At 70.8% G+C, this 56843-nt stretch carries 56 protein-coding genes and 1 tRNA gene (2 of these 57 cut by a window edge); 39 read left to right on the top strand and 18 right to left on the bottom strand.

The window, feature by feature from the left end:
* Positions 1-227 carry the 3' end of a class II fumarate hydratase gene (locus tag DA085_RS15400; protein WP_109473867.1) on the top strand. Its footprint begins 1204 nt before the window's first position, so only the last 227 of its 1431 coding nucleotides appear in the window; the start codon falls outside the window, past its left edge; it ends in the stop codon at positions 225-227.
* A gap of 54 nt (positions 228-281) precedes the next feature.
* Here the strand turns inward: DA085_RS15400 and coaA are convergent, their stop codons facing one another.
* The gene (coaA, locus tag DA085_RS15395; RefSeq protein WP_109473866.1) at positions 282-1235 is read right to left on the bottom strand and encodes a type I pantothenate kinase; all 954 of its coding nucleotides are present in this window, start codon (positions 1233-1235) and stop codon (positions 282-284) included.
* 75 nt (positions 1236-1310) lie between these two features.
* Between coaA and glmS the strand changes: the two genes are divergently transcribed.
* The 7 genes from glmS (at position 1311) to DA085_RS15360 (ending at position 6575) form a co-directional block, all read left to right on the top strand.
* Positions 1311-3167: a glutamine--fructose-6-phosphate transaminase (isomerizing) gene (gene glmS / locus DA085_RS15390; RefSeq protein WP_109473865.1), complete on the top strand. Its 1857-nt coding sequence runs from the start codon at positions 1311-1313 to the stop codon at positions 3165-3167.
* A 7-nt stretch (positions 3168-3174) separates the two neighbouring features.
* The gene (locus tag DA085_RS15385) at positions 3175-3525 is read left to right on the top strand and encodes a holo-ACP synthase (RefSeq protein ID WP_109473864.1); all 351 of its coding nucleotides are present in this window, start codon (positions 3175-3177) and stop codon (positions 3523-3525) included.
* A gap of 7 nt (positions 3526-3532) precedes the next feature.
* On the top strand, positions 3533-5023 hold the full coding sequence (locus tag DA085_RS15380) for a bifunctional ADP-dependent NAD(P)H-hydrate dehydratase/NAD(P)H-hydrate epimerase (protein ID WP_109473863.1): 1491 nt from the start codon (positions 3533-3535) through the stop codon (positions 5021-5023).
* Positions 5024-5032: 9 nt separating this feature from the next.
* Complete coding sequence (locus DA085_RS15375; RefSeq protein WP_109473862.1) at positions 5033-5461, top strand: VOC family protein; 429 nt, start codon at positions 5033-5035, stop codon at positions 5459-5461.
* Between the two features lie 248 nt (positions 5462-5709).
* Positions 5710-5949, top strand: coding sequence for a hypothetical protein (locus tag DA085_RS21380; RefSeq protein ID WP_109473861.1), 240 nt, complete (start codon positions 5710-5712; stop codon positions 5947-5949).
* A gap of 106 nt (positions 5950-6055) precedes the next feature.
* Positions 6056-6313 (top strand): type II toxin-antitoxin system Phd/YefM family antitoxin, encoded by a 258-nt coding sequence (locus DA085_RS15365; RefSeq protein WP_109473860.1) that lies wholly within the window; start codon positions 6056-6058, stop codon positions 6311-6313.
* 4 nt (positions 6314-6317) lie between these two features.
* Positions 6318-6575 carry a Txe/YoeB family addiction module toxin gene (locus DA085_RS15360; RefSeq protein WP_109473859.1) on the top strand — a complete coding sequence of 86 codons (258 nt, stop codon included), beginning with the start codon at positions 6318-6320 and terminating at the stop codon, positions 6573-6575.
* A gap of 399 nt (positions 6576-6974) precedes the next feature.
* On the opposite strand, the gene DA085_RS15355 is transcribed toward DA085_RS15360, so the two are convergent.
* Positions 6975-8303: an MFS transporter gene (locus DA085_RS15355; RefSeq protein WP_109473858.1), complete on the bottom strand. Its 1329-nt coding sequence runs from the start codon at positions 8301-8303 to the stop codon at positions 6975-6977.
* Between the two features lie 70 nt (positions 8304-8373).
* Here DA085_RS15355 and DA085_RS15350 point away from each other — a divergent pair, with 70 nt between their 5' ends.
* Positions 8374-9372 carry a GlxA family transcriptional regulator gene (locus DA085_RS15350; protein WP_109473857.1) on the top strand — a complete coding sequence of 333 codons (999 nt, stop codon included), beginning with the start codon at positions 8374-8376 and terminating at the stop codon, positions 9370-9372.
* A 66-nt stretch (positions 9373-9438) separates the two neighbouring features.
* Here the strand turns inward: DA085_RS15350 and leuA are convergent, their stop codons facing one another.
* Complete coding sequence (gene leuA, locus DA085_RS15345; RefSeq protein WP_109473856.1) at positions 9439-11193, bottom strand: 2-isopropylmalate synthase; 1755 nt, start codon at positions 11191-11193, stop codon at positions 9439-9441.
* 431 nt (positions 11194-11624) lie between these two features.
* On the opposite strand from leuA, the gene DA085_RS15340 reads away from it, so the two are divergent.
* On the top strand, positions 11625-12686 hold the full coding sequence (locus DA085_RS15340) for a hypothetical protein (protein WP_154402223.1): 1062 nt from the start codon (positions 11625-11627) through the stop codon (positions 12684-12686).
* A gap of 99 nt (positions 12687-12785) precedes the next feature.
* Here the strand turns inward: DA085_RS15340 and leuD are convergent, their stop codons facing one another.
* Both leuD and leuC read right to left on the bottom strand, forming a co-directional pair.
* Positions 12786-13424, bottom strand: coding sequence for a 3-isopropylmalate dehydratase small subunit (leuD, locus tag DA085_RS15335; RefSeq protein ID WP_109473854.1), 639 nt, complete (start codon positions 13422-13424; stop codon positions 12786-12788).
* A 3-nt stretch (positions 13425-13427) separates the two neighbouring features.
* Positions 13428-14852 (bottom strand): 3-isopropylmalate dehydratase large subunit, encoded by a 1425-nt coding sequence (leuC, locus tag DA085_RS15330; protein WP_109473853.1) that lies wholly within the window; start codon positions 14850-14852, stop codon positions 13428-13430.
* Between the two features lie 218 nt (positions 14853-15070).
* Here leuC and DA085_RS15325 point away from each other — a divergent pair, with 218 nt between their 5' ends.
* The 7 genes from DA085_RS15325 to pheA all read left to right on the top strand — a co-directional run bounded on the left by DA085_RS15325 (position 15071) and on the right by pheA (position 22909).
* Complete coding sequence (locus DA085_RS15325; RefSeq protein WP_109473904.1) at positions 15071-16228, top strand: 3-isopropylmalate dehydrogenase; 1158 nt, start codon at positions 15071-15073, stop codon at positions 16226-16228.
* 31 nt (positions 16229-16259) lie between these two features.
* Positions 16260-17468 (top strand): alanine racemase, encoded by a 1209-nt coding sequence (alr, locus tag DA085_RS15320; protein WP_109473852.1) that lies wholly within the window; start codon positions 16260-16262, stop codon positions 17466-17468.
* Positions 17465-18649: an alpha/beta fold hydrolase gene (locus DA085_RS15315; RefSeq protein WP_109473851.1), complete on the top strand. Its 1185-nt coding sequence runs from the start codon at positions 17465-17467 to the stop codon at positions 18647-18649. Before alr ends, DA085_RS15315 begins: the two co-directional genes overlap by 4 nt.
* A complete protein-coding gene (gene tsaE, locus DA085_RS15310; protein ID WP_109473850.1) occupies positions 18646-19164 on the top strand; it encodes a tRNA (adenosine(37)-N6)-threonylcarbamoyltransferase complex ATPase subunit type 1 TsaE in 519 nt (172 codons plus the stop codon). Before DA085_RS15315 ends, tsaE begins: the two co-directional genes overlap by 4 nt.
* Before the next feature lie 254 nt (positions 19165-19418).
* Positions 19419-21005 carry a sugar transferase gene (locus DA085_RS15305; protein WP_109473849.1) on the top strand — a complete coding sequence of 529 codons (1587 nt, stop codon included), beginning with the start codon at positions 19419-19421 and terminating at the stop codon, positions 21003-21005.
* 24 nt (positions 21006-21029) lie between these two features.
* Positions 21030-21995 carry a zinc-binding dehydrogenase gene (locus DA085_RS15300; protein ID WP_109473848.1) on the top strand — a complete coding sequence of 322 codons (966 nt, stop codon included), beginning with the start codon at positions 21030-21032 and terminating at the stop codon, positions 21993-21995.
* On the top strand, positions 21992-22909 hold the full coding sequence (pheA, locus tag DA085_RS15295; RefSeq protein WP_202619265.1) for a prephenate dehydratase: 918 nt from the start codon (positions 21992-21994) through the stop codon (positions 22907-22909). The genes DA085_RS15300 and pheA overlap by 4 nt, the downstream gene beginning before the upstream one ends.
* Here the strand turns inward: pheA and DA085_RS15290 are convergent.
* The 7 genes from DA085_RS15290 to DA085_RS21375 all read right to left on the bottom strand — a co-directional run bounded on the left by DA085_RS15290 (position 22899) and on the right by DA085_RS21375 (position 31136).
* Entirely contained in the window at positions 22899-23585 is a 687-nt protein-coding gene (locus DA085_RS15290; RefSeq protein WP_109473847.1) for a GDSL-type esterase/lipase family protein, read from the bottom strand. The genes pheA and DA085_RS15290 overlap by 11 nt on opposite strands.
* Positions 23572-23751, bottom strand: coding sequence for a DUF6104 family protein (locus DA085_RS15285; protein WP_109473846.1), 180 nt, complete (start codon positions 23749-23751; stop codon positions 23572-23574). Before DA085_RS15285 ends, DA085_RS15290 begins: the two co-directional genes overlap by 14 nt.
* A gap of 9 nt (positions 23752-23760) precedes the next feature.
* Positions 23761-24810, bottom strand: a complete 1050-nt coding sequence (locus DA085_RS15280) for a GNAT family N-acetyltransferase (protein ID WP_109473902.1) — start codon at positions 24808-24810, stop codon at positions 23761-23763.
* Between the two features lie 185 nt (positions 24811-24995).
* A complete protein-coding gene (locus DA085_RS15275) occupies positions 24996-28808 on the bottom strand; it encodes a multifunctional oxoglutarate decarboxylase/oxoglutarate dehydrogenase thiamine pyrophosphate-binding subunit/dihydrolipoyllysine-residue succinyltransferase subunit (RefSeq protein ID WP_109473845.1) in 3813 nt (1270 codons plus the stop codon).
* A gap of 128 nt (positions 28809-28936) precedes the next feature.
* Complete coding sequence (locus DA085_RS15270) at positions 28937-29776, bottom strand: ABC transporter permease subunit (RefSeq protein ID WP_109473844.1); 840 nt, start codon at positions 29774-29776, stop codon at positions 28937-28939.
* A complete protein-coding gene (locus DA085_RS15265; protein WP_109473843.1) occupies positions 29773-30822 on the bottom strand; it encodes an ABC transporter ATP-binding protein in 1050 nt (349 codons plus the stop codon). Before DA085_RS15265 ends, DA085_RS15270 begins: the two co-directional genes overlap by 4 nt.
* Before the next feature lie 158 nt (positions 30823-30980).
* Positions 30981-31136, bottom strand: coding sequence for a DUF6131 family protein (locus DA085_RS21375; protein ID WP_202619264.1), 156 nt, complete (start codon positions 31134-31136; stop codon positions 30981-30983).
* A gap of 200 nt (positions 31137-31336) precedes the next feature.
* Here DA085_RS21375 and DA085_RS15260 point away from each other — a divergent pair, with 200 nt between their 5' ends.
* The gene (locus DA085_RS15260; RefSeq protein WP_109473842.1) at positions 31337-31795 is read left to right on the top strand and encodes a MerR family transcriptional regulator; all 459 of its coding nucleotides are present in this window, start codon (positions 31337-31339) and stop codon (positions 31793-31795) included.
* 153 nt (positions 31796-31948) lie between these two features.
* Complete coding sequence (locus tag DA085_RS15255) at positions 31949-32989, top strand: NAD(P)-dependent alcohol dehydrogenase (protein WP_109473841.1); 1041 nt, start codon at positions 31949-31951, stop codon at positions 32987-32989.
* Between the two features lie 95 nt (positions 32990-33084).
* On the opposite strand, the gene DA085_RS15250 is transcribed toward DA085_RS15255, so the two are convergent.
* Positions 33085-33156 (bottom strand) — tRNA-Arg (locus tag DA085_RS15250).
* 141 nt (positions 33157-33297) lie between these two features.
* Here DA085_RS15250 and DA085_RS15245 point away from each other — a divergent pair.
* The 4 genes from DA085_RS15245 (at position 33298) to rho (ending at position 39841) form a co-directional block, all read left to right on the top strand.
* A complete protein-coding gene (locus DA085_RS15245) occupies positions 33298-34941 on the top strand; it encodes an arginine--tRNA ligase (RefSeq protein WP_109473840.1) in 1644 nt (547 codons plus the stop codon).
* Positions 34938-35948 (top strand): homoserine dehydrogenase, encoded by a 1011-nt coding sequence (locus tag DA085_RS15240; RefSeq protein ID WP_161958517.1) that lies wholly within the window; start codon positions 34938-34940, stop codon positions 35946-35948. The genes DA085_RS15245 and DA085_RS15240 overlap by 4 nt, the downstream gene beginning before the upstream one ends.
* A 91-nt stretch (positions 35949-36039) precedes the next feature.
* Positions 36040-37473, top strand: a complete 1434-nt coding sequence (locus DA085_RS15235; protein WP_109473901.1) for an aldehyde dehydrogenase family protein — start codon at positions 36040-36042, stop codon at positions 37471-37473.
* Between the two features lie 313 nt (positions 37474-37786).
* Positions 37787-39841 carry a transcription termination factor Rho gene (gene rho / locus DA085_RS15230; protein ID WP_109473838.1) on the top strand — a complete coding sequence of 685 codons (2055 nt, stop codon included), beginning with the start codon at positions 37787-37789 and terminating at the stop codon, positions 39839-39841.
* Positions 39842-39897: 56 nt separating this feature from the next.
* On the opposite strand, the gene DA085_RS15225 is transcribed toward rho, so the two are convergent.
* Positions 39898-40392, bottom strand: coding sequence for a winged helix-turn-helix transcriptional regulator (locus DA085_RS15225; RefSeq protein ID WP_109473837.1), 495 nt, complete (start codon positions 40390-40392; stop codon positions 39898-39900).
* A gap of 95 nt (positions 40393-40487) precedes the next feature.
* Here DA085_RS15225 and DA085_RS15220 point away from each other — a divergent pair, with 95 nt between their 5' ends.
* Complete coding sequence (locus DA085_RS15220; RefSeq protein ID WP_109473836.1) at positions 40488-41000, top strand: SRPBCC family protein; 513 nt, start codon at positions 40488-40490, stop codon at positions 40998-41000.
* On the opposite strand, the gene DA085_RS15215 is transcribed toward DA085_RS15220, so the two are convergent.
* The 3 genes from DA085_RS15215 to nthA are packed head-to-tail and all read right to left on the bottom strand — an operon-like array spanning position 40984 to position 42631.
* Positions 40984-41349: a nitrile hydratase accessory protein gene (locus tag DA085_RS15215; protein WP_109473835.1), complete on the bottom strand. Its 366-nt coding sequence runs from the start codon at positions 41347-41349 to the stop codon at positions 40984-40986. The two genes, DA085_RS15220 and DA085_RS15215, sit on opposite strands and share 17 nt — an antisense overlap.
* Positions 41346-41993 (bottom strand): nitrile hydratase subunit beta, encoded by a 648-nt coding sequence (nthB, locus tag DA085_RS15210; protein ID WP_109473834.1) that lies wholly within the window; start codon positions 41991-41993, stop codon positions 41346-41348. Before nthB ends, DA085_RS15215 begins: the two co-directional genes overlap by 4 nt.
* Positions 41990-42631, bottom strand: coding sequence for a nitrile hydratase subunit alpha (gene nthA / locus DA085_RS15205; protein WP_109473833.1), 642 nt, complete (start codon positions 42629-42631; stop codon positions 41990-41992). Before nthA ends, nthB begins: the two co-directional genes overlap by 4 nt.
* 218 nt (positions 42632-42849) lie before the next feature.
* Here nthA and rpmE point away from each other — a divergent pair, with 218 nt between their 5' ends.
* From rpmE to prmC, 3 genes are all read left to right on the top strand, one after another.
* The gene (gene rpmE / locus DA085_RS15200) at positions 42850-43068 is read left to right on the top strand and encodes a 50S ribosomal protein L31 (RefSeq protein WP_109473832.1); all 219 of its coding nucleotides are present in this window, start codon (positions 42850-42852) and stop codon (positions 43066-43068) included.
* A gap of 90 nt (positions 43069-43158) precedes the next feature.
* Positions 43159-44256 (top strand): peptide chain release factor 1, encoded by a 1098-nt coding sequence (gene prfA, locus DA085_RS15195; protein ID WP_419866516.1) that lies wholly within the window; start codon positions 43159-43161, stop codon positions 44254-44256.
* Positions 44257-44361: 105 nt separating this feature from the next.
* Positions 44362-45225, top strand: coding sequence for a peptide chain release factor N(5)-glutamine methyltransferase (gene prmC, locus DA085_RS15190; RefSeq protein WP_109473831.1), 864 nt, complete (start codon positions 44362-44364; stop codon positions 45223-45225).
* A gap of 371 nt (positions 45226-45596) precedes the next feature.
* Here prmC and DA085_RS15185 read toward each other — a convergent pair whose 3' ends face one another.
* Positions 45597-46277: a pentapeptide repeat-containing protein gene (locus tag DA085_RS15185; RefSeq protein ID WP_109473830.1), complete on the bottom strand. Its 681-nt coding sequence runs from the start codon at positions 46275-46277 to the stop codon at positions 45597-45599.
* 83 nt (positions 46278-46360) lie between these two features.
* On the opposite strand from DA085_RS15185, the gene DA085_RS15180 reads away from it, so the two are divergent.
* The 12 genes from DA085_RS15180 to atpD all read left to right on the top strand — a co-directional run.
* The gene (locus DA085_RS15180; protein ID WP_109473829.1) at positions 46361-47179 is read left to right on the top strand and encodes an L-threonylcarbamoyladenylate synthase; all 819 of its coding nucleotides are present in this window, start codon (positions 46361-46363) and stop codon (positions 47177-47179) included.
* A 4-nt stretch (positions 47180-47183) separates the two neighbouring features.
* Positions 47184-48476 carry a serine hydroxymethyltransferase gene (locus DA085_RS15175; protein WP_109473828.1) on the top strand — a complete coding sequence of 431 codons (1293 nt, stop codon included), beginning with the start codon at positions 47184-47186 and terminating at the stop codon, positions 48474-48476.
* Positions 48477-48541: 65 nt separating this feature from the next.
* Entirely contained in the window at positions 48542-49639 is a 1098-nt protein-coding gene (locus DA085_RS15170) for a glycosyltransferase family 4 protein (RefSeq protein WP_109473827.1), read from the top strand.
* A gap of 137 nt (positions 49640-49776) precedes the next feature.
* A complete protein-coding gene (locus DA085_RS15165; protein ID WP_154402222.1) occupies positions 49777-50241 on the top strand; it encodes a hypothetical protein in 465 nt (154 codons plus the stop codon).
* A 29-nt stretch (positions 50242-50270) separates the two neighbouring features.
* Positions 50271-50504 carry an AtpZ/AtpI family protein gene (locus DA085_RS15160; RefSeq protein WP_109473825.1) on the top strand — a complete coding sequence of 78 codons (234 nt, stop codon included), beginning with the start codon at positions 50271-50273 and terminating at the stop codon, positions 50502-50504.
* 79 nt (positions 50505-50583) lie between these two features.
* Positions 50584-51408 carry a F0F1 ATP synthase subunit A gene (gene atpB / locus DA085_RS15155; protein ID WP_237565553.1) on the top strand — a complete coding sequence of 275 codons (825 nt, stop codon included), beginning with the start codon at positions 50584-50586 and terminating at the stop codon, positions 51406-51408.
* Positions 51409-51479: 71 nt separating this feature from the next.
* Entirely contained in the window at positions 51480-51686 is a 207-nt protein-coding gene (gene atpE / locus DA085_RS15150; protein ID WP_109473824.1) for an ATP synthase F0 subunit C, read from the top strand.
* Positions 51687-51770: 84 nt separating this feature from the next.
* Positions 51771-52388: a F0F1 ATP synthase subunit B gene (locus DA085_RS15145; protein WP_419866518.1), complete on the top strand. Its 618-nt coding sequence runs from the start codon at positions 51771-51773 to the stop codon at positions 52386-52388.
* Positions 52388-53197 (top strand): F0F1 ATP synthase subunit delta, encoded by an 810-nt coding sequence (locus DA085_RS15140; protein WP_109473823.1) that lies wholly within the window; start codon positions 52388-52390, stop codon positions 53195-53197. Before DA085_RS15145 ends, DA085_RS15140 begins: the two co-directional genes overlap by 1 nt.
* Before the next feature lie 62 nt (positions 53198-53259).
* A complete protein-coding gene (atpA, locus tag DA085_RS15135; protein WP_109473822.1) occupies positions 53260-54909 on the top strand; it encodes a F0F1 ATP synthase subunit alpha in 1650 nt (549 codons plus the stop codon).
* Positions 54910-54987: 78 nt separating this feature from the next.
* Entirely contained in the window at positions 54988-55887 is a 900-nt protein-coding gene (locus tag DA085_RS15130) for a F0F1 ATP synthase subunit gamma (protein ID WP_109473821.1), read from the top strand.
* A 17-nt stretch (positions 55888-55904) separates the two neighbouring features.
* Positions 55905-56843: the 5' portion of a F0F1 ATP synthase subunit beta gene (atpD, locus tag DA085_RS15125; RefSeq protein ID WP_109473820.1), read on the top strand. It continues 519 nt past the right edge of the window; 939 of the gene's 1458 nt are visible here — the first part of the coding sequence; its start codon is at positions 55905-55907; its stop codon lies beyond the right edge, outside the window.

Genomic DNA, 56843 nt, shown 5'->3' with positions numbered 1-56843 from the left:
AGCACAACCGCGAGCTCGCGGAGAGCTCCAGCGCGATCGTCACGCCCCTGAACAGGTACATCGGCTACGAGGCCGCCGCAGCGGTCGCCAAGCAGTCGCTGGCCAACCGGCAGACGATCCGTGAGGTCGTCCTCGAGCGGGGCCACGTCGAGCGCGGCGAGCTGACCGAGGAGCAGCTCGACGCGGCCCTCGACGTCCTGGCGATGACCCGCCCGCCCCGAGCCTGAGCCGACCCACGCGCCACCGGTGCCGGGTTGCGGGACCCGGCCCCTCCGCATACGTCAGAGGCGGCGCAGCCGCACCCGGTTGACGGCGTGGTCCTCGCCCTTGCTCAGCACCAGGGTCGCCCGGCCCCGGGTCGGCAGGATGTTCTCGACCAGGTTGGGGGCGTTGATGGCGTCCCAGATGCTCTCGGCCATGTCCACCGCGGCCTCGTCGTCCAGGCTGGCGTAGCGGCGGAAGAAGGACTCCGGCTGGTTGAAGGCGGTATGCCGCAGCTCCTGGAAGCGGTCGACGTACCACTTCTTGATGAGCTCCTGCTTGGCGTCCACGTAGACCGAGAAGTCGAAGAAGTCGGAGACCGACAGGCCGGTGCGGCCGTCGCTGTGCTGGCGCGGCGGCTGGAGCACGTTGAGGCCCTCGACGATGAGCACGTCCGGCCGCCGGACGACGATCTGCTCGTGGGGGACGATGTCGTAGGTCAGGTGGGAGTAGACCGGGGCGCGCACCTCGGCCTTGCCGGACTTCACCTCCATCACGAAGCGCAGCAGGGCCCGCCGGTCGTAGCTCTCCGGGTAGCCCTTGCGGGCCATCAGGTTGCGCTCGGTGAGGACCTTGTTGGGGTAGAGGAAGCCGTCGGTGGTGACCAGCTCGACCGAGGGCTCGGACTCCCACCGGGCGATCAGGGCCTGCAGGATGCGGGCGGTCGTCGACTTGCCGACCGCGACCGAGCCCGCGACCCCGATGATGAACGGCGTGCGCTCGTGACGCTCCCCGAGGAAGTCGCTGGTGACCTGGTGCAGCTGCTCGACCTCGCGCTCATAGAAGGACAGCAGCCGGGACAGCGGCAGGTAGACCTGCTCGATCTCCTGCATGTCGAGCCGCTCGCCGAGACCGCGCAACCGGGTGACATCCTCCTGCGACAGCAGCATCGGGTGCTGGTCACGCAGGGCAGCCCACCCGGCCCGGTCGAGCTCGACGTAGGGGGAGGTGAGGCTGGCGCCGTTGGAAGCCATGCGTGACATTCTGCACGTCGCCGTCACCGGCTCGGCATGCGGTTCCCCCGGGTGCCACGGATTAGGCTGCACCCCATGTGTGGAATCGTGGGATACGTCGGTCCGGTCCGTAGCGGCAAGGCGCTCGATGTCGTGATGGAGGGCCTGACCCGCCTGGAGTACCGCGGCTACGACTCCGCGGGGGTGGCGCTGGTCGGTGACGGCGAGGTGGTCGGCGAGAAGCGGGCCGGCAAGCTGACCAACCTGGTCGAGGCCTTGGAGGCGCAGGCGCTGCCGGAGACCGCGACCGCGATCGGTCACACCCGCTGGGCGACCCACGGTGGCCCCACCAACGAGAACGCCCACCCGCACCGCGGCGGCACCGACCGCAAGCTCGCGCTCGTGCACAACGGCATCATCGAGAACTTCCACAAGCTCCGCAAGCAGCTGCTCGAGGAGGGCGTGGTCTTCGCCTCCGAGACCGACACGGAGGTCGTGGCCCACCTGGTGGCCCAGGCCTTCGGGCGGACCGGCGACCTCACCCAGGCCATGCGTGAGGTGGTCAACACCCTCGAGGGGGCGTTCACCCTGCTGGCCGTGCACGCCGACCAGCCCGACGTCGTGGTCGGCGCCCGTCGCAACAGCCCGCTCGTGGTGGGTCTCGGCGAGGGCGAGAACTACCTGGGGTCCGACGTCGCGGCCTTCATCGGCTACACCCGGCACGCGCTGGAGCTCGGCCAGGACCAGATCGTGACGATCACGCCCGACGGCTACAGCGTCATCAACTTCGACGGCACACCCAGCGACGGCAAGGCCTACGAGGTGACCTGGGACGCGGCGGCCGCCGAGAAGGGTGGCTACGACACCTTCATGGAGAAGGAGATCAACGACCAGCCGCACGCCGTTGCCGACACCCTGCTCGGCAGGACCGACGAGAGCGGCCGCCTCGTCCTCGACGAGATGGGGCTCTCCGAGGAGGACCTGCGCGCCATCGACAAGATGGTCATCGTGGCCTGCGGCACCGCGGCGTATGCCGGGATGGTCGCCAAGTACGCCATCGAGCGCTGGGCGCGCATCCCGGTCGAGGTCGAGCTGGCCCACGAGTTCCGCTACCGCGACCCGGTGATCGACGACAAGACCCTGGTGGTCTCGATCAGCCAGTCCGGCGAGACGATGGACACCCTGATGGCGGTGCGGCACGCCAAGGAGCTCGGCGCGCGCACCATCTCCATCTGCAACACGCACGGCTCGACGATCCCGCGTGAGTCTGACGGCGTCCTCTACACCCACGCCGGTCCGGAGATCGCCGTAGCCTCCACCAAGGCCTTCCTGGCCCAGATCACCGCCAGCTACGTCCTCGGTCTCTACCTCGTGCAGGTCCGCGGTGGCCACGACGACGGGGTCGCCCAGGTGATGCAGGAGCTGCAGCGCGTGCCGGAGAAGATCCAGCAGGTGCTCGACAGCATGGACCGCGTCAAGGAGATCGCCCGGTTCATGGCCGACACGCGGGCCGTGCTCTTCCTCGGCCGCCACGTCGGCTTCCCTGTGGCGATGGAGGGTGCGCTCAAGCTCAAGGAGCTGGCCTACATCCACGCCGAGGGCTTCGCCGCGGGTGAGCTGAAGCACGGTCCGATCGCGCTGATCGAGCCGGGCCAGCCGGTGTTCGTCGTGGTGCCCTCCCCGGACTCCGAGCACGGCCTGCACGGCAAGGTCGTCTCCAACATCCAGGAGATCCGCGCCCGCGGCGCCCGCACCCTGGTCATCGCCGAGGAGGGGGACGAGGACGTCGTGCCCTTCGCCGACGAGGTCATCCGCGTGCCCCGCACGCCCGCCCTGCTCGCACCGCTGCTGACGGTGGTGCCGCTGCAGGTGTTCGCCCTCGAGCTGTCCACCGCCAAGGGGCTGGACGTCGACCAGCCGCGCAACCTGGCCAAGTCGGTCACCGTCGAGTGAGGGTCCGATGATCATCGGGGTGGGCATCGACGTCGTCGACATCGCCCGCTTCGGTGACTCCCTGGAGCGCACCCCGCGGCTCCTGGACCGGTTGTTCACCGATGAGGAGAAGTCCCTGGGCATCTCCTCGCTCGCGGCCCGCTTCGCGGCCAAGGAGGCGCTGGCCAAGGCCCTGGGTGCCCCGGTCGGCCTGAGCTGGACCGACGCCACGGTCCTGCGGTCGGAGTGGGGACGCCCGGAGTTCGTCCTGCGCGGCAGCGTGCAGCGGCGCGCCGACGAGCTCGGGGTCACCTCGATCCACGTCTCGCTCTCCCACGACGCCGGGATCGCCTCGGCCGTCGTCATCGCCGAGGGATGAGCCGGCGGTGATCCGCGCCTACAGCGTCCCGGCGGTGCGTGCCGCTGAGGCTGAGGTGCGGGCCGGGCTCGAGCCGGGTGCGCTGATGCGTCGCGCGGCGGACGCGCTGGCCGTCGTGGTCCTCGCCCGTGCCCGGGAGCGCGCGGCCCGGTCGGTCGTGGTGCTGGTCGGCCCGGGGGACAACGGCGGAGATGCCCTGTATGCCGCGGCGCAGCTCACCGAGCACCTGCCGGTGGTCGTGGTGCAGGTGGGGGACGCGGTGCACGAGGCCGGTCTGCGGGCGGCCACGGAGGCCGGCGCTCCCCGGCTGCGGGTGGCCCGGACCCGGCGGGCGCTGACACAGCCGGTGCGCCAGGCCCTGCAGGAGGCCGACATCGTGGTGGACGGTCTGCTGGGCATCGGCGGCCGTCCGGGCCTGGCCGGCGCGATGCTCGGCCTGGCCGAGTCGGTCCCGGACACGGCGCTGGTGATCGCCGTCGACCTGCCCAGCGGCGCGGACCCCGAGGGGGTCGCCCCGGTGACCGGGAGCGTCCGGGCCGCAGAGACGGTGACCTTCAGCCTCGCCAAGCCCGTGCACATCCTGCCCGCCACGCGCGGGGTGGTGGGCCGGCTCACGATCGTCGACATCGGCGTTCCGGCACCTGCAGCGGCCACCGTGGAGCAGCTCACGGCTTCGGACGTGGCGGACCTGTGGCCCGTGCCCGGCCCGGGTGATGACAAGTACTCCCGAGGGGTGCTCGGAGTCGTCGCCGGGAGCAGCCGCTATCCCGGCGCCGCGGTGCTGACGGTGAGCGCGGCCGTGGAGTCGGGGGCGGGCATGATCCGTTACGTCGGGCCGGACGTCGCCACCCAGCAGGTGCTCGGAGCGGTCCCCGAGGCGGTTCCGGGGCAGGGGCAGGTCCAGGCCTGGGTGCTCGGTCCGGGGATCCCCACGGACGAGACCACCTCGGACGTGCGCCGCCAGGTCGAGGCCTGCCGCTCCGCGCTCGCCTCGGACCTGCCCTGTGTGGTCGACGCGGGGGCGCTCGACCTCATCGAGGGTCCTCGGGAGGCGCCCACGTTGCTGACGCCGCACGCGGGTGAGCTGGCCCGGATGCTGAGCAGGTTGGAGGAGGGGCGGGTCTTCCACCGCAACCAGATCAGCGCGGCACCGCTCGTGCACGCCCGGCGGCTGGCCGAGCTCACCGGGGCCACGGTCCTGCTCAAGGGGTCGACCACGCTGGTCGTGTCACCGGACACTGTCGAGCCTGTGCGGTGCCAGGCGGACGCCCCCGCCTGGCTGGCCACCGCGGGCGCCGGCGACGTCCTGGCCGGGTTGGTCGGCGCGCTCGTGGCCGCCGGTCTGACGCCGCTGGACGCCGGCTCGCTCGGGGCCCTGGTGCACGGGCGGGCAGCCCACCACGCCAACCCGAGTGGGCCGGTGCGGGCCCTCGGCGTCGCGCGCGCAGTCCCGGGGACCGTCGCCACTCTCCTGAGCACGGAACGGCAGGTCCACTAGGCTCGGTCCATGGAGCAGAGACTGAGCGTGCTGACCCTGGGCGTGCGGGACCTGGACCGGGCCGTCGCCTTCTACCGGTCCCTGGGCTGGACGCCGGCTGCCTCACCGGAGGGGGTTGTCTTCTTCCAGGTCGGGGGCATGGTCGTCGCGCTCTGGGACCGTGCGGCGCTCGAGGTGGACTCGTGCGTCGAGGACTCCGGCGGGTGGGGCGGGGTGACGCTGGCCTACAACGTGGGCAGCCGCGAGGAGGTCGACGACGTGATCGTCGAGGCGGAGGCCGCCGGAGCGACCATCGGCCGCCCCGGAGGCGGCACGTTCTGGGGCGGCTACTCCGGGGTCTTCATCGACCCGGAGGGGCACCCGTGGGAGGTGGCGCACAACCCCTACTGGACCGTCACCGAGGACGGCCAGACCCTCGTCGGCGACGGCCGGGGCTGAGGACAGTGGTGGCGCACTGACTTGCACAGTTGAGCAAGGGGCGAACGGGACCTACTCGGGTCGTACTGAAGCGCGCAGGTTGTCTGCCGCACTCATCCGGGGCATCGACGTCGAAGTCGTCGTTCTCGGGCCCGGGGACACCTACCGCTTGTTGGCGTGGGATCTGAGAATGTCTCCAGCAACAGCCCTTGTCGGCGCATCCAGGACTCCAGGTCACGGCGACGCCACTTGGCTTAGTCTTCGAGTCTGTGCGGTTCCTGATCGTGAACTTGCCACAGATCGTGTTCGGGAACTTCTCCGTGACCAGGCATGCGAGGTATTCACCGTCAGACGTTGGTGCCGGCTTGGACCCGACTCCCGTTGAGTTCGGCGTGGACCTTGCGGGCGCCGTCAGGGACGCGCGTGAGGCCGGTGACTCCTGGACCATGATCGGCGCCGCGCTCGACACCACCCGCCAGGCGGCGTATCAGCGCTTCGGTCGAGACTGAACGCCCGCGACGCGGCAGTTGCGTGCGTTGGCCGTGCCGGCGTGGACATGGCCCTCTTGGCTGCCCAGGAGAAGCAGCGTACAGTTCTCTGTACAGGAGGTTATACATGAAGACAATGAGTTACACCGAGTCGCGAGCACGTTACGCAGAAGTGCTGGACGGCGTCACCAACGACCGTGAAGAGGTCGTCATCACCCGTGCCGGGCACGAGTCGGTCGTCATCGTGTCCCTGGCGGACTACGAGTCGCTACGTGAGACCGCCTACCTCATGCGCTCACCCGCCAACGCCCGCCGACTGCTGGACGCCATGCAGCGGCTGGAGGCTGGCCAGGGGCAGGTCCGCGAGCTGGTCGAGACGGACTGACCGAGTGCTGCTGGTCTGGGACGAGAACGCCTGGGAGGACTACCTTTGGTGGCAGGCGCAGGACCGCAAGGTGCTCAAGCGCATCAACATGCTTCTGAAGGACATCCAGCGCAACGGCAACGAGGGCATCGGCAAGCCTGAGGCACTGAAACATGACTTTGCCGGGTACTGGTCGCGCCGCATCACCGACGAGCACCGACTCGTGTACAAGATCGCCGGGGCCGAGCTCCGAGTCGCCGCCTGCCGCTACCACTACGGATGAGCACCGATCCGCGGCAGAGTCGGATACGACCGTGTCGGCGGCGTAGATGTCGTCTTGGAGCCCCGCATCGTTCTCAGAGCGTGAAATAGCCGGCTCGAAGAACGCTTGGCGGCTCCAAGACGACATCGGACTCCGAAGGAGTACGTCCGACGCTCGGCAGTTGAGTTATGTCACGACCATCGACGGCGGAGCGCCCCTGGCGCGGATCCCCACCATCCTGTGTCCCGCCCGGCATGGTTCCAACCTGCGGTCCGGTGACGATCGTTCTGGAGACCTCGGCGCACGGCCGTGGGTCAAGTCCGGTGTCCCAGTAGGAGACTGGCTCTCGCCCGCGGTTACGCAATGGATTCGTTGGCTCAGGCCCCTCACGCCCGGTCATTGTGAAGCAGCGGCTCGCACTCAACCACCAAGTGGCTGCCCGGCGAGCCCCGTCCGAAGACGCACCCGCGGCACCAGCAGCGACAGTGCCGTCGCGACCAGGCAGAGCGCGCCCGCACCGAGCCAGGCGAAGTCGTAGGAGCCGTGCGTGTCTCGGACCAGGCCGGCACCAGTGGCTGCGACCGCCGCACCGACCTGGTGGGAGGCGAAGACCCAGCCGAAGACGACCGGTGCCCTGTCCCCGAAGTGCTGCTGGCACAGCGCGACCGTCGGTGGCACCGTCGCCACCCAGTCCAGGCCGTAGAAGATGATGAAGGCCCACATGCTGGGTTGCACGTCCGGACCGAACAGCGCGGGCAGCGCCATCAGTGACAGGCCGCGGAGGGTGTAGTAGACCGCGAGCAGGATCCGGGGGTCGACCCGGTCGGTGAGGAAGCCGCTGCCGATCGTGCCGACGATGTCCACGATGCCGATCACGGCCAGCAGGCCGGCCGCCGCGGTCAACGGCATACCGTGGTCGTGGGCCGCCGGGACGAAGTGGGTCCCGACCAGGCCGTTGGTCGAGGCCCCGCAGACCGCGAAGCCGCCGGCGAGCAGCCAGAAGGTCCGCGTGCGGGCCGCCTCGACCAGGCCGGACAGGGCCATGGTGGCAGCATTGCCGCTGCGTGCCGCGCGGGGCTGCGTGGGCTCACCCTCGGTGGCGCCGTAGGCCTCCAGCCCGAGCTCGTGCGGGTGGTCCCGCACCACCAGGAGGACCAGGGGCAGGACGAGCAGCGCCGTGCCGGCGACGACCAGCGCGGGCACCCGCCAGCCGTGGTGCGTGGCCAGCCACGCCACTGCGGGCAGGAACACCAGCTGCCCGGTGGCGCCCGCGGCGGTCAGGACGCCGCTGACCAGGCCGCGCCGCGCGACGAACCAGCGGTTCACCAGGGTGGCGATGAAGGCCATCGAGATCGAGCCGGCCCCGACGCCGACGACCAGGCCCCACAGCAGCCAGAGCTGCCAGACCTCGGTCATCAGCACCGTCAGCCCGCTGCCGGACGCGAGCAGGACCAGCGCCACGGTCAGCACCGGCCGGATGCCGAAGCGGTCCATGAGCGCGGCAGCGAAGGGCGAGAACAGGCCGAACAGGACCAGGTTGATCGAGACGGCAGCCCCGATCGTGCCGTGCGACCAGCCGAACTCCTCGTGCAACGGGTCGATGAGGACCCCGGGGACGGACCGGAAACCGGCGGAGCCGACCATGGCGACGAAGCCGGCCAGCGCGACCCACCACGCCCGGTGGACGCGGGGCCGGGCGGCCCTGGCGGGGTCCTGGCCGGGTGCACGCAGAGTGGGGGACGACGTCATACGAGAAGTGTGCGGGAAGGATCCACGCACGACGAGTGGCGGATAGGCCGATATGTGTAAACTTTCGGCCATGGCTGGTCATCGTCCGCCCCACCGTGTCGTCGTCCTCTGCATCGAGCCGCTGGTCGGCTTCGACATGACGATCGTGCCGCAGGTCCTGGAGGCCGCCCGCGACTCGAGTGGCGAGCCCTGCTACGAGGTGCGGGTCGCCTCACTCGACGGCGGGCCGGTGGCCACCCACAAGGGGTATGCCGTGGTGTCGGACCACGGGCCGGACGTCCTGTCGTGGGCGGAGACTGTCGTGGTCCCCGGGATGAAGCACCCGTTGATCCGCCATGAGGGTCGCCCGACGCCGGAGCTCGAGGCGGCGTGGTCGCTGCTCAGGCCGGGCACCCGTCAGGTCTCCGTCTGCACCGGCGCCTTCGTCCTGGCGGCCCTCGGGGTCCTGGACGGCCTCCGGGCCACCACGCACTGGGAGTACGTCGAGGACTTCCGCCGCCTGTTCCCACAGGTCGAGCTGGACCCTGACGTGCTGTTCGTCGACGAGGGTGACGTGCTCACCTCGGCGGGCCTGGGTGCCGGCGTCGACCTGTGCCTGCACCTCATCCGCCGGGACTTCGGGGTCGAGGCCGCCAACCACGCGGCGCGCGGCTGCGTCGTGCCGCCATGGCGCGAGGGGGGCCAGGCCCAGTTCATCGAGCACCCGCTCCCTCCGCGCTCCGAGCAGTCCACGTCGGCGACGCGGCTCTGGGCCCTGGCCAACCTGCGGTCGGTGACGCGAGTGGAGGACCTGGTCGCCCATGCCCGGATGAGCGAGCGGACGCTGAGCCGGCGGTTCCGGGCCGAGACGGGCCAGTCACCCCAGCAGTGGCTGCTGCAGGCGCGGCTGCAACGTGCTCTCGAGCTGCTGGAACGCACCGACCTCGCCGTCGACCGGGTCGCCGAGGAGGCGGGGTTCGGGACCGCTGCGGCGCTGCGGCACCGGATGCGCGCGGCGCTGGCCACGACCCCGCAGGGCTACCGCAGGACCTTTGCCGGTCCCGGGCGCGGTGCGGGCCTGACCGGTTGAGCCGGCCGCCGCTCAGCCGAATCGGCTGGGCGGCGGCCGGGACCCCGCCGACCGGGGGCGAGCCCTTTACGAGGATGCAGGGCGGTTGATCGCGCTGCAGACGGCGTGGAGCGAGGCGGTGACGATGTTGCCGTCGATGCCGACGCCCCATCGGGTCTCGCCGTCGACGGAGCACTCCACGTAGGCCGCGGCGCGCGCGTCGCCCCCCGCGCTGAGGGCGTGCTCGGCGTAGTCCAGCACCCGGACGTGCTGACCGTGCTCGCCCAGCGCGTTGACGAACGCGGCGATCGGCCCGTTGCCGGTGCCCCGGACGACCTGCTCGGTGCCGTTGACCACGACGGTCGCCGTGACCTCCTCCTGGTCACCGGCGGACCGGTGCTCGACGCTGCGCAGCTCGACGGGGGCGCTGTTGGTGAGGTACTCCTGCTGGAAGGCTGACCAGATCGCCTCGGACGTCATCTCGCCGCCGGCGGAGTCCGTGTGCTGCTGCACCACCCGGCTGAACTCGATCTGCATCCGGCGCGGCAGGTCCAGGTGGCGCTCGGCCTTCATCACGTAGGCGACACCGCCCTTGCCGGACTGGCTGTTGACGCGGATCACTGCCTCGTAGGTGCGACCGACGTCCTTGGGGTCGATCGGCAGGTAGGGAACCTCCCACCGGAAGTCGTCGACCGCGGCGCCGGCCTCGGTCGCGTCCCGGTCCATCGCCTCCAGGCCCTTCTTGATCGCGTCCTGGTGGGAGCCGGAGAACGCCGTGTAGACCAGGTCGCCGCCGTAGGGGTGCCGCTCGTGCACCGGCAGCTGGTTGCAGTGCTCGACCGTGCGACGGATCTCGTCGATGTCGCTGAAGTCGATCTGGGGGTCGACGCCCTGGCTGAACAGGTTGAGCCCCAGGGTCACCAGACACACGTTGCCGGTGCGCTCGCCGTTGCCGAACAGGCAGCCCTCGATCCGGTCCGCACCGGCCAGGTAGCCCAGCTCGGCCGCGGCCACGGCCGTGCCCCGGTCGTTGTGCGGGTGCAGCGAGAGGATGACCGACTCCCGGTGGTCCAGGTGCCGGTTCATCCACTCGATGGAGTCGGCGTAGACGTTGGGCGTGGTCATCTCGACCGTGGCCGGCAGGTTGATGATGATCGGCTTCTCCGGGGTCGGCTCGAAGACCTCCATCACCCGGTTGCACACGCGGACAGCGAACTCCAGCTCGGTGCCGGTGTAGGACTCGGGGGAGTACTCGTAGAAGACCTGGGTGTCGGGGATGGTCTCCTCGAACTTGCGGCACAGGCGCGCACCGTTGGTCGCGATGTCGATGATGCCGTCCATGTCCGTGTTGAAGACGACCCGCCGCTGCAGCGTGGAGGTGGAGTTGTAGAGGTGCACGATCGCCTGCTTTGCGCCGGCGATGGACTGGTAGGTCCGTTCGATGAGCTCCTCGCGGGCCTGGGTCAGCACCTGGATCACCACGTCGTCCGGGATCAGGTCCTCCTCGATCAGCATCCGCACGAAGTCGTAGTCGGTCTGGCTGGCTGCGGGGAACCCGACCTCGATCTCCTTGTAGCCCATCCGCACGAGCAGCTCGAACATCTGCCGCTTGCGGTCCGGGGTCATCGGGTCGATCAGCGCCTGGTTGCCGTCGCGAAGGTCGACCGCGCACCAGCGGGGTGCCGTGGTGATCTGCCGGCCGGGCCAGGTGCGGTCCGGCAGGTCGACGGCGGGCGCGGGGACATAGCGGCCGAACGGCATACTGCTCGGCTGCTGGGGGTTGCGGACGGGGGTGCCGGTCGTTGCGACGGCGGAGTTCGGGTGGGTCTGGGTGGCGGTCATGCTCGGTTCCTCACTGGGGGCTGTCGGTGTGTCCGGGGGACAGCAGACTCCGCAGCGAGGGGCCGGACCTAGAAGGTCTCGCTGCGGCGACTGAGGAGAAGCATGCGTGCCATTGGCAGTGACTGTAACGCATCCACCGGACGTCGCGTCAAGCGGGCCGCCCTCCGGTGGCGCTCGCAGTTGGCCGGGTGGGTGGGCGACCAGTGCTGGCGTGGTGCGTCGGTGCTCGCTGCTGGCACGGGCGGAAGCCCCGGCGCGGCACGAGGTCCGGCGACGGGGAGATGCGTCACGAGTCGAGAAGCGCCTTTCACCACGCCATCTCACCGTGATGTCATGCATCTGCAGGGTCCTGACCCCGTCAGTGCCTGACACAAGGGCTCTGTCCACAGGACGCAGCACGGCGGGGGTGTCACTGGGCCACCATGGGCGGCATGGGGGACCCACGCAAGGCCGTCAGGGCGCTCACTCCGTCCGAGCGCCGCGCAATGGTGGACCAGGAGCTCGGCGCCAGGCACGGAGGGGTCGCGCACGTCCGAGAGCTCTATGCCCTCGGACTGACCTATGACCAGGTGCTCGCGGAGACCACGGCCGGACGCTGGCACCGTCTGGGCCGGAGGTCGATCGGCCTCGCCGGACCCGTGGTCAGCAGGGAAGGATCGTGGTGCGTTGCGGTGTGGGAGTCCGGGTCGGGTGCGGTGCTGGACGGCGTCTCGTCACTGTTGGCCGCGGGCCTGTCGTCCTGGCAGGAACGGATCGTGCACGTCAGCGTCCGCCGCGGCACCCGCACGCACGCACGCGAAGGTGTCCGCATCCATCACTGCCGGGACCTCGGCCGCACCATGAGCACGCAACCGCCGCGCACCGCCCCCGAGGTGGCTGTGCTCCGTGGAGCGGCCTGGGCGACCTCGGACCGGCAGGCGCTGACCCTGCTCGCCATGACCGTGCAGCAGCGTCTGGTGCCGCCGGGCCGCCTGCTCGAGGCCTGGGGGACGACAGCTCGGCACCCGCGCCGTGCCCTCCTCGATGAGGCCATCCCGTTGGTCTGCGACGGTGCCCACGCGCTCGGGGAGATCGACTTTGCGCGGATGTGTCGCCGGCGCGGGTTGCCCGAGCCGTCGCGCCAGGAGCTGCGGCACACCTCCCAGGGGCAGGTGTTCCTGGACGTGTACTTCGACGACTACGCGGTCCATGCTGAGATCAACGGGGTCCAGCACTACACCGGGCTCGCGCCGGTGGCAGACGCCCGCCGGCGCAACGATCGCGCGCTGGTCAAGGACCTGACCATCGAGATCCCGGTGCTGGGGCTGCTCACTGACGAGGACGGGTTTCTGGACCAGGTGGCGGAGGCGTTGCGTCAGCGCGGTTGGCAGGGGCGCGGCGCGGACCATCGCCGACGCACTCCCGGTGGCAGGCGGTTCCGGAGTGGCAGTGCGGAGGGTGGGCTCGGGCAGAACGTCAGGCAGTTCCGGGGTGATACCCCTGGAACTGCCTGACATTGTCCCGGAACGGTCGACGCGACCACGTGCGGCTGGCGGCCGGACAACACCTGCGGCCCACGGCGTATCCCACTCCTCGGTCCGGGACCGTCGGTGTCAGGGAGCGGGCTTCGTGCTGACCTGGATCGGTGTGCGCCTGCCGGTCTCGGCGGTGACGACCGGCTTGTAGGCGGGACGGCTGGCCTCGTAGGCGGTGATCGCGTCCTCGTGCTGGAGCGTCAGGGAGATGTCGTCCAGCCCGTTGAGCAGTCGCCAGGCCACGTAGTCGTCGACCTGGAACGGCGCGACGATGTCACCCGCGGTGACGGTGCGGCCGGGGAGGTCGACGGTGATGGTGGCGCCGGGGCTGTTCTCGAGGTACTTCAGGATCAGCTCGACGTCGGGCTGGGCCACCTGGGCGGTGAGCAGGCCGCCCTTGCCGCTGTTGCCGCGGAAGATGTCGCCGAAGCGGGAGGAGATGACCACCCGGAAGCCGTACTGCTGCAGCGCCCACACGGCGTGCTCCCGGCTGGACCCCGTGCCGAAGTCCGGGCCGGTCACCAGGACCGACCCCGCGGCATACGCCTCCTGGTTGAGGATGAACGAGGGGTCCTCGCGCCAGCGGGCGAAGAGACCGTCCTCGAACCCGGTGCGGCTGACCCGCTTGAGGAAGTGCGCCGGGATGATCTGGTCGGTGTCGACGTTGCTGCGGCGCAGCGGGACACCGACGCCGGTGTGCGTGGTGAACGGATCCATGGCTCAGACCTCCACAGGGGTGCGGTCGGGCAGCGGGCTCAGGTCGGAGGGGCTGGCGAGGTGCCCGGTGACCGCGGTCGCGGCGGCCACCGCGGGGCTCACCAGGTGGGTGCGCGAGCGGGCGCCCTGCCGGCCCTCGAAGTTGCGGTTGGACGTGGACGCGCAACGCTCGTGCGGCGCGAGCTGGTCGGGGTTCATGCCCAGGCACATCGAGCACCCGGCCAGGCGCCACTCGGCCCCGGCCGCCGTGAACACCTCGTCGAGCCCCTCGGCCTCGGCCTGCTCCAGCACGGCCTGGGAACCGGGCACGACGAGCATCCGGAGGTTGTCCGCGATGCGTCGGCCGCGCAGCACGTCGGCGGCCAGGCGCAGGTCCTCGATCCGACCGTTCGTGCACGAGCCCAGGAAGACCGCGTCCACCCCGATGTCACGCATGCGGGTGCCGGGGGTCAGGTCCATGTACTCCAGCGCGCGCTCGGCGTTGCCGCGCGCGTCGTCGTCGCCCAGCACGGCGGGGTCGGGCACCACGTCGTCCAGCGTCACGGACTGACCGGGGTTGGTGCCCCACGTGACATAGGGCGCCAGGGTGCTGACGTCGATCGTGATCTCCTCGTCGAAGACCGCGTCGTCGTCGGTGCGCAGCTCGCGCCACGCCGCCACGGCGGCGTCCCAGTCCTCGCCGGTCGGCGCGTGCGCGCGGCCCTTGACGTAGTCGAACGTCGTCTCGTCCGGCGCGATCATCCCGGCGCGGGCGCCGGCCTCGATCGACATGTTGCAGATCGTCATGCGGCCCTCCATGGAGAGCGCCCGGATCGCCTCGCCGCGGTACTCCAGCACGTAGCCCTGCCCGCCGCCGGTGCCGATCCGGTTGATCACCGCCAGGATGATGTCCTTGGCGCTGGCCCCCGCGGCCAGCTCGCCGGTGATGTTGATCGCCATCGTCTTGAACGGCTTGAGCGGCAGCGTCTGGGTGGCCAGCACGTGCTCGACCTCGGAGGTGCCGATCCCCAGGGCCAGGGCGCCGAACGCGCCGTGGGTGGAGGTGTGGCTGTCACCGCACACGATCGTCATGCCCGGCTGGGTCAGGCCCAGCTCCGGGCCGATCACGTGGACGATGCCCTGCCCCAGCCGGCCGCGCCGGTGGTGCACGATCCCGAACTCCGCACAGTTGGCGGTCAGCGCCTCCAGCTGGGTGCGGCTGATCACGTCGAGCACCGGACCGGGGGTGGTCGGCGTGTTGTGGTCCTCCGTGGCCAGCGTCAGGTCCGGACGGCGCACGGTCCGGCCCGCGACCTTCAGCCCCTCGAAGGCCTGCGGGCTGGTCACCTCGTGCACCAGGTGCAGGTCGATGTAGAGGAGGTCTGGTTCACCCTCCGCCTGTCGCACGACGTGCGAGCGCCAGACCTTCTCGGCCAGCGTGTGTCCCATTGCTCCTCCTTCACAGACTGTCGCAGCCGTCGCCCTCGGTCGGCGGCGGTCAGGATGCCCGACACTGTAGCCCGGTCGGTTGACGTCACGGAAAGCGGTGCCGGCGAGATGGCCGCCCGCGGGTGGTGTCGTCGTATCGTGCAGACTGACCAGCACCAGTTGGGCGACCTCAGGAGGACACTGTGTCGGAGTCAGGCGTGCGGAGCGGCGGTGCGGCCGTGGAGAGTCCCGGTGCGGCGGGTGCAGCGGAGACCCGGTCCCACCGGCTTGCCGTGATCGGTGGCGACGGGATCGGCCCGGAGGTGACCGCTGCGGCGCTCACGGTCCTGGACGCCGCGGAGGCCCGCTTCGGCTTCACCACCGAGCGCACCGACGTCCCGCTGGGCGCGGACAACTATCTCGACACCGGCGAGCTGCTCACCCCCGAGGCGGTGGAGCTGCTGCGCGGCCACGACACGATCCTGTTCGGCGCCATCGGCAGCCCGCGGGTGACCCCCGGGATCCTCGAGCGGGGCGTCATCCTGGCCCTGCGCGCGGAGCTGCGTCAGGCCATCAACCTGCGGCCCGTCCGCCTCTATCCCGGGGTGCCGACGCCCATCGCGGGCCTGACTCCCGAGCGGTGCGACCTCGTCGTCGTCCGCGAGAACTCCGAGGGCAGCTATGTCGGTGGGGGCAGCACGGTCCATCGCGGCACGCCGGGAGCCGTCGCCACCCAGGGGTCGACCAACACCTGGTATGCCGTGCACCGCGCCGTGGACTTCGCGTTCCGGTTGGCGCAACAGCGCCGGCGTCGGGTCACCCTGTGCCACAAGACGAACGTGCTCGTCGAGGCGGGGGCCCTCTGGAGTGACGTGGTCGAGGAGGTCGCGGCCCGCTTCCCGGACGTCGAGCACGACTACGTGCACGTCGACGCGATGTGCATGCACCTGCCGGTGTCCCCCGAGCGTTTCGACGTGGTGGTCACGGACAACCTGTTCGGCGACATCATCACCGACCTCGGGGCCGTCCTGCAGGGCGGGCTCGGCGTGGCCGCCAGCGGCAACCTCAACCTGGACGGCTCCGCCCCCAGCATGTTCGAGCCGGTGCACGGTTCGGCGCCCGACATCGCCGGCAGGGGCTGGGCGAACCCGGCCGGTGCCGCCCTGTCTCTCGCGCTGTGCCTGGCCAGCCTCGGCGAGGGTGACGCCGCGGCAGCCGTCGAGTCGGCCACGGCGCGCGTGCTCGCGGAGCTGCCCGAGCTGTCGGGGGCCGGCATGGGTGGCTCGACCGCGGAGCTGGGCGAGCGGATCGCCGCGGCGGTGCAGGACAGCGGGGAGGGCGTGCAGAGCAGCCTGATGACCCAGCTGGCTGCGGTGCAGGCCGGCCTGCGCGACTGACCGTCCGCGCGCTGGCAGACTGGATCGCACGATGACGGCAACGACCCACGACCCGACCGGCGCGCCGGTGCCGTTCCCCGCCCGGATCGAGGTGGACCTCGCGGCGATCGCGGCCAACGTCGGCGTGCTGCGCGAGCGCGCCGGCGCGGCCGGTGTCATGGCGGTCGTCAAGGCCGACGCCTACGGGCACGGACTCGTCCCCTCGGCGCAGGCGGCCCTCGCCGGTGGTGCGTCCTGGCTGGGCGTCGCGCAGCTGCCCGAGGCGATAGCCCTGCGCGCTGCTGGCGTCACGGCGCCGGTGCTCGCGTGGCTGCACGCCCCCGGGGCGGGGTTCGAGCAGGCGATCCGCGCCGACATCGACCTCGGGCTGTCCGCCCCCTGGATGCTCGAGGAGGTGGCCGCCGCCGCCCGTCGGGCCGGGCGCACCGCGCGGGTGCACCTGAAGGTCGACACCGGCCTGGGCCGCAACGGCGCCTACCTGTTCGCCACGGGCGCGGCAGCCTCCGACTGGTCGACGCTGGTCGAGCGCGCCAGACAGCTGGAGGCGGAGGATGCCGTCCGGGTCGCCGGGCTGTTCAGCCACCTCGCCTGCGCCGACGTTCCCGAGCACCCCACGGTGCGGGCACAGCAGGAGGCGTTCCGCGAGGCCGTCTCGGTCGCCGAGCGGGCCGGGCTGCGGCCCGAGGTGCGCCACCTGTCGAACTCGGCGGCCACCCTGACCGCGCCGGAGGCCGCCTGGGACCTGGTGCGGCCGGGACTGGCCGTCTACGGACTGTCCCCGGCACCGGAGGTCGGGAGCTCGGCGGACTTCGGGCTGGTGCCGGCGATGACGGCCATCGCCTCCGCCTCGGTGATCAAGCGCGTCCGGGCAGGTCAGGGCGTGAGCTACGGCCACACCTACACGACCGCGCGCGAGACCACCCTCGTCGACGTGCCGGTCGGCTACGGCGACGGGGTGCCACGCCACGCGTCGGGTGTCGCCGAGGTCCTGGTCGCCGGTGAGCGGCGGCCGATCGCGGGCCGGGTGTGCATGGACCAGTTCGTCGTCGACGTGGGTGACCTGCCCGTGGCGGCGGGCGACGACATCATCCTGTTCGGCCCCGGCAGCCGCGGCGAACCGACCGCCCAGGACTGGGCGGAGGCCGTCGGCACCATCAACTACGAGATCGTCACGCGCTTCGGACCCCGGATCCCGCGGGAGTATGTCGCAGCACGGGCGGGCGGACAGGAGACCCGGTGAGTCAGTCCCGCACGAACGCCCTGCTCGGGGTGGGCGCCGGCGTCGCAGCGGCCGGGCTCGCCGCGGTCGGTGCCGTCGCCGTCGACCGGCTCTGGCGAGACCGCCGCCACGCGATGACCCTGGGCACGGACGAGGACTTCACGGTGGTCCCAACCGAGACCCGCGTGGTCGTGGCCGACGACGGCGTGCCCCTGCACGTCGAGATCGACGTCCCCGAGGGCTGGGACGAGACCCGCCCGACCGTGGTCCTGTGCCACGGCTTCACTCTCGACCTGCGCTGCTGGGTCTACCAGCGCCGCGCTCTCACGGCAGCCGGCTACCGCGTGGTCACGTGGGACCTGCGCGGGCACGGCAGCTCCGGGGAGGGGGCGAGCGAGTCCTACTCCATCGAGCAGCTCGGCACCGACCTGCAGCAGGTGATCGCCGAGGTCGTGCCGAGCGGGGACCTGGTCCTCGCGGGCCACTCGATGGGCGGAATGACGATCATGGCCCTGGCGGAGGCGGACCCCGGTCTGATCCGCGAGCGCGTGCTGGCCGTCGCACTGGTCAGCACCAGCGCAGGGGGCCTGCACCGCATCACCTGGGGCCTGGGATCGTTGCTGGGCGGAGCGGTCACCCGCTACGGCCCCAGGGCCCTGAAGGGACTGTCGTCGCACCAGGAGCTCATCGACGCCGTGCTGCGCGGGGGACGGGAGCTGCAGGAGTTCTTCGTGGCTCGGGGGTCGTTCGGATCACCCGTCCCGCTGGCAGTCGTCCGGCTCACCGCGGACATGATCTTCGGCACGCCCCTGTCCGTGATGTCGGCCTTCAGCCACACCCTGGACGACCACGACAAGCGGGAGGCGCTCGAGCACCTGGCGGACCGGGAGGTGCTGGTCCTCAACGGTGACCGCGACGCGCTCACCTCGGCCGTGCACAGCACGGAGATCGTCGCCGCGATCCCCGGGGCGGAGCACGTCTTCGTCAAGGATGCCGGTCACATCATCATGCTCGAGCACCCCGACCTGCTGAACCGTGAGCTGCTCGACCTGATCGCCCGGGGGGAACGGGCACCAGGACACCAGACGGCAGGTGAGGGGGCCGCGCGGCCGGGTGCACGGCATACGGTCACCAACCTCAGCAAGCGGCGGCGGGACCTGCGGACCCGGCCGGCCCGGGTCCGGTCCCGGCAGCGCACATGAGGGGAGACGCCGTGCTCACGGCTCTGCTGGCGGGGGAGGCCCGCGAGCTGGCGACTGCGGAGGAGACCCACGCCCTGGGCGTGGCGCTCGGTCGCGTCCTGCGTGCCGGCGACCTGGTGCTGCTGACCGGTGACCTCGCGGCCGGCAAGACCACGCTCACCCGGGGCATCGGGGAGGGGTTGGCTGTGCGCGGCCCCATCACGTCCCCCACCTTCGTGATCGCCCGGGTGCACCCCAGCCTCGTGTCCGGGCCGGACCTGGTGCACGTCGACGCCTACCGCCTGGGTGGGCTGGCCGAGCTGGACGACCTCGACCTGGACGCCGATCTCGGGGCGGTCGTCACGGTCGTGGAGTGGGGGCACGGGCTCGCGGAGACGCTGGCGGACGACCGCCTGGAGGTCCTGCTCTCCCGGAAGGACGTCGGGGACCCGGAGGATCTGGAGGGTCCTCAGCCCCGGGTAGTCCGGGTGAGCGGGCACGGTGCGCGCTGGGCCGGCGTGACGTCCGCTGGCTGACCCGCTGACCCGGAACCCGTCGACGCGCAGTATCCTCCGGCTCAGTCTCGCCTAGGTAAGGTGTAGGTCAAGAAATAGTCAAGATTAAGTCAAGATGCTCACGACTGCGTGAGAAACGCCCGTGAACCGCGCTGACCTGCACATTTGACGAAATTCTGCCGTTGGGGTAGCGCATCAGGCGGTAAACAACTAGCCTACCAATGGTCATGAATCGGTAAAGATACCGGTTCTGTCGTCAAGCAAACGGGGTGTTTATGACGGCACAACAGGACACCGAGGTCCGGAGCGCTGCGCTCCATCGGTCGACGACGATCGACAGCGCACAGGCCGTCCCGGTCCGATCCACTCCGCTCTTCGTGGTGCCCGAGACCCTGGCCGACCTGGCCGCCCCCCGGGTCCGGCGGACCACCGGCCAGACCCGAGCGCGGCACTACCTCACCGGCTACCTGCGCTGGCTGCGGTTCTCCGACGTGGTCGTCATCCTGGTGGCGCTGACCATCACGACGCTCGGCAGGTTCGGCTTCACCGGGGCGGGCCTGACCTCCTCGACGACCCAAGATGTCGCCTACTGGCAGATCGGCCTCGGCCTCGCGGTGGCGTGGGTCGTCATGCTGCAGCTCCAGTCCGCCTACGACGGCCGGTTCAGCGGACACGGCGTGCAGGAGTACCGCAACGTCTTCCAGTCATCGCTCTGGCTCTTCGCGGCCGTCGCGATACTCGCCTTCGCGCTGAAGCAGGACGTGGCCCGGGGCTACGTCCTGCTTGCTTTTCCCCTCGGGACGCTCCTGCTCCTGGGATCGCGCTGGGCGTCCCGTCGGTGGCTCGTGCGGCAGCGGCGGGCGGGGCTGCTCTCCGACCGCGTGCTGCTCGTCGGGGACCAGGAGCAGGTGACCGACCTGGTGGTCGCGCTGCGACGCGCGCCGGACGCGGGCTACAACGTGCTCGGCGCCTGCGTCGACGACGCGGACGCCGACTTCGTCGCCGGCGTGCCGGTCGTGGGCTCGGAGAGCGACGTCCTGGTCCGTGGCGTCGAGCTGGAGGTCGACGTGATCGCCGTGTCGTCGTCCGCGGGGCTCGGGTCCTCCGGGCTGCGCCGCCTCGGCTGGGCACTCGAGGGGACGGACATCGACCTGGTCGTCGCGCCCGGCATCATGGACGTCGCCGGGCCGCGGGTGCTGACCCGACCCGTGCAGGGACTGCCGCTCATCCACGTCGAGGCACCCTGCTTCTCCGGCCCGAACCTGGTCGCCAAGAACGTCATCGACCGGGTCGGGGCGGCCCTGATCCTGCTCGTCCTGCTGCCGGTCTTCCTCGTCGTCGCGCTCCTGATCGTCCTCGACGACCGGGGTCCGGTCTTCTTCCGTCAGGAGCGGGTCGGCCGCGACGGTGAGACCTTCCGGATGCTGAAGTTCCGCACGATGAGCACCGACGCAGAGACGGTGCTCCCGCAGCTGATGGCGGCCAACGAGGCCGCAGGCCCGCTGTTCAAGCTCAAGGACGACCCACGGGTCACCGGCGTCGGCCGGGTGCTGCGCCGCTACAGCCTGGACGAGTTCCCGCAGCTGATCAACGTCATGCGCGGTGAGATGAGCCTGGTCGGGCCGCGCCCGCCGCTGCCCCGCGAGGTCGCGGCCTACGAGTCGGACACCCGTCGTCGACTGCTGGTCAAGCCCGGGATGACCGGCATGTGGCAGATCAGCGGACGGAGCAACCTCTCGTGGGACGAGTCCGTGCGACTGGACCTCTACTACGTCGAGAACTGGAACCCCCTCCTGGACCTGATGATCATGTGGCGCACGTTCCGGGTCGTGGTGCGTCCGGACGGCGCCGGGGCGTACTGACGGCCGGGGCGATAGCCTGTCGGCGTGCTTGCTGCCTACGCCGCTGACCTCAGTCCGGACGACCCCCTGGCGGGTCTGGTCGTGGGCGAGCGCCCGGAGCCGGAGGTGCCCGACGGATGGGTGCGTGTCGACGTCCGTGCCGCCGCCCTCAACCACCATGACGTCTGGTCCCTCAAGGGGGTGGGCCTGGGGCGGGACAAGCTCCCGATGATCCTCGGTTGCGATGCCGCGGGGGTCGACCAGGACGGCAACGAGGTGCTCGTGCACGCCGTCATCTCCTCACCCGGCTGGACGGGTGAACAGACCCTCGATCCGCGTCGCTCCCTGCTCTCCGAGCGCTATCAGGGCACGCTCGCCGAACAGGTCGTCGTCCCGGCCGGCAACCTGGTGCCCAAGCCAGCCGGGCTCTCCTTCGAGGAGGCCGCGTGCCTGCCCACCGCCTTCCTGACGGCCTACAAGATGCTCTGCGTCAACGGCGGCCCGCCCGGGTCGACGGTCCTGGTCCAGGGCGTGGGCGGCGGCGTGGCCACCGCGGCGATCGCGATCGGCGCGGCGACCGGCTACCGCGTCTGGGTGACGAGCCGTGACGAGGGCCGCAGGCAGCGGGCCCTGGAGCTCGGCGCGGACGCGGCCTTCGCGCCCGGTGAGCGCCTGCCCGAGAGGGTGGACGTGGTTCTGGAGACCGTCGGCGCGGCGACGTGGTCGCACTCCATGGCCAGCCTCAGGCCGGGAGGCACCGTCGTGATCGCCGGGGCGACCTCGGGCGATGCCCCTTCACGGGCGGAGCTGACACGCATCTTCTTCCACCAGCTCCGGGTCCAGGGCTCCACGATGGGCAACCTCGAGCAGCTCCGCCAGGTCGTGCGCCTCGTCGAACAGACCGGGCTCAGGCCGGTGATCGACCGGGTGATCCCGCTCGCGGACGCTGCCAGCGGGATCGGTGCCCTCCACCGTGGCGAGGTCTTCGGCAAGGTCGTGCTCACGCCGTGACCGCGGGACAGGTGGGCTACCTCGGCCCGGCGGGAACGTTCACCGAGGCGGCGCTGCGCCGGCTCGACCCGGCGGCCGCGGAGACCGCCTGGGCCGCACCGAGCGTCCCGGCGGCCCTGGAGGCCCTGCGCGCGGGCCGCATCGAGGCGGCCCTGGTGCCCTTCGAGAACTCCGTCGAGGGGTCGGTCTCGGCCACCCTCGACGAGCTGATCCGCGGGGAACCCCTGGTGATCACCGGTGAGGTGCACGTGGAGGTCCAGTTCGCGCTGATGGCGCGCCCCGGCACCGAGCTGTCCGCCGTGCGCCGGGTGGCCACCCACCCGGTGGCCCAGGCGCAGACGCGTGAGTGGCTCGCCGCCCAGCTGCCGGAGGCGGAGGTCATCCCCGAGTCCTCCACGGCGCGGGCCGCCGTGCTGGTGGCCGCCGAGGTCTATGACGCGGCCGTCGCGGCCCCGCTCGCGGCGGAGCGCCACGGGCTGGACATCCTGGTCAACGGCATCGCCGACCGCCAGGGTGCGGTCACCCGGTTCATCCGCCTCGGGCGTCCCGGACAGGTGCCCGAGCCGACCGGTGCGGACGTGACGACGGTCGTGGCCTACCTGCGACACAACCATGCCGGCGCGCTGCTGGACCTGCTCAACCAGTTCGCGATGCGGGGCGTGGACCTGGTCCGCCTCGAGTCCCGTCCGACGGGTGAGGCGCTGGGGCAGTACTGCTTCGCCATCGAGGCGCTCGGTCACGTCCGTGAGCCCCGGGTGGCCGAGGCCCTCAGCGGGTTGCGCCGCATCTGTGCCGACGTGCGCTTCCTCGGGTCCTACCCGCGGGCCGACGGTGCGCCCACCCGGGTGCCGGAGGTGGCGACCGCCGAGGCCTACGAGCAGTCGCGGGCGTGGCTGGACGGGCTCAGCCGTTGACCTTGAGCCACTCGTGCCAGCCGGCGTGCAGCACCAGCCAGGCGATCAGCCCGTAGCCCGCCTGGCCCGGGTGCACGCCGTCGCCGGCCGCCAGGTCAGACTGCCACTGGTCGTGGTTGCGCAGGGGATGGAAACAGTCGACGTAGGGGACCGCGCGCCGTGAGCACACGTCGGCCTGGGCGTCTGCCAGGACCTCCAGCCGCTGGTTGACCTCGGCGTCCAGGGTGGGGGTCGGACCCACGACGAAGGTGCCGATGCCGGTGGTCGTGGCCTCGTCCAGGATGTTGGCCAGGTTGAGGCGTGAGCGGGCGGTCGTGATGCCCGCGGCGATGTCGATGGAGCCGACGCCGACCACCAGGCGCCGCTCGGACCGGCCGGTCCAGCGGGGCGCGCACTCGGTGCGCCAGCGCGCCATGACCTCCGCGCTCGACTCGTCGCGCACCCCCAGGTTGTAGGCCGTCAGGTCGGCGTCCTGGACGGGGCTGCGGCCCACGACCCGGCTGACCCAGCCCAGGGCCTTGGGGTCGCCGTAGCCGGCGACGAAGCCGTCGCCCACGAAGCAGAGCCCGATGTCGCGGGGACCGTCAGCGACGTGGAAGTCGGCGCTGGGGTTGAACTCCACGACGGACTCGTCGTCGGCGGGTGTCACTGGGGGTCCTCCATCAGTCGTCGTCATCGTCCTCCAACCGGGCCAGCCACGTGGCGAGCCGGTCGACGGCTGCCTCGAACTCCGGGTGCGTATCCACAAAGGTGCGCAGCTGCTCGGAGAGCCACTCGAGGGTGACCTCCTCCTCGCCACGTCGCGTGGCCAGCTCCTCGATGCCGCGGTCGGTGAAGTACACAGCCGCAGACTAACCCGCCGAGGCGGGTACATCCTTGTGCCACGACTCTGTCACGTACACCGTCTCCCAACCCAACGAGGTGTACAGACCGTCGGCCCGGGTGGGGGACTGGGCGTCGACCTCCAGGCCCACCCGGTTGCGGCCGCGGGCGGCGGCGTCCGCGATCACCGTCCACAGGAGCGCCTTGGCGACGCCGCGCCCCCGTGCGCTGGAGTGGACGCCGATGTACTCCACGTAGGAACCGTCCGGCACCGGGTTGCCCTCCTCGTCGAGGCGCCCGGTGACCGTGGTGCCGACCAGGGCCCCGGCCGGCTGGCCGTCGACCTCGGCCAGCCACCAGTGGTCCCAGCGGTGCCCCGGGTCGGCGCGCAGGCGCGTCAGGAACTCCTCGAACGTCTCGCGGTAGTTGTTGAAGTGGTCGGCGAAGGACTCCTCGAGAATCGCGTGCACGGCCCGCAGGTCCTCCTCCTCGGGGAGACCGACCGCGTCGTCGCGACGGACCCGCCGCACCTCCACGCCCTCGCGCGGCCGGGGGTGCTCCGTGGCCTCCTGCGGGCGCACCGGGCGCTCCATCTGCCACCACGTGCGGACGAGGCGGAACCCGGCGGCCTTCAGCCAGCGGTCCTGGCGCTCGTCGTCCTCGAAGGCACCGGAGTCCATCTGGGTGGCGGCCAGTCCACGGTCGCGGGCGATGTCCGCGGAGATGCGCTCGGCCAGCGCGAAGGCGTAGGCGGCGACCGGCTCGGCGAGGTCGGGCGCCAGGTCCGGGTCGACGGTCACGCCGACCAGCACCCGGCCCGCGGCACGGTCGTGGCAGCTCACCCAGGCCCGGGCGGTGCCCTCGGCGTCCCGGACCAGCCAGTGGGTGCGCATGGCAGCGCCCCGGCCCGTCACGTCCGCGGCGACCTGCTCACTGTCCGCGCCCGGCCAGCCGCGGGCCTGCTTCTCGTGCCGCCGGAGCAGCCGGACCAGGTCCTCGACGTCGTCCCCGGTCGGTTCGTGCGCCGTCCAGCCGGTCGGAAGGGCGGCGACAGAGGGGGCGAGGTCGGGTGCGCTCATGACCAGCATTCTCTCAGGAAGGGACCGTTCCTCCGGCAGGGTGTGTCGGCACGGCAACCGGTATGCCGGGTGGCGACCTGGGTGCGCACGTGCGGCTGGGGCGGGGCACGGGAACGGCCCGGACGCAGCGCGTCCGGGCCGTCCAGGCTCGGTCCGAGGGTCGGCCGGCGGACCGGCCGACCTGCTCAGCGGTCGAAGGCCGTCTTGATGAGCGAGGCCTGCTCGATCGCGTGCACCTTGCTCGAACCCGTGGCCGGCGAGGCAGAGGCCGGACGGGAGACGACCCGCAGGGGCCGCTCCTCGCCGTGCTGCGCCATGGCCTCCGGCAGGTTGAGGGCCATGAACGGCCAGGCACCCTGGTTCTTGGGCTCGTTCTGCACCCAGACCAGCTCGGCGTTCGGGAACTGCTTGACCTGCTCGGCGACCTCGCGGCCGGGCACGGGGTAGAGCTGCTCGACGCGGATGATCGCGGTGCGGTCGTCCTCGCGCTTGGTGCGCTCCTCCTCCAGCTCGTAGGTCAGCTTGCTGCTGACCAGCATCACCCGGTCGACCTTCGCCGGGTCGAGCTCGACGCGGTCCGGCAGGACCGGGCGGAAGGTGCCCGTCGTGAAGTCCTCCGGGCTGCTGGCTGCCGCCTTGAGCCGCAGCATCGCCTTGGGGGTGAAGACGATCAGCGGCTTGCGCGGGCGCTGGAAGGCCTGCTTGCGCAGCAGGTGGAAGTAGGACGCGGGCGTGGACGGGTAGGCCACGGTCATGTTGTCCTCGGCGCAGAGCTGCAGGTAGCGCTCGATCCGGGCCGAGGAGTGGTCCGGGCCCTGGCCCTCGTAACCGTGCGGCAGGAGCAGGACGACCGAGGAGTACTGGTTCCACTTCTGCTCGGAGGAGGAGATGAACTCGTCCACGATGGTCTGGGCGCCGTTCGCGAAGTCACCGAACTGGGCCTCCCACATGACCAGCGCATCCGGGCGCTCGACGGAGTAGCCGTACTCGAAGCCCATCGCGGCGTACTCGCTGAGCAGCGAGTCGTAGATCCACAGCTTGGCCTGGTCCTCGGACAGGTGCAGCAGCGGGTTCCACTCGTTGGCGTTGGTCTTGTCGGTGAGGACCGCGTGGCGCTGGACGAACGTCCCGCGCCGGGTGTCCTGACCGGAGAAGCGCACCGGAGTGCCCTCGACCAGCAGCGAGCCGATCGCCAGCAGCTCACCCATCGCCCAGTCGATGCCGCCCTCGCGGGTCATCTGCTGGCGGCGCTCCATGAGCTGGGCCAGCTTGGGGTGGATGGTGAAGCCCTCGGGCGGGTTGGCGAACGCATCGCCGATGGCCTCCACGACCTCCTTGGAGATCCGGGTCTGGTGTGCCTTGATCGGGGCCCGCTCGTCCTCGTCCTGGGAGCGGGGCCGGTCCAGCTGCCCGCTGGTGCCGTCCTCGCCCTTGAGGGCCGCCTTGGTGTCGGTGAACACCTGCTCGAGCTGGCGCTGGTAGTCGCGCAGCGCCGTCTCGGCGTCGTCGATGGTGATGTCGCCGCGACCGACGAGGGACTCGGTGTAGAGCTTGCGCACGGAGCGCTTGTTCTCGATCAGGTCGTACATGAGCGGCTGGGTCATCGAGGGGTCATCACCCTCGTTGTGGCCCCGCCGGCGGTAGCAGACCAGGTCGATGACGACGTCCTTGTTGAACCGCTGACGGTACTCGTAGGCCAGCTCGGCGACGCGGACGCAGGCCTCCGGGTCGTCGCCGTTCACGTGGAACACCGGTGCCTGGACCATGCGGGCGACGTCGCTGCAGTAGACCGAGGAGCGGGACTGCTCCGGGCTGGTGGTGAACCCGACCTGGTTGTTGATCACCACGTGGATCGTGCCGCCCGTGCGGTAGCCGCGCAGCTGGGACAGGTTCAGCGTCTCGGCGACCACGCCCTGCCCGGCGAACGCCGCGTCACCGTGCAGCAGCACCGGCAGCACCGTGAAGGACTCTCCGGCCAGGTCGAGACGGTCCTGCTTGGCGCGGACGATGCCCTCGAGCACCGGGTTGACGGCCTCCAGGTGCGAGGGGTTCGCCGCGAGGTAGACCTGGGTGGTCCGGCCGTCCTCGGTGATGAACTCGCCCTCGGTGCCGAGGTGGTACTTCACGTCACCGGAGCCCTGCACGGAGCCGGGGTCCTGCTTGCCCTCGAACTCGCGGAAGATCTGCCCGTAGGACTTGCCCGCCAGGTTGGCGAGCACATTGAGCCGGCCGCGGTGCGGCATACCGATGCAGACCTCGTCCATGCCGTCGTTGGCGGACTCGGTGAGGATCCGGTCCAGCAGCGCGATGACGGACTCGCCACCCTCGAGGCTGAACCGCTTCTGACCCACGAACTTGGTCTGCAGGAAGGTCTCGAACGCCTCCGCAGCGTTGAGTCGGCGCAGGATCCGCAGCTGCTCGTCGGCGGAGACCTTCTCGTAGGGGACCTCCACGCGCTGCTGGATCCACTGGCGCTGCTCGGGGTCCTGGATGTGCATGTACTCGATGCCGACCGTGCGGCAGTAGGAGTCGCGCAGGATGCCCAGGATCTTGCGGAGGGTGAGCCGCGCCGAGCCGCCGAAGCCACCGGTGGGGAAGCTGCGCTCCAGGTCCCACAGCGTCAGGCCGTGGTTGGTGATGTCCAGGTCGTAGTGCCGGCGCTGGCGGTACTCCAGCGGGTCGGTGTCGGCCATCAGGTGACCGCGCACCCGGTAGGCCCGGATGAGCTCCTGGACGCGGGTGGCCTTCGAGACGTCGTCGTCGTGGCTGGCGGTGATGTCGGGAGCCCAGCGGACCGGCTCGTAGGGGATCCGCAGGCCGGTGAAGATCTCGTCGTAGAACCCGTCGGCCCCCAGCAGGAGCTGGTGCAGCACCCGCAGGAACTCGCCGGACTGGGCGCCCTGGATGATCCGGTGGTCGTAGGTCGAGGTGAGCGTCAGCACCTTGCTGACCGCCGCCCGCGCGATCGCCTCGGGGCTGGAGCCCTGCCACTCGGCCGGGTAGTCCAGGGTTCCGACACCGATGATCGTGCCCTGGCCCGGCATCAGGCGCGGCACCGAGGAGACGGTGCCGATCCCGCCGGGGTTGGTCAGCGAGATCGTGGTGCCCTGGAAGTCCTCGATGCCCAGCTTGCCGTCGCGGGCCTTGCGGACCAGGTCCTCGTAGGCGCCCCAGAAGTTGGCGAAGTCCATCTCCTCGGCGCTCTTGATGTTGGGCACCAGGAGCTGCCGGGTCCCGTCGGACTTGGGCACGTCGATGGCCAGTCCGAAGTTGACGTGCGCGGGCTCGATGAGGTGCGGCTTGCCGTCCTCCTCGGTGTAGCTGTTGTTCATCTCCGGCATCGCCTGGAGCGCCTTGACCATGGCGTAGCCGATGAGGTGGGTGAAGGACACCTTGCCGCCCCGGCTGCGGGCCAGGTGGTTGTTGATCACGATGCGGTTGTCGATGAGCAGCTTGGCCGGGATGGCCCGCAGGCTGGTGGCCGTGGGCACGGTCAGGCTCTGCTCCATGTTGACGACCGTCCGGGCCGTCGCACCGCGCAGCTTGGTCACCTGGGACTCGGACTGCGGCTTGGTCGACCGGCGGGCCGGCGCGTCGCGCGGCGTCGGGGCGCTGCCGTTCGTCTCTGCCTTCGGCTCCGACGGCTTCTCTGGCGTGGCCGGCTCCGGCGGCGTGGCCGCGGGGGCCTGCTCCGACGGCTTGGCCGCGGGCTTGCGCTCCACCTGCGTGGTGCCCGCCGCTGGGGTTGCCGCGGCCGGGGCGGCCGGGGCCGCGGCGTTCGTGGAGGCCCGCTGCTCGCCGACCGGGCCGTCGGCGACCTTCTCCCTGGTCATCGACTCGGTGGGCGCGCCGCCGTCCTGTCCGGCAAAGAACTCACGCCAGGCGACGTCGACGGACGCCGGGTCCGCAAGATAGCGCTCGCGCATGTCCTCCACGAGCCACTCGTTGGCCCCGAAGTCTGCCAGGGGGTTGTCGCTGCTGGGGGACTGGTTCGCCACGGCGTGCGCGCCTCTTTCTCACAGGTAGTTGGCCGAACTGGTGCCCGGCAAGCCTATCCTTGATCAGCCTCTTTGCGCGCAGCAGCCCCCGCGGGTCCGATGACGGCTCACGCAGGTCGTCGGAAAGGTCAGACGATGTCCCGGCGGCGGGTCAGCCACAGCCCGATCAGGGTCATGATCGCGGCATACACCAGCAGGGTCAGGGCCCCGGTCCACCACGTGAGCTGCTCCCCGGCAGCACCCATCATCTCGGCGACGGCGTCATCCACCCCCGAGAAGAGGGACAGGGTCGCTGTCGCCGCCTGGCTCGGGAAGAACTTCGCGAAGGCCTCGCCCCCGTCGACGAAGGTGAGGCCGAAGGCGATGAGGGGCTCCACGATGAGGGTGAAGGCGATGCCGAGGAACAGGGCCGCCACCTGGTTGGTCAGCAGCACACCCAGACCCAGGCCGATCAGACCCCACACGACCAGGATGAGGAGCATCAGGGCGAAGGTCTGCAGCAGGCCGGCCGTGTCCGGGATGACCGACATCCCCGCGGTCGTCAGCAGGATCCCGCCGCCGAGGACGGCGCCGGCGATGTGCGCGACCGCGTTGACGACGATGATGACGAGCAGGCCGATGACCTTGGCGAACACCACCTGGTGCCTGCGCGGACCGGCGAGGAACGTGCCCGAGACGGTCTTGTGCCGGAACTCCTGCCCCATGCTCAGCACTCCGATGACCAGGGCCAGCATGTAGGCGAACTGGATGCCGCCGGCGTAGATCATCCGGGCGGCAGTGAGCTCGGGCAGGACGTCGGCGAGCTTGATCATGGTGTCGCCCGAGCCGGCGGGGAGCTCGCCGTAGAGCGTGAAGCCTCCCGTGAAGGCCGCGAAGACGGCGCCGATGAGGAACATGGACAGTGCCATGCCCCACCACATCCGGGTGGAGAAGTACTTGCGCAGCTCGGAACGGACGAGATGGCTCATCGGTCGGTCTCCTCCGGTCCGGTGCGGTCAGGGGTCGCGGCGACCGGCGGTGGCCCGACCGGCGGCTCGGGTGGCGGTTCCGCGGCCCCGGTGTCCAGGTTGCGGTTGCGGTTCTCCGGTGACTCGGTCAGCTGGAAGTACAGGCGCTCCAGGTCGGTGCGCAGCACCCGCAGCTCGTGGACCGGCACGCCGGCGGCGAGGGCGAGATCACCGACCTGGGCGAGGTCGCCGGTGACGACCCGGACCGCTCCGGGGCCCTGCGCCGGCTCGTCCCCCGCCTCGAGTCCTGCGCCCCGCAGGGCGCCGATCAGCGCACGGGAGCCGCTGGTGCGGACCAGGGTGGTGGCCTCCCCGTGCAGCTCGTCGATGGTGCCCTGCCGCACCAGCTGTCCGTTGGCGATGATGACGACGTCGTCGACCGTCTGCTCCACCTCGCTCAGCAGGTGCGAGGAGATGAGGATGGTCTTGCCCTGGCTGGCTAGGTGCCGCAGGAAGCCGCGCAGCCAGCGGATGCCCTCGGGGTCGAGGCCGTTGGAGGGCTCGTCGAGGATCAGGACGTGCGGATCACCCAGGAGGGCCGCCGCCAGACCGAGCCGCTGGCGCATGCCCATCGAGTAGCCGCCGGCCTTCTTGCGGGCAGCCGCCGGGATGCCGACCAGCGCGAGCAGCTCGTCGACGCGGCTGTCCGGTATGCCGTGGGTCGCGGCCAGCACCCGGAGGTGGTCGCGGCCGCTGCGGCCGGGATGGAAGTTGGTGGCCTCGAGTGCGGCGCCGACCGTCTGGAGCGGGCGGTCCAGCTGTGCGTAGGTCACCCCGTCGATCAGCCCGGTCCCGGCAGAGGGACGGACCAGGCCCAGCAGCATACGCAGGGTCGTGGTCTTGCCGGCGCCGTTGGGACCGAGGAAACCGGTGATCCGGCCGGGCGAGACCTCGAACGACAGGTTGTCCACGGCCACGAAGTCGCCGAACTTCTTGCTGAGGTCCTGGACGACGATCGCGGCCTCGGACGGACCGACGGCGCGCTGCGCGGCTGCGGGCACGGACATGCCTCATCCCCTTTGCGTGATGAACGGGCCCCCGTGACCCGTCGGGATACAGCCCACCATGATCGGCACGCCGGGCGCATCCCCATTGTGGGGGAGATTCTGCGCGGAGAGGGCAGCTCCTCGTCGGTCACCGGGTGGAGAAGGGCGGCTTGTGGCGCCTACCAGTAGTGGCGTCGGCCTCCCACGGCGCGGCCCACGGAGCCAAGGATCCACAGGACGGCGCCGACGACGACGAGGATGATCCCGATCGTCCAGAGGATGGAGATGTCCAGAACTGCGCCGAGGATCAGCAGGATGATGCCCAGGATGATCACGAGGGTGCCCCTTTCCGTGCGGTGTCGAGCAACCGTCGCTAGCCACGCTAGCCCTGGGAGTGCATACCTGCAGGTCGCACGGCCCCCTATGCCATCAGGGCACGGGTGCCGCTGACCCGGGGCCGGACCGGGCGCCGCTGCGACCGTGGCCCGAGCCGTCCCGTTGACTTCAAGTGCTCGAAGTTCCTAGCGTCAGTGGAGTGAGCGCAACCACCAGGCACACCTACACCATCAAGGAGGCAGCCGCGCTGACCGGACTGCCGGCCAGCACGCTGCGCTACTACGAGACGATCGGCGTCATCGGTCCCGTCAGGCGCGGCGAGAGCAGCGGCCACCGGGTCTATGACGAGAACGACCTGGACCAACTGATGTGGGTGGCGTGCCTGGCCGCCACCGGGATGTCCGTGGCCGACATGCGCACGCACGTGGCCAACGGGCAGTTGGGTGCCGCTGCCGCCCAGGAGCAGATCCAGCTGCTGGCGCAGCAGGAGCGCCGCCTGGCCCGGGAGGCGGAGCGCATCGCGCTGCGGCACCGCTACGTGCGCCTGAAGATCGACTACTGGCAGGCGGCCGGAGCGGGCGACACGGTGCGCGCCCAGGAGCTGTCGGACGAGGCCGCGACATTGGCGGCCGAGCTCACCCGCACCGAGAAGCCGTAGACCGGACCACCGCGGATCCCAGGTCGTCCACCGACCGGGAGCTCTGCGCCCACAGCGGCACCCGTGCACCGTGACGGTGCGCCATACCCCGATGGTGTCCGCTGACCTGGCTCCACCCGTCCCTGCACTACCCGACCAACGAAGGAAACCACCATGCGTGTCAACGCCTACGCCGCACCCGCCGCCGACCAGCCCCTGGTCCTCACCACCGTCGACCGCCGTGAGGTCGGACCCCGCGACGTCCTCATCCAGATCCAGTACGCCGGCATCTGCCATTCCGACATCCACACCGTCAACGGTGACTGGGGCCCCCAACCCTTCCCCGTCGTCCCCGGCCACGAGATCGTCGGCGTCGTGCAGGAGGTCGGGCGGGACGTCGTCCGCCATCAGGTCGGTGACCGTGTCGGTGTCGGGTGCATGGTGAACTCCTGCCGCGAGTGCACCAACTGCCGTAACGGGGACGAGCAGTACTGCACGGAGGGCATGGTGCCGACCTACGCGGGCCCCGATCGCGACGGCACCACGACGCAGGGCGGGTACTCCACCCACGTCGTCGTGGACGCCGACTTCGTGCTCTCCGTGCCCGAGGGCATCGACCCCGCCTCGGCCGCGCCCCTGCTCTGCGCCGGGATCACCACCTACGCGCCGCTGCGTCGCTGGGGCGCCGGGCCCGGTAGGAAGATCGCCGTCGTCGGCCTTGGGGGCCTCGGCCACATGGCGGTGCAGATCGCCCGTGCCCTAGGCGCCGAGGTCACCGTCCTGTCGCAGTCGCTGAAGAAGCAGGAGGACGGACTGCGCCTCGGTGCCGAGCACTACCACGCCACGAGTGACCCGGGCACGTTCGACCAGCTCGCCGGCACCTTCGACCTCGTCCTCAACACCGTCAGCGCCCGTATCGACCTCGACGTCTACCTCGGCCTGCTCGCCGTCGACGGCACGCTGGTCAACGTCGGCGCACCCGCCGACCCCCTGGACCTGCACGTGATGTCCCTGATCGGGGGCCGCCGCTCCTTCGCCGGCTCCATGATCGGCGGCATCGCCCTGACGCAGGAGATGCTCGACTTCTGTGCCGAGCACCGCCTCGGCGCCGAGGTCGAGGTCATCCCCGCTGACCGGATCAACGAGGCCTACGAGCGTGTCCTGGCCTCCGACGTCCGCTACCGCTTCGTCATCGACACCAGCACCCTGGGCTGACCCCCCACGACGGTGCCCGTCCACTGAAACCACGGACGGCCGAACCCACGGGTATTGGGTTCGGCCGTCCGTGATGTCGTGAGACATCACAGTTGCGCCCCCGGCAGGATTCGAACCTGCGCTCCCGCCTCCGGAGGGCGGTGCTCTATCCCCTGAGCTACGGGGGCAACAGCGTCACAGATTACCAGCCTCACGGGGGTGCTCCGGCACGCAGCGCGGTCGGGCCCCGCGTCGGTCTCGGACAGGGAGTGGCGAGTGACGGCATACGGCGTCGTCGACCGCTCCGGGACGCAACTAGACTCGACGGGGTGACCCCAGAGCAACTCGCCGAAGCCATCACCGCAGCCCTCGACCAGGCCGTCACCGCCGGTGACTTCACCGTCGAGGTTCCCCGCGAGGTGCGTGTCGAGCGACCCCGGGGGCGCGACCACGGTGACTGGTCGACCAACATCGCCCTCCAGCTCGCCAAGCAGGCCGGCGTCCCCCCGCGCGACCTGGCCAGCAGCCTCGCCGCACGGCTCGGCGCGGTCGAGGGCATCGCTGCGGTGGACGTGGCCGGCCCCGGGTTCCTCAACATCACCCTGGACGCCGCGAGCGCCGGTGAGCTGGCCCGGAGCATCGTCGGCGCAGGGGAGTCCTACGGCACCAACCAGACCCTGGCCGGGCACGTGATCAACCTCGAGTTCGTCTCGGCCAACCCGACCGGCCCCCTGCACATCGGCCACACCCGCTGGGCGGCCCTGGGCGACGCGATCCACCGGCTGCTGACCGCCTCCGGCGCCGAGGTCACCGCGGAGCACTACACGAACGACGCCGGCAACCAGATGGACCTGTTCGGCGCCTCGATCATGGCGCGGGCCACGGGCCAGGAGGTGCCCGAGGGCGGCTATCCCGGCGAGTATGTCGACCAGCTCGCCAAGGGCGTGCTCGCCGAGCGTCCCGACCTGCTGGAGCTCCCGGAGGAGGAGCAGGTCGAGGTGGCGCGGGAGGTGGGCTACCGCCTCCAGCTCGCGCAGATGCAGGAGACGCTGGACACCTTCAACGTGCACTTCGACGTCTGGTTCTCCGAGCGGAGCCTGCACGAGGGTGCCGTCGAGCAGGCTGTGGAGCGGCTCCGTGAGCAGGGGCACGTGTATGACCAGGACGGCGCCGTCTGGCTGCGCACCACCGACTTCGGTGACGACCGCGACCGGGTGCTGATCCGGGCCAACGGCGTGCCGACCTACTTCGCCTCCGACGCCGCCTACTACCTGAACAAGAAGGACCGCGGCTTCCCGGAGAAGATCTACCTGCTCGGCGCCGACCACCACGGCTACATCGGCCGCCTCAAGGCCATCGCCGCGGGAGCCGGGGACGACCCTGAGGTCAACATCGAGGTCCTCATCGGTCAGCTGATCACCATCGCCGGAGCGCGCATGGGCAAGCGCCGCGGCAACGCGATCTACCTCACGGACCTGCTGGAGTGGATCGGGTCCGACCCGCTGCGCTACTCCCTGGCGCGCTACCCCGCCGACTCGCCGCTGGACCTGGACGGCGAGGAGCTACGCAGGCGGAGCAACGACAACCCGGTCTTCTACGTGCAGTACGCCCACGCGCGCACCTGCAACGTGGCCCGCCTGGCCGGCGAGGACGGTGTCTCCCGGGACGACGGGTTCGACCCCGCCCTGCTGACGCACGAGACCGAGGCGACGCTCCTGGCCGCGCTCGGTGACTTCCCGCGCGTGGTGGCCCAGGCGGCCACCCTGCGGGAGCCGCACCGCGTCGCCCGTTACCTGGAGTCGTTGGCCGGCTCCTTCCACAAGTGGTACGACGAGTGCCGCGTCCGCCCCGTGGACGAGCACGAGGAGATCACCGACCTGCACCGGACCCGGTTGTGGCTCAACGACGCGACCCGCCAGGTGCTGGCCAACGGTCTGGGCCTGCTCGGCGTCAACGCCCCGGAGAGGATGTGACCGCCGTGGACACGCCTCCGGTGCGGGTCGCCCTGCTCGGTGCGGGCACGGTCGGTGCCGCGGTCGCCCGCCGGCTCGGCGACCGGGCCGACCTGCTGGCCCGCCGCGTCGGCGCACCCCTGGAGCTGGTCGGCGTCGCGGTCCGAGACCTGACCCGGCCGCGCGACCTCCCCGGCGTGGCCGCCGACCTGCTCACCGACGACCCGGACCCCCTGGTCGCCGGGGCGGACATCGTGGTGGAGGTGATGGGCGGCATCCAGCCCGCCCGCGGCCTCATCGAGCGGGCGCTCGCAGCGGGTGCCGACGTGGTCACGGCCAACAAGCAGCTGCTCGCGCAGCACGGCACCGAGCTCGAGGCGCTCGCCGACCGGGAGGGGCGGGGCCTGGCCTACGAGGCCGCGGTCGTCGCGGCGGTGCCCGTCATGCGGACCGTGCGCGAGGCCCTGGCCGGCGACGAGATCCGCTCCATCCACGGCATCGTCAACGGCTCGACCAACTACATCCTCGACATGGTCGCCCGGCTGGGGGTGCCCTTCCAGGAGGCCGTGCGCCAGGCGGGGGACCTGGGCTACCTCGAGGCCGACCCGACGGAGGACCTCGAGGGGCTGGACGCCGCCGCCAAGATCGTGTTGCTCGCGCGCGCCGCCTGGGGCGTGGAGGTCGGGCTCGCGGACGTGCAGCGCCAGGGCATCTCGGGTCTGAGGGACACCGACTTCGAGGACGCCAGGGGCACCGGTCAGGTGATCAGGTTGATCGCCTCGGCCTGGTGCTCGGGCTCGGCGTCCGAGCCGCGGGTGGAGGTTGCGGTGCGGCCCACGCCGGTGGCGGCCGACCACCCTTTCGGGATGACCCGGGAGGGGACCAACATGGTGATCATCGAGGCCGAGTCGGCCGGGACCCTCCGGCTCACCGGCGCCGGTGCCGGCGGGGACGAGACCGCCTCGGCGGTGCTGGGAGACCTCGTCAACCTGGCTCGCGCCCGCGTGGTGGCGCGCCGACGGGCCTAGACGACAGGACAGCGCACCGGTCACGACGGGCGGTGCGGCACAGCAGGAGCACGACGAACGAGTGGGAGTGGACAAGGTGGACACGCAGTTGATGCACATCGGTGGCGAGTGGGTGCCGGCCGTCTCCGGCGAGACGATCGAGGTGATCACCCCGACGGACCGCAACGTCGTGATCGCGACGACCCCGCGCGCCGGGTCCGAGGACGCCGACCGCGCAGTGGCGGCGGCACGGGCGGCGTTCCCCGCCTGGGCGGCGCTGTCCTTCACGGAGCGGCAGCGGGCGCTGCTGCGCATCGCCGACTCCCTCGAGGAGCACGTCGAGGACCTCGCCACGCTCACCGCGCTCGACACGGGCAACGCGATCCGCACCCAGGCCCGGCCCGAGGCTCTCAACCTGGTCGCGTGCTTCCGCTACTTCGCCGGGGTGGCGAGCGAGGTGAAGGGCACGGTCCTGCCCACGGCGGACGGCCAGCTGCAGTACACCCGGCGCCAGCCGCTCGGCGTCGTCGCCGGCATCCTCCCGTGGAACTCGCCGCTGATGATCGCCGGCTTCAAGGTCCCCGGCGCGCTCGCCGCCGGCAACACCATGGTGCTCAAGGCGGCGGAGGACGCCCCGCTGACCATCCTGGAGATGGTGCGGATCTGCGCCGAGCACCTGCCCCCGGGTGTCCTCAACGTGGTGACCGGCTACGGCGCCGAGATCGGTGAGGCGCTGGTGCAGCACCCGGACGTGGACAAGGTGTCCTTCACGGGTTCGACGCTCGTCGGGCGCCAGGTCGCCGCGAAGGCCGGCGGTCGGCTGGCGCACAGCTCCCTGGAGCTGGGTGGCAAGTCGCCGTGCATCGTCGACGCCGACTCCTGCACCGACGAGGTCGTCGAGCAGGTGCTGCTGGCCAGCCGCTTCGCCCGGCAGAGCCAGAGCTGCACGACGGGGTCCCGGTTGTTCCTGCACAAGGAGATCCACGACGAGTTCCTCGAGAAGCTGGTCGCCCGCACCGCCCAGCTCGTCGTCGGCGACCCGCGCGAGGAGGCCACCGACATCGGCTGCATCATCAACGCCAAGCAGTGGGACCGGGTGCAGGGCTACATCGAGGACGGGCTCGCCCAGGACGGTGTGGGGGTGGCGTATGACGGACGGCCGGCCCTGCAGGTCGGTCCGCCGGGGTTCTACCACGCGCCGATGATCCTCACCCAGGTGTCCAACGACTGGCGGATCGCCCGCGAGGAGATCTTCGGCCCGGTGCTCTCGGTGCTCCCGTGGAACGAGCAGGACGAGGTCGTGAGCATGGCCAACGACTCGCACTACGGCCTGGCCGCCTTCGTCTTCTCCAAGAACCTGGACCGGGCGCTGACCATGGCGCACCAGATCGACTCCGGGTGGGTGCAGGTCAACCAGGGCGGCGGCCAGATGGTCGGGCAGTCCTACGGCGGCATGAAGACCAGCGGCATCGGCCGTGAGCTGTCCCTGGAGGGCATGCTCGAGGGGTTCACCCAGATCAAGCAGGTCAACGTCCGCCTCGGCTGACCGGCCCGCGTCACCACCTCGGAGGGTGCGGCACGCAGCGACCCCGGTCGCGGTGTGTCGCACCCGGCAGTTCTTGCGTGGGCAGAACAAGTGGTACCGTGGGCCGTACACTCGCGAATGACTCAACGGGCTCAGTTCCGTGGTCCCGCGCAGTGATCCCACCACCATGCATGTGGTGCAGCCACGCGTGTCTCGCGTGGTGACATCGCGTCGTCGTGGTCGGTGATCCCACTCGGGCCGGCAAGAGCCGGATCTACCTGAAACCCCTGGGCCACGCATCTGGCGGGCCCCTCCGAGGGAGAAGGAAACCTTCGTGACAGACACCACCGAAACCGCTGCACCGAGCCGCTCTGGGGGATCCCTGAGCTCGATGCGCGTCGCCGAGCTGCAGTCGCTGGCCGGGAGCATGGGCATCACCGTGTCGCCCAAGATGCGCAAGGCCGACCTGGTCGAGGCCATCCGCGCCCGCCGTGAGGGCAGCGGTGCCACCAGCACATCGGGCAGCCGCCGCGGTTCCGCAACCGACGGCGCGGCACCGTCCGGCCCCGCCTCGTCACCGGTCGAGAGCAGCACGCGCCCGGCCACGACGCCGGTCGAGAGCAGCACGCGCCCGGCCGAGCAGGGCCAGGACCCCGCCGAGACCGGCCAGCGCACCCCGCGCCGCTCGCGCCGCGTGGGGGCGGCCGCCGGGGCGCCGCAGCCGCGCACCGACCGCAGCGCCGGGGAGCGCGAGGGGTCGGGCCGCAACGGCTCCGCGACGGAGCCGCCGGCGGACGAGCAGCGGACGCCGTCCGAGGCCGACACCGGTGACACGCGCCGTGGCGGTGACGAGCAGGCCGGGGACCGTGAGCAGCGGGACGGCCGTCAGCAGGGTGGGCAGCGTGACAACCGCCAGGACAGCCGCGGGGGCCAGCAGCCGGACAGCCGTCAGGACAACCGGGGCGGCCAGCAGCAGGACAACCGTCAGGACAACCGGGGCGGCCAGCAGCAGGACAACCGTCAGCAGGACGACCGTGACAACCGTCAGCAGGGTGGCGCCCAGCAGGGCGGCAACCAGAACCGCAACAACGCCCGTTACGACGACGAGGACGGGAGCGGCCGCGGCCGCCGCCGGAGCCGGCAGCGTGGACGCGACCGCAAGCGCGGGCGCACCCGCGGCGACAACGACGGCTACGTCGAGGAGCAGGAGACCGGCTACAGCGAGGAGGACGTCCTCGTCCCCGTCGCCGGTGTCCTGGACATCCTGGACAACTACGGCTTCATCCGGACGACGGGCTACCTGCCCGGCCCGAGCGACGTCTACGTCCCGATGGGCATGGTCCGCAAGAACGGTCTGCGCAAGGGTGACGCGGTCACCGGCGCCATCAAGGCGGGCGACCAGCAGCAGCACTCCGGTGGACGCGGCGACCGCCAGAAGTACAACGCCCTGGTGCGACTCGACACGGTCAACGGCCAGTCCCCGGACGAGTCCCGGGCGCGCCCCGAGTTCGCCAAGCTGACCCCGCTGTACCCCCAGGACCGGCTGCGGCTGGAGACCGAGCAGAAGAACCTGACGACCCGGATGATCGACCTGGTCAGCCCGATCGGCAAGGGGCAGCGTGGTCTGATCGTCTCGCCGCCCAAGGCAGGCAAGACCCTGGTCCTGCAGGCGATCGCCAACGCGATCACGCAGAACAACCCCGAGGCGCACCTCATGATCGTGCTGGTGGACGAGCGCCCCGAGGAGGTCACCGACATGCAGCGCACGGTCAAGGGTGAGGTCATCGCCTCCACCTTCGACCGTCCGGCCGACGACCACACCACGGTGGCCGAGCTGGCCATCGAGCGTGCCAAGCGGCTGGTCGAGATGGGGGGCGACGTGGTCGTCCTGCTCGACTCGATCACCCGTCTGGGTCGCGCCTACAACCTGGCCGCGCCGGCCAGCGGCCGGATCCTGTCCGGTGGTGTGGACTCCAGCGCGCTCTACCCGCCGAAGCGCTTCTTCGGTGCGGCCCGCAACATCGAGCACGGCGGCTCGCTGACCATCCTGGCGACCGCGCTCGTGGAGACCGGCTCCAAGATGGACGAGGTCATCTTCGAGGAGTTCAAGGGCACCGGCAACATGGAGCTGCGCCTGTCCCGCCAGCTGGCGGACCGTCGCATCTTCCCGGCCATCGACGTGAACCCCTCCGGCACGCGCCGCGAGGAGATCCTGATGGGCTCCGAGGAGCTCAAGATCATGTGGAAGCTGCGTCGCGTGCTCTCGGCGCTCGACTCCCAGCAGGCCGTCGAGCTGCTGCTGGACCGGCTCCGCAAGACCAAGTCCAACCACGAGTTCCTCGTGCAGGTGCAGCAGACCTCCTCGGTCAAGCTCGACGACGAGGACTGACCAGCCGTATGCCGTGTGGCCCGGTTCCCCTCGGGGGGGGCCGGGCCACACGTGTGTCAGGAGGGCTGCGCGGTGCTGTCCCGGCGCGGTCGTCGTCCCGCGAGGTAGTCAGCGGGCATGCCCGGGCCGATGGCCACCGTGATGTCGTCGGGGGCGAGCTCACCGTGCGCGGCGCAACGGGCCACCGCGTGGACCGGCTCCGCGCAGCCCGCGTGGCGGTACAGGATCGGTGGCTCGCCGGGCGCCGCCCAGCGGTCGCCCCACTCGGTGAGCGCCACCAGCGCGGGCGCGAGGCCGCGACCCATCTCGGTCAGCACGTAGTCGCGCTGCCGGGACTGCCCGTGCCGCTCCATGAGGCCCGCCTCGACGAACCCGTCGAGCCGCGACTGCAGCACGTTCGTCGCGATGCCCAGGTTGTGCTGGAAGTCGGAGAAGCGGGTGACACCGGCGAAGAGCGCGTCCCGGACGATCAACAGGCTCCATCGCTCGCCCACGAGCTCGAGGGCGCGGGCGATCGAACAGACCTGACTGTCGTACGTCTTGCCCAGCATGCCGCCGATCCTCACATATTTGCTTGCGTGATACAAGCAGAACTGCGTAGGGTTGGTTGCATCATGCAAGTCCAATCAGCCAAGGGAGCCATCTCATGAGCAACGCAAACGACCTGACGATCACGTTCTCGGTGGACCAGACCCCCGAGCAGGCCTTCGACGCCATCAACGACGTCGCGAGCTGGTGGTCCGGTGACGTCGAGGGCAGCACCACCGCCCTGGGTGACGAGTACAGCTACCACGTGCCGGATCTGCACTACTCCGCCTTCCGGATCACCGAGTTCGAGCCGCCCCGACGGGTCGCCTGGCTCGTCACCGACAGCTACCTCGCGTTCACCGAGGACCACGAGGAGTGGACCGGCACGACGGTCGTCTTCGACGTGGGGGAGGTGGGCGGCCGCACCCAGGTCACCTTCACCCACGTGGGGATCAGCCCCGAGGTGGAGTGCTACGACGTGTGCTCCACCGCGTGGTCCGACTACATCACCAGGAGCCTGCGGGCCAGGATCGAGTCCGGGTCAGGCCTCCCGGGCGCGTTCAGCGGCAAGGAGTTCGTGGAGGACGCGCGGGAGCGTGGCGCAGCAGCTCGGCTCAGCCCTCCAACGTGATCGGTCGCCCGTGGGGCGTTCTCGCTGCGGCGTCGTGCCACGCCTGGGTGGTGCGCTCCACGTCGTCCACCGAGGCGATGCCGCCCTCAGCGAGGACGTCCTGCAGGGCGGCGGCCCAGCAGTCGTAGTAGTCACTGCCGTCCGGCGCGCCGGTGGCCACGTGGCGGCCCAGGGCCGAGGCCCACTCGGGCCACGTGAAGACGCCCCGCTCGTGCAGCACGATGGTCATCGCGAAGACCTGTGCCTGCCAGGGCGCGACGAAGACCTGCTCATCCCCGCGCGGCGGCAGCGGCAGCGCGTCCCCGCAGGCGGCCGCGATCTGCCGCAGCGACTCGGCGGCGGTCGTCATGCGGCCTCCCCGGTCACGTCCTGCAGGTAGGGCTCCCAGGCGTCAACCGACACCGTCAGCGTCGGGTCGGCGTCCTCGCCCCACAGCTCCCGCCCGGTGAAGTCGACGGTGTAGAGCCACTCCGGTTCCTGGTCCGGGAGCTGGCCCAGCGTCGCCGCGTTGCGGTCGGGGAAGACGTGCGCTCCGCGCACGGCAACGACCGTCCCCACCCGACCCCGCGCATACCGTGGGAGTCGCGTGTGGCCCACCGGATTGAGGTCACGGGCGCGCACACGCTGCCCCACGGCATACCGGGGCTCGCGCTCCGTGGGTCGCTCGTAGCTTCCCTGCGCGGAGACGCCGGCCAGCAGCTCCGCGCCGGTCCGCGCCCGCAGGCCGTCCTGCTCGAGCATCCCGGTGCCTGCCATGAGGACCTCGAGGCCGCGCACCCAGATCTCGTAGTAGCTGCTGGACAGGTAGGTCGCCGGCGGCAGGCTCTCGCGCGCGTGCCTGCTCTGGTCGATGTTCCACTGCCCCAGCGCGCCGAGGGCGAGGGTGATCGCGAGGGCGCGGCGCTCCCACTCCTCGTGGAAGACCGGCTCGTCCTGTTCGGGGAGCACCGGCCCGAAGGACTGCAGGCCCCCGAGGTCGTGCACGCCGTTCACGGCGTGACCCGCTCGGGAGACCGGGCCAGGCCCGTGCCGATCATGGAGTCGCGGGTGACGAGGGCCGCGAGCTCGTCCACGGTGAGGTCCTCGGTGCCCTCGGGGCGACGGGGGATCACGAGATAGCGCACCTCCGCGGTCGAGTCCCACACCTTGATCTCCGTGTCGTCGGGCAGGGTGACACCGAAGTCGGCGAGCACGCCGCGCGGGTCGATCACCGCCTTGGAGCGGTAGGCCGGTGCCTTGTACCAGACCGGCGGCAACCCGAGCACCGGCCACGGATAACAGGAACACAGGGTGCAGACGACCATGTTGTGCCGCTCGGGGGTGTTCTCCACGGCGACCATGTGCTCGCCCTGCCGGCCCACGTGGCCGAGGGAGGCGATCGCGGCCGTGGCGTCCTTCAGCAGCCACTCGCGGTAGGCCGGGTCGGCCCACGCCCTCGCCACCACCTGGGCTCCGTTGTGCGGCCCGACCTCGGTCTCGTAGCGCTCCACGACCGCGTCGAGCGCCGCAGGGTCGACCAGCCCCTTCTCGGTCAGCAGGGTCTCCAGCGCCCGGACGCGGGCGTCCATCGGGGAGAGCTCGCTGAACTCCGGGTGGTCGTGGTGCTGACCGTGGTCGGCGTCGGTGCTCATAGGACTACCGTAGGCCCCGGCGGCGAGCCCTAAAGGCTCACCGGGCCCTCGGCATACGATCCCCGTCGTGCCAGGCGGTGACCGACCCGGGAATAGCCGGGGTCTCCCGCCGGTTATGACGAGGCTGCCGAATCTGGCAGAATCACCCCTTGGCCCACCGGTTCACGGCGCGCAGACCGCGTGCCGACCCGGGGATCCGCCACCTGCGAGGAGAATCCGTGAAGAAGAACATCCACCCCGAGTACCACGAGACCCGGGTGACCTGTAACTGCGGCGCGCAGTTCACCACGCGCAGCACCGCTCCGTCCGGCTCGATCCACGCCGACGTGTGCTCCCAGTGCCACCCGTTCTACACGGGCAAGCAGAAGATCCTGGACACCGGTGGCCGGGTGGCCCGCTTCCAGGAGCGCTACGGCAAGAAGGCCGAGAGCAAGTAGCACCCTCGCAGCGCCGGTTTCGCGACAGCAGTCGTGGGGCCGGCGCTTGCTCATTCCGTCGCGGGGTCGAAGACAAGAACTGGGAGAGACGTGGTCGAGGTGGACGCCGGCGCGGTGGCGCCGCTGCTCGAGGAGTTCTCCGGCATCGAGGCGCAGCTGGCGGACCCGGCGACGCACGCCGACCCCACCGCGCTCCGCCGGCTGAACAAGCGGTATGCCGCCCTGTCGCCCACCATCGCGGCGTTCCGGGAGTGGCAGGAGGCCCGGGGGGACGTCGAGGTGGCTGCCGAGATGGCGGCCGAGGACGAGTCGATTGCGGCCGAGCTGCCGGCGATGCGGGAGCGCGAGGCCGCGGCGGCCGACCACCTGCGGCGGCTGCTGGTGCCGCGCGACCCGGACGACGACCGTGACGTGATCCTCGAGGTCAAGGCCGGGGAGGGCGGCGAGGAGTCGGCGCTGTTCGCCGGTGACCTGCTGCGGATGTACCTGCGTTATGCCGAGCGGCGGTCCTGGAAGACCGAGCTCCTGGACGCCACCGAGTCCGACCTCGGGGGCTACAAGGACGTCCGCGTCGCGATCCACGCCACCGGCACGCCCGCGCCGGGCGAGGCGCCCTGGGCCCGGCTCAAGTACGAGGGCGGCGTGCACCGCGTCCAGCGGGTGCCGGTCACCGAGAGCCAGGGCCGCATCCACACCTCCGCCGCCGGCGTGCTCGTGATGCCCGATCTCGACGATCCCGAGGAGGTCGAGCTCGACCCGAACGAGCTCAAGATCGACGTCTTCCGCTCCAGCGGGCCGGGTGGCCAGTCCGTCAACACGACCGACTCCGCGGTGCGGATCACCCACCTGCCGACGGGTCTGGTCGTCTCGTGCCAGAACGAGAAGTCCCAGCTGCAGAACAAGGAGTCCGCGCTGCGTGTGCTGCGCTCCCGGCTGCACCAGCTCGCGGTCGAGGAGGCGGAGGCGCAGGCCTCTGCCCAGCGCCGCAGCCAGGTCCGCACCGTCGACCGCAGCGAGCGGATCCGCACCTACAACTTCCCGGAGAACAGGATCGCCGACCACCGCACCGGGTTCAAGGCCTACAACCTCGACCACGTGCTCGACGGAGACCTGGACCCGGTCCTGCAGTCCGCGGTCGATGCCGACGAGGCGGCCCGGATGGCAGCCCTCGGCTCTCCCGCCCCGTGACCAATTTTTGGGGAAGGTCGGACCGCCCCGTGCGTATTTTTGGGGAGGATCGGACCGCCGCACAGGCGGTCGCCCCCCGACCGTCACGAGACCACGGCTGCCTCGATGCGCGCGGCGAGTGACGTCGTGCGGGCCGCCGCCCGCGAGCTGACAGAGGCTGGCGTGGCCAGCCCCCGGGTAGACGCCGAGACCCTCCTGGCCCACGTCCTCGGTCGGGAGGTGGCCGACCTCCGCCGTGCCCTGCTCCTGGATGAGCAGGTCGGCGAGGCCGAGCACACGGCATACCGACAGCTGGTCGAGCAGCGCGCCTCCCGCATGCCTCTGCAGCACCTGACCGGGGTCGCGCACTTCCGCCGGCTGACGCTGCGCGTCGGGCCGGGAGTCTTCGTGCCCCGGCCGGAGACCGAGGTGCTGGTCGACCTGGCGCTCGACGCGTTGCGCGGGGCGGGAGAGTCCCCGGTCGTCGTCGACCTGTGCACCGGCAGCGGCGCGATCGCCCTGGCCGTCGCGGACGAGTGGCCCACGGCCCGGGTGCACGCCGTGGAGCTGTCCGAGGACGCCCACGCCTGGGCCGCGGCCAACGTCGCCGCGACCGCTCTGTCGGTGGACCTGCGCCTCGGGGACGCGTCCTCGGCGTTCGAGGAGCTGCGCGGGCGCGTGGACGTCGTGCTGAGCAACCCGCCCTACATCCCGCCGGGGAGCGTGCCCGTCGACCCTGAGGTGCGCGACCACGACCCGGAGGTGGCGCTCTACGGCGGTGGCGAGGACGGGCTGGCCGTCCCGCTCGCCGTCGCCGCGCGCGCCGCGGAGCTGCTGGTGCCGGGCGGTGTGCTGCTGATGGAGCACGCCGACGTGCAGGGGGAGGCCCTGGTGCGGCGCCTGCGTGCGACCGGCGCCTGGGGCGACGTCGCCGACCACCCGGACCTGACCGGGCTGCCGCGGGTGACCCGCGCGGTCCGCGCCCGCTGACGCGGCCACGAGAACGGGCCCCGGCGCGTGCCGGGGCCCCTCGTGTCGGAGTCAGGTTGTCAGGCTGACGGCCGGCAGGTGGTCACTGGCTCGGGGCCAGCTCAGGTGCGGCGTCTAGAAGATCCAGATCAGCAGGGCGATGATCAGCAGGATCCCGACGATCGTCCAGATGAGTCCACTTCCACGCATGTGACTACCTCCTAGGCTGTCGCGTTCTCCCCTGGTGGGGAGACCTGACGCGTTTCAACCACTCACGCTAGCCATGGTGGGAGAAGTTGTCCTGTCGAGATCGCAAGTGTGGGTGTCTGCCCTGGTCAGTGCGGGTTCTGGGCCAGATTCGGGGCGCGGGAACGGCCACGGGACCGGCACGGTCAGTCCGTGACGACGGCCCCTGTCAGGTCCTGCAGGGCCGCGACCGCCTGGCTGGTGGAGAGGACCGCGCCGGCCAGGGCGTCGAGTCGCTCGCGGGTGCACGGACCCAGGTCCGCGCCGCGCAGGTCGGCGCCCGTCAGGGTCGCCCCGGTCAGGTCCGCGTGGAGCAGGACGCACCCGTCCAGCACCGCCTCGCGCAGGTCCGCGCCGGCCAGGTTGGCCTCGGTGAACCGGGTGCCGGTGTGCGTGCGGCGGGACAGCACCGCGCCGGGCAGCTCGGCCCCGTAGGCGTTGCACCCCAGCAGGAGGAACCCGAGGCCGCGGGTGTCCTCGACCCTGGCGCCCGTCATCCGGCAGCTGCGGAACTCGGCGTCGGTCAGCAGCGCACCGCTGAGCACCGCACCGGACAGGTCGACCCGCTCGAACCGCGCGTCGGTGAGGTCGCAGCGCTCCAGCCGGACCCAGGTCGCGCTGCCTCCGCGGAGGGCGGCACCGGACAGCCGCGACCCGGTCAGGTCCGCACCATCGAGCACGCAGTCGGTGAACACGACGTCGTCCAGGTCCGCGTCGCGCACCCGCAGCCCCGACAGGTCGCACCGCACCAGCTCGACCGGCTCACCGGAGTCGACCAGCTGGTCGACCTCCGCCGGTGAGAGGTGCTGGTCGGTGAGCGTCGGCATACCGAGGATCCTGACAGAGGGCGGTGACACCGCCGCCGCAGAGGTGGCACCGCACGCCGGCGACGACGTGGGAAACTGGACCCGTGATCGTTGACGCCACTGACCCGGACACCGAGGAGCAGGCCCTCGAGCAGGCGGCTGCCGTCGTCCGCGCGGGCAAGGTGGTCGTGCTGCCCACCGACACCGTCTACGGCGTCGGTGCCGACGCCTTCGACCGGGTGGCCGTGGCCATGGTGCTCGCCGCCAAGCACCGCGGCCGCGAGATGCCCCCACCCGTCCTCGTGCCGAGCACCCGGACGGTCGACGGGTTGGCCACGGACCCACCGATGTACGCCAAGATCCTCATCCGGGCGTTCTGGCCCGGCGCCCTCACCATCGTCGTGCGCGCGCAGCCGACCCTCGACTGGGACCTGGGGGAGACCAACGGCACCGTCGCCCTGCGGATGCCCGACGACCTGCTCACCCTCAAGCTGCTGTCCGAGGTCGGCCCCATGGCCGTCACCAGCGCCAACGTCACGGGGCAACCGCCGGCGACCACGGCGCAGGAGGCCCAGGACCAGCTCGGCGGCGCCGTCTCGCTCTATCTCGACGGCGGCACCCGGGCGGAGAGCCTGGCCTCCACGATCGTCGACTGCACGGGGGAGGAGCCGGTGGTGCTGCGGCACGGCGCGATCCCCGCCGACCGGTTGCGTGAGGTGCTGGGCACCACGGTCCTGCACGACGCGCCGCCCGCCACCGGGAGCCCGGACGCGTCGGACGACCCGGCGGACACCCCCGCAGAGGGCCCCGGCGGCAGCGTGGGACGCATCGATCCGCTGTCCGTCACCGGGATCCGGCCCAGTGGGTTGCCGGTGCCCGCGGGAGGCCTCCAGATCGTGGCCGCGCCGGATTCACTACAGTGACGCTATGAGCACCGAGGTCGACGCCAACACCTACTACGGACCGAGCTACGCCCAGCTCCTCGAGCAGGACCCGGAGGTCGCGGGGATCCTGGTCAGCGAGCTGGACCGACAGCGAGCGGGCATCCAGCTGATCGCCAGCGAGAACCAGACCTCGCCGGCGGTGATGGCGGCCATGGGCTCCACCCTGAGCAACAAGTACGCCGAGGGCTACCCGGGCCGTCGCTACTACGGCGGCTGCGCCGAGGTCGACAAGGCCGAGGTGCTCGCCGTCGAGCGGGCCAAGGCGCTCTTCGGTGCCGACCACGCCAACGTCCAGCCGCACTCCGGCGCGAGCGCCAACCTCGCGGTCTACGGCGCGTTCACCAAGCCGGGCGACACCGTGCTGGCGATGTCCCTGGCCCACGGCGGCCACCTGACCCACGGCTTCTCGGTGTCCTTCTCCGGCAAGTGGTTCAACGCCGTGCACTACGGCGTGGACCAGGAGACCGAGGACATCGACTACGACCAGGTGGAGGCGCTCGCCAAGGAGCACCGGCCGAAGATGATCCTCGCGGGCGGCTCGGCGATCCCGCGGCTCATCGACTTCGAGCGCTTCCGGGCCATCGCCGACGAGGTCGGCGCGATCTTCTGGGTGGACGCCGCGCACTTCATCGGCCTCGTTGCGGGACAGGCGATCCCGTCGCCGGTGCCCTACGCCGACGTGGTGAGCTTCACCACCCACAAGGTGCTGCGCGGCCCCCGCGGCGGGGCGATCGTCTGCCGTGAGGAGCACGCCGCCAAGATCGACCGCGCCGTCTTCCCGATGATGCAGGGCGGCCCGCTGATGAACAACGTCGCCGCCAAGGCGGTCAACTTCGCCGAGTGCGCCACGCCGGCCTACCAGGACTACGCCCAGCAGGTCATCGCCAATGCCCAGGCCCTGGCCGGCGGCCTGGGCGAGCGCGGCATCCGCCCGATCACCGGCGGCACCGACACGCACCTGTCCCTGCACGACCTACAGGGTGTCGGCGTGACCGGCATCGACGCCGAGACCCGGTGTGACGCCGCAGGGATCGTGCTCAACAAGAACGCGATCCCCTTCGACCCCGAGAAGCCCAACATCGCCTCGGGCATCCGCGTCGGCTCGCCCTCGGTCACCACCCAGGGCATGGGCACCGAGCAGATGGACCAGATCGCGGACATGATCCACCGGGCGGTCACCACGACCGACGGTGACCCGGAGCACGAGGGGGCCCGCGCGATCCGCGCCGAGGTGACCGAGCTGCTCGCCAGCTACCCGGCCTACCCGGCGCCCTGACCGGGCCCGCAGACCGACCCGGGCTGCGGCATACGGCCGCCTCCGTGACGACAGTGGGGTGAGCGGTGCGCGAATACCTCCTCGTGCTGCTGGTGGCCGCGGTCTTCACGTATGCCGCCACGACCCTGGTCCGCTGGCTCGCCTTCGCGATCGGTGCGGTGACCCCGGTCCGGGCGCGGGACGTGCACTCCGTGCCCATCCCCCGGCTGGGTGGGGTGGGGATGTTCCTCGGCTTCGCCGCGGCCGTCGCCGTCGGGAGCCAGCTGCCCTACCTGTCCGGCCTGTTCGCCGGCCAGGAGCTGTACGGCGTGCTGCTGGGGGCCGGGATCATCACCGTGCTGGGCGCGATCGATGACGTCCGGGACCTGGACTGGCTGACCAAGCTGGCGGGGCAGGTGCTGGCCGGTGGTGTGATGGCCTTCTTCGGCGTCCAGCTGCTGTCGATCCCGGTCTTCGGGGTGACGGTCCTGCCCGAGCCGGTGCTGGTCACCCTCACCATCCTCATCGTCGTCGTCTCGACCAACGCGGTGAACTTCGTCGACGGCCTGGACGGGCTGGCGGCCGGGGTGGTGTTCATCTCCGCGGGCGCCTTCTTCGCCTGGAGCTACCTGGTCAGCCACGACTTCGACCCGCCCAACGTGTTCACCACCGCCACCTTCATCACCGCCGCGCTCATGGGCTGCTGCCTGGGGTTCCTGCCCCACAACTTCCACCCGGCCCGGCTGTTCATGGGCGACGCCGGTGCCCTGCTGCTCGGTCTGCTGCTCGCCGCCGCGACGATCTCCATGACCGGCAGCGTCGACCCGAGCTCGAGCGTGGCGGCCACGTCGGCCACCACGGCCTTCCTGCTGCCGCTGTTCCTCCCGGTGGCGATCATGGCGCTGCCGATCCTGGACATGCTGCTCGCCGTGGTGCGACGCACCCGCCGGGGTGACCTGCCGTGGAAGCCGGACGCACACCACCTGCACCACCAGCTGCTGAAAATCGGGCACAGCCACCGCCGCGCCGTGGGCCTGATGTACCTGTGGTCCGCGCTGCTGGCCGTCGGGGCCGTCTCGTTCGCGTTCTTCCCGCCGCTCCTCACGGCCATCGTGCTGGTGGCGCTGCTGGTCGTTGCCGCCGTGCTCACCTGGCAGCCTGGACGCCGCGGCACCGTCCCGTGAGCAAGGTCACCGGGGCGGGCAGGGCTCTCGGCTAGGTGTCCGCGGGGTGCTTGTGATAACTTTCACAAGCACTTCGACGTGCGTCTCGCGACGACTCTGAGAAGCACCGACGCCCGCTACCACCAGTGAGGAAGCCGATGCCAGCCAGCCGCAGCCCCCGGCCACGCCCCCGGCGTGCGCGTGGCTCCGTGCGGCGGCGGATGGTCACCTTCGCGCTGCTCCCCGGGCTGGTGACCGCACTGCTGGCCGGTGTGATCGCCTGGGCGGTGCGCGACGAGTGGGCCGGCCTCTCCGCCCTCCTCGGCGGCACCATCGGGGTGGGCATCTTCCTGGCGGGCCTCGCCGGCATCACCGGCGTCGTCGCCGGTCCCGCCTACGCCACCATGGCCGGCGCCTTCGCCCTGCTGGGCCTGCAGCTCGTCGTCGGCTTCGCGGTGCTCTACCTGCTCTCCCGCGTCGGCTGGGTCGACATGCTGCCGCTGGGCCTCGGCTTCCTGGCAGCCGGGCTGACGTTCCAGGTCGGCACCGTCATCGGCTACACCGGGTCCCGTCAGCTGGTCTTCGGCGACGAGGGTGACCCCGACACCCCGGAGGTGCGATGATGTCGCGAGCCGAAGCGGGGAGCGCACCCATGACCGAGCAGCCCGAGCGTCCGACGGAGCCCGAGCACACTCCGGGCTACGCAGCCCAGACCAACATCGCCACCGATGTGATCGCCTACCTGCTCGCCGGCCCCCTGCTGGGCGGCGGCACCGGCTTCCTCCTCGACCGCTGGCTCGACCTGACGTTTTTCATCGTCATCGGCCTGCTGGCGGGGATGGCCCTGTCCATGTACGTCATCTGGAACCGGTACGGTACGTCATGACGTCCCCCGCGAGTTGGCCCCTGCCGCCGCGATGCGGCGCTGCCCCGAACACCCGCCCGAGCACGACTGAGGAGAACCTGTGAGCCCGACCGCGGCGATGCTGCTGCCTATGGCCGAGGGCGAGAGCCACTTCCCGCCGGACCCCTCGCTGTTCTGGCAGCCGCTGGTGAAGTTCGGCAGCATCGAGCTGTTCGGCTCAGAGATGACGCTGGCGATCACCCGCCCGATGGTGGTCATGGCCCTGACCGTCGGCCTGCTGTCCTGGTGGCTCATCGCCACGACCCGCAAGGCAGCGGTCGTCCCCAGCAAGGGCCAGGCCGGCACCGAGGCGGTCTACAACTTCGTCCGCAACGGCATCGCCCGCGACATGATCGGCAGCAGGGACTTCCTGCCCTTCGTGCCGTTCCTGTTCACGATGTTCGTGCTGATCCTGTTCAACAACTGGATGGGCATCATCCCCCCGGTCCAGATGCCGACCATGGGCCGCATCGGCTTCCCGATCGCGCTGACCCTGTTGGTCTACATCGTCTACCACTGGATCGGCGTGCGGAAGCACGGCTTCGTCGGCTACTTCCAGTTCATGCTGCCCTCCGGCCTGCCCGGCTGGATCAAGCCGGCCATCCTGGTCCTGGAGATGCTGACCTTCTTCGTGACCCGGCCGCTCACGCTGGCGCTGCGACTCTTCGGCAACATGTTTGCCGGGCACCTCCTGCTCGTCGTGTTCATCATCGGTGGCTGGGAGCTCTTCCTGCAGGGCGGTCTGCTGAGCATCGTCTCGCTCCCCGCCTGGATCATGGCCTTTGCGATGACCGTCTTCGAGGCGCTGGTCCAGTTCCTGCAGGCCTACGTCTTCGTCCTCCTGGCCGCCTCCTACATCGGTGGCGCCCTGGTGGACGAGCACTGATCAACAACTGAATAGCCATTGCCACCGGGCGGCTGCCAGCCGCACGGGACAACACACAGAAAGAGATTGACGTGACTGGTGACATCACACTGCTCGGCTACGGCCTCGCTGCCATCGGCCCGGCCATCGGCGTGGGTCTGATCTTCGCCGCCTACATCAACGGCGTCGCCCGCCAGCCGGAGGCCCAGAAGATCCTCCAGCCGATCGCCATCCTGGGCTTCGCGCTCGCCGAGGCGCTCGCGATCTTCGCCCTGGTGCTCTTCTTCATCCGTCTTTGACGGCTGGTTTCTCCCGAACCCACCAGACCGATCATGGCGTCGCCTCACTGAGGTGACACCGTCCCTGAGGAGACCATCGTGCAGCTGACCGCTAGCACCCTGACCGCCGTCCCGGTGGTCACGGCCGCCGAATCCGACCCGGAGGCGTCGGCCCTGCCGATCCTGCCGTACCTGCCCGAGCTCATCTTCGGTCTGGTCGCGTTCGGCATCCTGTACTGGGTCGTGGCCAAGTTCGTCGTGCCCAACCTCGAGAAGGCGTATGCCGAGCGCACCGCCGCGATCGAGGGCGGTATGCAGCAGGCCGAGAAGGCGCAGCAGGAGGCCGAGGCCGCCCTGCGTGAGTACAAGGCCCAGCTCGCCGACGCGCGCGACGAGGCTGCCCGCATCCGCGAGGAGGCCAAGGAGCAGGGCGCGTCGATCATTGCCGAGATGCGGCAGCAGGCGCAGGCCGAGGCCAACCGGATCACCGAGACCGCGACCAAGCAGATCGAGGCCGAGCGCCAGCAGGCGATGGTCTCCCTCCGCAGCGACGTGGGCCGGCTCTCCACCGACCTGGCGAGCCGGATCGTGGGGGAGTCCCTCGATGACCAGGCCCGGCAGAGTGGCATCGTCGACCGGTTCCTGGCCGAGCTCGAGGCGGGCAACGTCCGCGCCGAGGTCGTCGGCTCGGAGCCGGCGGGCTCCGAGGGACAGGGGCACTGATGCAGGGCGCGTCCCGTTCGGCTCTCGCCGAGTCCCGCGAGGTCCTCTCGCAGGTGCTCGGCCAGGACACCGACCGCGGCCGCCTGGGCGAGGAGCTGATCCAGGTGACCGGTGTGGTGAGCGGAAACGCGGTGCTCCGCCGCGCGCTGGCTGACCCGTCGCGGGAGGGCGCCGAGAAGGCAGAGCTGGTCAACCGGCTCCTCGGCGGCAAGGTCAGTGAGCCCGCGCAGCGCCTGGCGGCCACCATCGCCGCCCAGCGCTGGGCGTCCGAGGGCGACCTCACCGCCACCCTGGAGTCCTTCGGCATCGAGGCGATCCTGGCCCAGGCCGAGGCGGCCGGCCGGCTGTCCCAGGTCGAGGACGAGCTCTTCCGCTTCGGGCGCATCGTGGACGGCACCGGCGAGCTCCGCTCGGCGCTGACCGACCGGCGGGCGCCCGCGGAGTCCAAGTCCCAGATGGTGCGCACCCTGCTCGAGGGCAGGTCCGCCCCGGAGACGGTGCGCCTGGCCGAGCTGGCCGCGACGCACCGCAGCACCCGGTTCGACCACGCCATCGAGGGTTATCTCGCGATCGCGGCCAGCCGCCAGGAGCAGCTGACGGCTACGGTCACGACCGCGGTGCCGCTCACGGAGCAGCAGCGCGACCGGCTCACGCACGCCCTCAGCACGCACTACGACCGGGCCGTGCGCACCAACGAAGTCGTCGACCCCACGGTGGTCGGTGGCATTCGTGTCGTCATCGGTGACGAGGTCATCGACGGCACGGTCCTGACCCGCCTCGACGAGGCGCGGCGCAGGATGACCAGCTGACCCACCACCCCCCAGAGACCACCAGCACGGGCCCGGACCGGGCCGCATACGAGGAGAAGATGATGACGGAGCTGACGATCCGTCCGGACGAGATCCGGGACGCACTGGACAATTTCGTCCAGTCCTACGAGCCCACGGCAGCCTCCCGCGAGGAGGTCGGGCGCGTGATCGATGCCGGTGACGGCATCGCCCACGTCGAGGGCCTGCCCTCGGCCATGACCAACGAGCTGCTCGAGTTCGAGGACGGCACGCTCGGTCTGGCGCTGAACCTCGATGTCCACGACATCGGCGTCGTCGTGCTCGGCGAGTTCGCCGGCATCGACGAGGGCCAGCAGGTCAAGCGGACCGGCGAGGTCCTCTCGGTGCCGGTCGGTGACGGTTACCTGGGTCGCGTCGTCGACCCGCTGGGCAACCCGATCGACGGCATGGGCGAGATCGCCTCCGAGGGACGCCGTGTCCTGGAGCTGCAGGCCCCCGGCGTCATGCAGCGCAAGTCGGTGCACGAGCCGCTGCAGACCGGCATCAAGGCGATCGACGCGATGATCCCCGTCGGCCGCGGCCAGCGCCAGCTGATCATCGGTGACCGGCAGACCGGCAAGACCACCGTCGCCATCGACACGATCCTCAACCAGAAGCAGAACTGGGAGTCCGGTGACCCGGACAAGCAGGTCCTGTGCGTCTACGTCGCGATCGGTCAGAAGGGCTCGACCATCGCCTCGGTCCGCAGCACCCTCGAGGAGGGCGGCGCGATGGACTACACCACCATCGTCGCGGCCCCGGCCTCCGACCCGGCCGGCTTCAAGTACCTCGCGCCCTACACCGGCTCGGCCATCGGCCAGCACTGGATGTACCAGGGCAAGCACGTCCTGATCGTCTTCGACGACCTGTCCAAGCAGGCCGAGGCCTACCGCGCCGTCTCGCTGCTGCTGCGCCGCCCGCCGGGCCGTGAGGCCTACCCGGGCGACGTCTTCTACCTGCACAGCCGGCTGCTCGAGCGCTGCGCCAAGCTGTCCGACGACATGGGCGCCGGGTCGATGACCGGTCTGCCGATCATCGAGACCAAGGCCGGTGACGTGTCGGCCTACATCCCGACGAACGTCATCTCCATCACCGACGGCCAGATCTACCTGCAGGCGGACCTGTTCAACTCCGACGTCCGTCCCGCGATCGACGTGGGTGTCTCCGTGTCCCGCGTCGGCGGTGCCGCGCAGGTCAAGGCCATGAAGAGCGTCTCCGGACGACTCAAGGTGGACCTGGCGCAGTTCCGTGAGATGGAGGCGTTCGCCATGTTCGCCTCCGACCTGGACGCCGCCTCGCGCGCCCAGCTGGAGCGTGGCGCCCGCATGGTGGAGCTGCTCAAGCAGCCGCAGTCCTCGCCGATCCCCGTCGAGGAGCAGGTCGCCATCATCTGGGCCGGCACCACCGGTGAATTGGACTCCGTCGCCGTCGCGGACATCCGCCGCTTCGAGCGCGAGTTCGTGGACTACCTACGCCGGGAGAACGCCGACCTGCTCGCCGGGATCCGCGAGACCGGCAAGCTCGGCGACGACACGAGCGCGGCCCTCGAGTCGAGCATGAAGGCGTTCAAGGACCAGTTCCGGGCCTCCGGCGAGGGCGGCATCCAGCCGGGCAGCAACGAGGACGACGAGAACCGTGACGCCCTCGAGGTCGAGGACGTCAACCAGGAGCAGATCCAGCGCCAGAAGCGCTGACCGCCGGCCGCGCGACCGGAGCACGGTCGCGCGGCAGGCCCACCCACCACCAGATACGGCTGAAGAGAGAGGCGAGGCATGGGAGCCCAGCAGCGGATCTACCGCCAGAAGAGCCGGTCCGTCCAGTCGATGAAGAAGATCACCCGGGCGATGGAGCTCATCGCGACCTCCCGCGTGACCAAGGCGCGCGAGCGGGTCGTGCAGACCACGCCGTACGCCCGGGCGATCACCCGCGCCGTCTCCGCCGTGGCCACCTTCTCCGACGTCGACCACCCGCTCACGCTGGAGCGGGAGAACCCCACCAGGGCCGGGGTCCTGATCATCACCAGCGACCGCGGTCTGGCCGGCGCCTACTCGGCGAACGTCCTCAAGCGGAGCGAGGCCCTGCGCGAGCTGCTGCAGGACGAGGGGCGCGAGGTCGTGCCCTACCTCACCGGCCGCAAGGCCGAGGGGTACTTCCGGTTCCGGCAGCGCACCTTCGAGGAGTCTTGGACCGGCTTCACCGACGCTCCGACCTACGAGGTCGCCAAGGAGATCGGTGAGCGGCTGACCGCGGACTTCATCAGGGGCGCGGAGGACGGCGGCGTGGACGAGATCCACATCGTCTACACGCAGTTCATCAACATGGTCACCCAGGAGGTGCAGGTCGTGCGCCTGCTCCCGCTGGAGGTCGTGGATGCCGAGGAGGCGGCCAGCGAGGAGGACCTCTTCCCGCTCTACGAGTTCGAGCCGAACGGTCCCGAGGTGCTGGACGCGCTGCTCCCGCAGTACGTCACCTCCCGCATCTACAACGCGCTCCTGCAGGCGGCTGCCTCCGAGCTCGCGGCCCGCCAGCGCGCGATGAAGTCGGCGACCGATAACGCCGATGAGCTCCTGAAGACCTACACCCGACTGGCCAACCAGGCGCGCCAGGCCGAAATCACCCAAGAGATCAGCGAGATCGTGAGTGGCGCCAGCGCCCTCGCCGACGCCAAGTGAGAAGGAAGCACTCCACCATGACTGCAACCGTGAACGAGACGGACACCCAGCAGGGTCAGGGCGGCGTCGGTCGTCTGGCCCGCATCATCGGCCCCGTCGTCGACATCGAGTTCCCCCCGGGGCAGATCCCCCAGATGTACAACCTCCTGAAGACCGAGGTCGAGCTCAACGGCGAGACCAAGACGCTGAACCTCGAGGTCGCCCTCGACATCGGCGACAGTATGGTCCGCGCCATCTCCCTGCAGCCGACCGACGGACTGGTCCGCGGCGCGCCCGTCCGGGACACCGGTGGCCCGATCACCGTCCCCGTGGGCGACGTGACCCTGGGTCACGTGTTCAACGCGACCGGTGACGTCCTGGACCTGCCCGAGGGCGAGACCCTCGAGATCACCGAGCGGTGGGGCATCCACCGCAAGGCGCCCGCGTTCGACCAGCTGGAGTCCAAGACCCAGATGTTCGAGACCGGCATCAAGGTCATCGACCTGCTCACCCCCTACGTGCAGGGTGGCAAGATCGGTCTGTTCGGTGGAGCCGGTGTCGGCAAGACCGTGCTGATCCAGGAGATGATCGCCCGGGTCGCCCGCGACCACGGTGGTGTCTCGGTCTTCGCCGGTGTGGGTGAGCGCACCCGTGAGGGCAACGACCTGATCGTCGAGATGGAGGAGGCCGGCGTACTCGGCCAGACCGCCCTCGTGTTCGGTCAGATGGACGAGCCGCCGGGCACCCGCCTGCGCGTGGCCCTGTCCGCCCTGACGATGGCGGAGTACTTCCGCGACGTGCAGAAGCAGGACGTGCTGCTGTTCATCGACAACATCTTCCGGTTCACCCAGGCCGGCTCCGAGGTCTCCACGCTGCTGGGGCGCATGCCCTCCGCCGTGGGCTACCAGCCGACGCTGGCCGACGAGATGGGTGTGCTGCAGGAGCGGATCACCTCGACCCGTGGTCACTCGATCACC

It is taken from the genome of Ornithinimicrobium cavernae (assembly GCF_003121625.1).
Taxonomy (GTDB): Bacteria; Actinomycetota; Actinomycetes; order Actinomycetales; family Dermatophilaceae; genus Ornithinicoccus; species Ornithinicoccus cavernae.
This window is presented reverse-complemented; position numbering and strand designations above follow the sequence as displayed.

Bases quoted from the DNA above. Each gene is read 5' to 3' on its own strand.
- coaA (WP_109473866.1), bottom strand. From the start codon at position 1,235: ATGGCTTCCAACGGCGCCAGCCTCACCTCCCCCTACGTCGAGCTCGAC.
- glmS (WP_109473865.1), top strand. From the start codon at position 1,311: ATGTGTGGAATCGTGGGATACGTCGGTCCGGTCCGTAGCGGCAAGGCG.
- DA085_RS15385 (WP_109473864.1), top strand. From the start codon at position 3,175: ATGATCATCGGGGTGGGCATCGACGTCGTCGACATCGCCCGCTTCGGT.
- DA085_RS15375 (WP_109473862.1), top strand. From the start codon at position 5,033: ATGGAGCAGAGACTGAGCGTGCTGACCCTGGGCGTGCGGGACCTGGAC.
- DA085_RS15365 (WP_109473860.1), top strand. From the start codon at position 6,056: ATGAAGACAATGAGTTACACCGAGTCGCGAGCACGTTACGCAGAAGTG.
- DA085_RS15355 (WP_109473858.1), bottom strand. From the start codon at position 8,303: ATGACGTCGTCCCCCACTCTGCGTGCACCCGGCCAGGACCCCGCCAGG.
- DA085_RS15350 (WP_109473857.1), top strand. From the start codon at position 8,374: ATGGCTGGTCATCGTCCGCCCCACCGTGTCGTCGTCCTCTGCATCGAG.
- leuA (WP_109473856.1), bottom strand. From the start codon at position 11,193: ATGACCGCCACCCAGACCCACCCGAACTCCGCCGTCGCAACGACCGGC.
- DA085_RS15340 (WP_154402223.1), top strand. From the start codon at position 11,625: ATGGGGGACCCACGCAAGGCCGTCAGGGCGCTCACTCCGTCCGAGCGC.
- leuD (WP_109473854.1), bottom strand. From the start codon at position 13,424: ATGGATCCGTTCACCACGCACACCGGCGTCGGTGTCCCGCTGCGCCGC.
- leuC (WP_109473853.1), bottom strand. From the start codon at position 14,852: ATGGGACACACGCTGGCCGAGAAGGTCTGGCGCTCGCACGTCGTGCGA.
- alr (WP_109473852.1), top strand. From the start codon at position 16,260: ATGACGGCAACGACCCACGACCCGACCGGCGCGCCGGTGCCGTTCCCC.
- tsaE (WP_109473850.1), top strand. From the start codon at position 18,646: ATGAGGGGAGACGCCGTGCTCACGGCTCTGCTGGCGGGGGAGGCCCGC.
- DA085_RS15305 (WP_109473849.1), top strand. From the start codon at position 19,419: ATGACGGCACAACAGGACACCGAGGTCCGGAGCGCTGCGCTCCATCGG.
- DA085_RS15290 (WP_109473847.1), bottom strand. From the start codon at position 23,585: ATGACGACGACTGATGGAGGACCCCCAGTGACACCCGCCGACGACGAG.
- DA085_RS15280 (WP_109473902.1), bottom strand. From the start codon at position 24,810: ATGAGCGCACCCGACCTCGCCCCCTCTGTCGCCGCCCTTCCGACCGGC.
- DA085_RS15270 (WP_109473844.1), bottom strand. From the start codon at position 29,776: ATGAGCCATCTCGTCCGTTCCGAGCTGCGCAAGTACTTCTCCACCCGG.
- DA085_RS15265 (WP_109473843.1), bottom strand. From the start codon at position 30,822: ATGTCCGTGCCCGCAGCCGCGCAGCGCGCCGTCGGTCCGTCCGAGGCC.
- DA085_RS15255 (WP_109473841.1), top strand. From the start codon at position 31,949: ATGCGTGTCAACGCCTACGCCGCACCCGCCGCCGACCAGCCCCTGGTC.
- DA085_RS15235 (WP_109473901.1), top strand. From the start codon at position 36,040: ATGCACATCGGTGGCGAGTGGGTGCCGGCCGTCTCCGGCGAGACGATC.
- DA085_RS15225 (WP_109473837.1), bottom strand. From the start codon at position 40,392: ATGCTGGGCAAGACGTACGACAGTCAGGTCTGTTCGATCGCCCGCGCC.
- DA085_RS15220 (WP_109473836.1), top strand. From the start codon at position 40,488: ATGAGCAACGCAAACGACCTGACGATCACGTTCTCGGTGGACCAGACC.
- DA085_RS15215 (WP_109473835.1), bottom strand. From the start codon at position 41,349: ATGACGACCGCCGCCGAGTCGCTGCGGCAGATCGCGGCCGCCTGCGGG.
- nthA (WP_109473833.1), bottom strand. From the start codon at position 42,631: ATGAGCACCGACGCCGACCACGGTCAGCACCACGACCACCCGGAGTTC.
- prmC (WP_109473831.1), top strand. From the start codon at position 44,362: ATGCGCGCGGCGAGTGACGTCGTGCGGGCCGCCGCCCGCGAGCTGACA.
- DA085_RS15185 (WP_109473830.1), bottom strand. From the start codon at position 46,277: ATGCCGACGCTCACCGACCAGCACCTCTCACCGGCGGAGGTCGACCAG.
- DA085_RS15175 (WP_109473828.1), top strand. From the start codon at position 47,184: ATGAGCACCGAGGTCGACGCCAACACCTACTACGGACCGAGCTACGCC.
- DA085_RS15165 (WP_154402222.1), top strand. From the start codon at position 49,777: ATGCCAGCCAGCCGCAGCCCCCGGCCACGCCCCCGGCGTGCGCGTGGC.
- DA085_RS15160 (WP_109473825.1), top strand. From the start codon at position 50,271: ATGACCGAGCAGCCCGAGCGTCCGACGGAGCCCGAGCACACTCCGGGC.
- DA085_RS15140 (WP_109473823.1), top strand. From the start codon at position 52,388: ATGCAGGGCGCGTCCCGTTCGGCTCTCGCCGAGTCCCGCGAGGTCCTC.
- atpA (WP_109473822.1), top strand. From the start codon at position 53,260: ATGACGGAGCTGACGATCCGTCCGGACGAGATCCGGGACGCACTGGAC.
- DA085_RS15130 (WP_109473821.1), top strand. From the start codon at position 54,988: ATGGGAGCCCAGCAGCGGATCTACCGCCAGAAGAGCCGGTCCGTCCAG.